We start from the raw sequence: 57671 nt of genomic DNA on the forward strand, positions 1-57671 counted from the left end.
CCGCAAAACCAATCATAAACATGATTGCCACAGCAAAAGCCACAGTTAGTTGTCCTCTTATATAAGAAGAAACTTGACTATTCATTTCACTCAGCACATTCAACGTCGGTTTTTGCATGCGTGTCGGTAAAAATTTGACAAAATAAGGTGCTAATTGTTTACCGTCTTTCAATAGATAAAATAAGATAAACGGCATCGTCAGCAGAGCCACTAAAATAGTCGCTACCGCGCCGACAAAACTTCCAAGACTCTGAACTGTACTCTTAGATATATCTTGGATCATATCGCCTGCCGAATTCATGAACTTATCACCTGCTGTTTCCAACTGTTCGCGAAATTGGTTGAACAGCGGGTCCCGCAAAATCTCGGTTAATTTATTATCAATCGTATCTACATATTGAGGGAAGTTACTGATGAAGCTCACTGTTTGTTCCTGAATCTTAGGGATGATCACTACGCTCCCCCATGCGATTAGTGCAACAACCAAAACAAACAGCCCAATGATACTGTAAAGCCTTGGTACTTTTCGCTTTTCAAAGTAATCAACTACCGGATTCATCAAGTAATACAAGATTCCTGCTAAAATGATAGGCAGACCTACGATTGCTAAAAATTGCCAGATTGGTGCAAACAAATATGAAACTTTTGTAAATAAAAAGACGATCAGCAATATTAACAATACAACAAGTAAGGCTGTGACTACTTGATTATTTAAAAACCAGCGCCAAAACCACGATACCGGTCTGTTCTTCTTATTTTTTCCTTCCATAATTCCTCCTGTTAGTTATAAAAAATTTGGCTTCCCAAACCAATAGCAGGCAGTCTATGCGGATGAAGATAGATTCCATTTGCAATTTGTCCTTCTTCTGGACAAGCATCAAAAATCAATGATACGTGAGCTACTGTCTCTAAATTCCCATTGGCCATCGGACCGACATAATCGATCGTATATACCTGATCATCAAAAGCAATTGTTCCGCCTGCTTTCAAAGAAAAAGGTTCGTCTTTTGATACTTCTTGAATCACCGAATATTTTCGTAAGGCAGCTGTTGCTGTTTTATCGAACAAAATCAGCATGGGTTCTTCCTTGTTTATTGCTTCTGACCCAATTTCTGTAATCTTTGCCTGAATCATTGCACTCTCTCCTTTAATTGCTTTCAAAAACAGTATAACACATTCTCATTCTTTAGCCGTGTGGAATAATTATGTGATAGAATAAAAACGAAAACTATTTCATTACAATTAGGAGGAATCAGCTCATATGATCGAAAAGATAATTTTAGGAACCTATACGCGTCGCGAAAGTAAAGGAATCTATACGATCGACCTTGATACAGAAAAAGAAGAATTAGCCAACCTTTCATTAGCTGTTGAAGAAAATAGCCCTACCTATGTAGCAAAAAGTAAAGCTGGCAATCTTTACACAGTTACTAGTGTGGATGGATTAGGTGGTGCCGGTGCGTACGATAAGGATTTTCATTTTTTGAATGCGGTAACAGAGTCTGGCGCTCCTTTGTGTTATGTAGCGGTTGATGAAGCACGTCAATTACTATACGGGGCGAACTATCATAAAGGTGAAGTAAATGTCTACCATATATTAGGAGATGGCGAACTGAAAGCAGCAGATTCAATATTCCATCAAGAAGCGACAGGTCCTCATAAAAACCAAGATCATGCGCATGTCCACTATACGGATCTGACTCCTGACCAACGATTAGTCGTATGTGATCTTGGTACAGATCGTGTGTATACTTATGATGTGTCCGAAAACGGCAAATTGAATCTTGTAACTACCTTCACTGCAGAGCCAGGAACAGGCCCTCGCCATCTTGTCTTTCATCCAAATGGACAATTCGCTTATTTATTTGGTGAATTAGACAGCACAGTCCGCGTGCTTTCTTATAATAAAGAAACAGGTGCTTTTGAAGAATTACAGAAAATATCGACCTTGCCAGAAGAATTCGACGGTGAAAATGGAGGGGCAGCTATCCGCATTTCAAATGATGGCAAGTTCCTTTATGCTTCTAACCGAGGACATAACTCGATTGCTGTATTCGCAGTTTTTGAAGATGGTTCCCACATTCAAAACAAGCAAATCATCTCAACAGAAGGGGATTTTCCCCGCGATTTCGCACTAGATCCAAGCAATAATTTTGTCGTGTGTGCCAATCAGAATACCGATAATCTGACATTATATCGCCGTCATCCTGAAACAGGATTACTGGAATTACTGAAAAAAGATGTCTATGCACCAGAATGTGTCTGTGTTTATTTTGATCGTTAGTAAGAAAAGGAGAATGAAATGAATCAGCAAGACGTATTAGACAGACTACGGGAAGAACTAAATATTCCTTTCTTTGATGGGAAAATCGAAGATAAAGAGTATAGCGAAGAGGAATATCAGAAACTCAAAGCCGATTTACAGAACTACTTTGAACAATATGTACAGAATGTAGAAAACTAATCAGCTTTCCATACTATCTGAAAAGAACATCAGGACAAGACTTTTCCGTCTATCCTGATGTTCTTTTCTACAAATAAAAAACCGCCGAGATGGTTAGACTCGACGGAAAAGGAGTATTTACTCGATTTTGAGTAAGTACAAGGTTGTTGTTGGTTATAGGTATGTCATTATCATAAAGGATTTTGATCACTCTATCATAAAGGTAATATTACATTTATATTAGATAACTCTAGTTTTTATTGTTATCAAAGATTTCTTTTATTTTTTCAACAACAAATTAGTCATTTTTTGGATGGCAGCTGTCAATTGGTCTGTCGCTTGGTCTTGTTTTGCTTCAGATGTATTGAATAGATCTTCATCTACCCCTGATTCAAGATCGATACTTTGAATCATTTCTTCACAGCCTGCTACATATGAAAGATAAGCTTTTTCAAAATTTTTATGAATGCCCATTGCTTTTGCTGGTGGACGCAAAGTACTGACTTTCTTAAGCATTGCCCGATATTTTTTTGTTCCTTCTTCAAATAACAGGATGATCTCTTCAAGAGTCGATTTGTCCAGGTCACTTGTTTTTCCTTCATCGATTGCGTTTCTGATCACTTCATATTTCGGATGCATTCCTTCTCCGATTGCTTCTGTTTCCTTGACGATTTGATCGATGGACTGCACATAATAGCCAATATTCGGTAACATGTTCGTTTTCCTACTTTCTCCATTGTTGTTATTATTTATTCTACTTGTTTTTATCCTCAAATGACAAGTACTTGAAAAAATTTAATGGTTTCTATACAGCTCGCCATTCTTATTCGTGCTCAAAGAAACCATCTGCTAAACTATATTGTTTCCCTGCGACAATGTCATATTGGATCAATTGATATTCGTCGTAAATCTCTTGTTGCGAGCGATTGAATTGCGCTTCTTTATACCACTGTCCGTTTTGATAGTACAGTTCTCGTTCAAACGCCGGAAGTTCCTGTTCTAATGATAAAAGCAGCTGATAAAAGCCATTTGTTGTCTGATTCGTCTGTTCCATTAGATTCGCTGCAAAATAAAACGGACTGGTGATTGCATCTTGAGTCGTTTGCTTTTCTAATTTCCCTTTACTGTCAAACATCAAGAATTGTGTTTCATGTAATGTTTGTTTATCATTTTTGGCTTGGATCGTATCTGAATAGATTCCTGGCAGATGATCCCCCCAAAAAACAACTAGAGTCCTTCTAGAAAGATTCTTCAATTCTTCCGTGAACTGCTTCAGTGCCGTGCTGCTATAGGAAATATCTTGCAGATAATTCTCTAAGTCAAGCGTCCCACTTCCATCTGAAATTTCTGCAGAATAGTCCAGTTTATCATACTTTCCATTGTAAGGCATATGTGTCTGCATCGTGACTAAATGAATGAACTGAGGTGTTTTTTCTTCCTTGAGAAGTGTCATTATTTCTTTGTAAGCTGACTCATCAGAAATATATGGATTATTCTCTATCGTATCCGTATAGGTCATCGTACGCTCGCTGATGAACTGGTCAAATCCTAATGTCTGATAAACATCCTCTCTTTTATACATCGAAGTATTGTATGGATGGATTGCTGTCGTCTGGTATGATTGTGCATTTAACGCTGAAACGATAGAAGGAAGCTGATCCATTTTTGGTACAAGCATCGTGTAAGGGGTGGTGAGTTGCGCATTAAACAACGCCATAGAAAAACCAGTCAATGCTTCAAATTCGATATTTGCTGTTCCACCGCCATAGTTTTGAGAAAGCATATTGCCACTATATGTTTGATCAGCTACTTCATAATAATCTGCCAATGGCTCACCAGATACTTCTACGCCGTTTAATCGACTAGGATCTGAGAAACTTTCACTCATCACGAACACGATGTTCGGCGACTCTTCCTCTACAGTTTTATTTTTTTCATCGGCTAGCTTCTGGTATTTTTCAGTGATTTCTTTGATCTTTTCTTTCGAATATCCTTCAGGTTCATCCATTGGTTCTACCTTCAGATTGTACAAAAAACCACCGATAAAACCAGTGTTATAGTAGTTCATTTTCTGGCTGTAAGGTATCCATAGTGCCGTTTTATTATATGCTTTTCGCAACAAATTATCGGGATTGTTGAAATTACTGATATACCCTAACAGTCCAATTGCCACAAGCAGTGTCGTTAATCGGATCAATTGGAATCGCCTTCCTTTTTTCAGGCTTCGAAACATGTACCAGCAAAACAATCCTAGCACGGTTCCTGCGGCAGCTAAGATCACTGTAAACAGCATAGTGCCGGTTATATCTTTCAGCAATCCGATTTCAGTGATCATCTTCAAATCGTCTGGATAAATCGGTTCTTGCCGATAACTCATTTTCATATAATTTGCAAAACCTAATACACCGATGGCTACGACATACGTAAGGGAACCTAAAGGGACAGATCCTGCTAGTGCAATCAGAAAAATAAGAATGATCAGCAAGACGAGACAGGCTAAGAAGAATTTTTCCGTATGCCAAGAAAAAGCAAATTTCAACGCAAGGTCTACGGATAGATCATTTTGACACCACTGCAAAAATAAATTACTAAAAACAACAAGAAAAAAGATACTGATGATTGCTGCTGTTCCTTTTAAAATCTTTTTCTGTTTGGTCGAAAGTCTGCTTATATATCTTTTCAAATGCTTGCTCCTTCATTTCTATCAATAAAAGAATGTTGCTTCTCTTATTTTAGTTGTACGAAATTCGAAAGTAAAGAACGGAAAGAAGAATTAATGAAATCCAAATATTCTCTTTCTTTATGGCCTTTCTGGTTTCTTTAATAAGCGGACCTTTCGTACTCCAGAAATTTTTTCTAGCTGTTGTTTCACTTGATTGAGCTGTTCAAAATCAGTACTGTCTATGTCAATCAATATGTAGACATGCTCATTCTTATGGTTACGCGATATATCTGCGATCGCTAGCTCGTTCTCATTCAGCAGAGAAAATATCTCTGCTAATATATTGGTTTTCTTTTGATAAAATATAGTGAATCGAAACGGCGCTTGGAAAAACATTCGTGCGGATGGATAATTGACCGCTTCTCTAACCGTACCGAACAAAAGATAATCTTTTAAGGCTTCAACTGCCAAACGTCCGCTGTCTGCCAAAGCTTCCTGAGTCGATCCCCCTAGATGAGGCAACATAAGTATACGGTCATTTTCTAAGAACTCTTCTTCTGGAAAATCAGTCACGTATTTAGCCAGATGTTGTTTTTCCAATGCTTGCATAACAGCATATTTATCAACAATTTCACTTCTTCCTACATTGATAAGTACAGCATCTTTTTTCATTTTTTCTATATTCGCCTGATCGATCAATCCTTTTGTATCTTCTGTCAACGGCAGCATGACTACGATGTAATCCGAGGTAGAAAGAACTGTTTCTAAATCTGCTTGCCGAACATAATCCAACTGGGCATCGCGGATAGAATAACCCAAGACATCCATCCCTAAGCTATAGCAACTTAGCGCTACTTTTGTGCCTATCGCTCCAAGACCAAGAAGACCGATGGCTTTGCCTTGCAATTCTCGTCCCACATAAGCACTTCTTTTGTTTTCTGCCTGTTCTAAAATATTAGGACCTGTTAGTGTTTGTACCATACGACTTGCTTCGATTATCGGACGGGAAGATAAGAGCAAACAGCACAAAACAAGCTCTTTTACTGCATTAGCATTTACACCTGGTGTATTCATGACGATCGTCCCGTTTTCAGAAGCTTTTTCAACGTTGATCGTGTTCACCCCAACACCAGCTCTTGAAATTGCTAGCAAATCTGGTGTAAGCCATTCATCTTTCACTTTCGTACTACGAATAACTATTCCTTCGGCTGGCAAATCATCTATTATTTTGAAATATTCCCCTTGTAACTTTTCTATCTCTTGTTCTGGAATAGCATCAATCAAATGAACGTGATACATAAAACCCCCTCCTTACTAACAAGTATCTCGAAATTTCTGCAATTAGACAACTGTTTACCATTTGACTTCCTAGAAGCAAAAAGAGCAGTTAGAGCAGAGTAGGCTTAGTGATAAAAATAAGGCTATGACAAGTTACTGCCATAAGCCTTATTTTCGAGAGCAAAATATTGAGGGTGAGATATCTTGATAAATGGTGTTCCGTTAGCTGACATTGATAATAAGACTAAATTTCAAAAAAGTTGAAAAGCAAATTTCGTCAATCTCTTCTTATTTCTTAAAACTAAGCGGCTTTTTCACAACCTCTTTTTATCTAATAACCACTGTTTCCAACTCAACTAATTTTGCCCACGTTTCAATTTGATCTGTTGTTAGATTTAGCGAGACAACGGTATGATGACCGCCACCTGCCTGAATCCATGAATGGACACCTTCATGGAAATTCGGTTTAGTTTTCCATAACACACGTGCAACAGGTAAATTAGGTGCTTCAGTCGTTGGTTCAAAGGCTTCTACTTCATTGATCAGCAGTTTATAATGCGTACCGAAATCTGCCATCGATACGACTACCCCTTCTCCTGCTTTCCCATCAAATACAAGACGCGCCGGATCTTCTCTATCTCCCATTGATAAAGGAGAAACAACGATTCTTGGTTTCGTCGCAGCAAGCGTCGGATCTACTTCCATCATATGGGATTCCAAGATTGCTTCTTGGCCACTAGCTAGCTCGTAAGTATAATCTTCCATGAATCCTGTATCTTTCCCTCGAGCCATGATTTTCAGCAACCGATCAATCGCTGCAGTTTTCCAGTCGCCTTCCCCGGCAAAACCGTATCCTTCTGCCATCAAACGTTGTACAGCTAGTCCAGGTAGTTGTTTCATTCCATACAGGTCTTCAAAATTAGTCGTAAAAGCGTTATAGCCTCCTTCTTCTAAGAAACGGCGAATACCGATTTCCTGCTGAGCTTGTACTTTTACATGTTCCTCCCATGTCTTTTCTTCATAATCACCATAGTCGAAGGTATACAATTCCTTGTATTCTTCAAATAATTGATCGACTTCTTCGTCTGATACGCGATCGATTACTTGTACAAGATCTCCGATACCAAAATAATCAACAGTCCAACCAAATTGAATCTGTGCTTCCACTTTGTCTCCTTCTGTGACACCCACGTTTCTCATGTTGTCACCAAAACGAGCCACTTTTATTCCAAAACTTTCATTATAGGCTACTGCAACATCCATCCAATCAGCAATCTCTTTTTGGATCTCAGGTCGTTTCCAGTAGCCAACAACGATTTTATTTTGTTTATTTAATCGAGCATTGATGAACCCATATTCGCGGTCGCCATGAGCGGATTGATTTAAATTCATGAAATCCATATCGATTGTTTTCCAAGGAATGCTTTCGTTATACTGAGTAGCTAAATGAAGCAATGGTTTTTGTAGAAGCTTTGTCCCGCGGATCCACATTTTTGCTGGTGAGAAAGTATGCATCCAAGTGATCACACCTGCTACTTCTTCTCGATAATTGACCTCTTTCATGATTTTTGTGATCGTATCAGCAGTAACTGCTAATTCTTGAAGGCGGATTGGATAAGGCAATTGGCCATTTTCATTCAGTTCATCGACCATTTCTTGTGCATGTTTCTTTACTTCTCGCAGTGCTTCTTCCCCATATAAATGCTGTGATCCTACAACAAACCAAAATTCTTTTTCTCCAATATTCAACATAATTAGCCACTCCTTTTATTTGTTTTGTCCGTAATACGCATTTTTTCCGTGTTTTCGTAAATAATGTTTATCTAAAATCCGTTGAGGCAGCTCTTCTGAAAATGAATTGAGCTGTCTGGTAAATAAATTCATCTTGCATACTTCATCTAGTACGACTGCGTTCATTACCGCACTTTGCGCATCTTTCCCCCAAGTAAATGGACCGTGTCCGTGTAAAAGTACCCCTGGAATTGCTAAGGGATCAATTTTGCGTTCTTTGAATGTTTCTATGATAACTTTTCCTGTTTCATATTCGTACCCGCTGTCGATTTCCTGTTGTGTCAAAAATCGAGCACAAGGTACCGATCCATAAAAAGTATCTGCATGCGTCGTCCCCATCGCAGGAACATCCAATCCTGCTTGTGCCCAGATCGTCGCCCATGTCGAGTGAGTATGGACGATTCCTCCGATTTGAGGAAATGAACGATATAAAACAGCATGAGTAGGCGTATCCGAAGAGGGATTGAGTTTACCTTCAATGATATGATTGTCCAAGTCCACAACGACCATGTCGTCTGCTGTCATCTCTTCATAACTGACTCCGCTAGGTTTGATAACGAAATATCGTGTTTCAGGATCAAAAGCGCTCACATTTCCCCATGTATATTTGACGAGTCCATGTTTAGGCAAGTCAAGATTTGCTTGATACACTTCTTCTTTCAGTTGTTCCAGCATTTTCTGTCACTCCTTTTTCTTGCAATTGATGAATCGCTGTTTTTTCAATGTCGATCCCCTCACGGTAACGTCTCATAAATATCTGATAGCCTGCTATTTCTTCTGCTGAAGGTGTGATAGTGATTCCTTGGTCTTGTCCAAACACGTCTTCTGCCAAGAAGTTTTCTAAAGACTTCCCATGTCGATCCATCATATAGGCTGCTAATAACGCGATTCCCCACGCTCCACCTTCTCCGGCTGTGTCCATCACTGTAACTGGTGCCTCCATAGCAGATGCTAGAATCCGCTGTCCAACTTCTGGTGTTTTAAAAATCCCCCCATGCCCCACTAAACGATCAATTTGGACATTCTCAGATTTCAATATATCCATTCCGATTCTCATTGCACCAAAAGCACTGGCTAAATGGATCCGCATGAAATTCGCTAAATCAAAACGGCTACCTGGTGTACGTACAAATAATGGCCTTCCTTCATTTACTCCTGTAATGTTTTCACCGGAAAAATAACCATAAGAAAGTAATCCCCCGCAATCCGTATCGCCTTCTAGCGCTTTGTTGAATAATACCGTGAATAATTTATCTCTGCTTATCTCCATACCCAAAGAATTGGTAAATTCTTCAAAAATACTGACCCAAGCATTGATATCCGAAGAGCAGTTATTCGTATGAACCATGCCTACTAGTTCTCCTGAAGGTGTAGTGACCATGTCGATTTCCGGATGGACATTTTCTAGTTCTTTTTCTAATACGATCATAGCGAAGGCGGAAGTACCAGCCGAAATGTTCCCTGTCCGTTTGGCTACACTGTTCGTAGCGACCATACCGGTTCCTGCATCCCCTTCTGGCGGACAAACCGGGATTCCTGGTCTCAAATTTCCCGTAGGGTCGATCAGATAAGCCCCTGATTCGCTTAACTTGCCAGCTTCTTCTCCTGCTACTAGAACTTTAGGCAAAATGTGATCCAAGTCAATCGCTACGTGCGCTTTTTCGATTAACTGACCAAAAATATTTTTCATTTCTTGATGGTAGGTTTTCGTTGAAGGATCGATAGGAAACATGCCTGATGCATCTCCTACGCCTAGTACTTTCTCACCAGTAAGCTGCCAATGGACATAGCCTGCAAGCGTTGTCAAAAAATTAATTTCTTTCACATGTTCTTCTTTATTCAAAATAGATTGATACAAATGAGCGATACTCCATCGCTGCGGAATATTGTATTGAAATTTTTCCGTTAATATTCGTTCTGCTTCTTCAGTGATTGTATTTCGCCAAGTACGAAATGGTACTAGTAACTGTTCCTTGCTATCAAATGCTAGATAACCGTGCATCATTGCACTGAACCCAATCGACCCGATTGTCGTAAGATTCTCGCCATAGATTTCGAATACTTCTGCTGCCATTTTTCGGTAACTGACGCGCAGTCCTTTCCAAATATCTTCTAATGAATAGGTCCAGATACCATTTTCTAGTTTGTTTTCCCACTCATAACTACCAGCGGCAATAGGAGTAAAAGATGAATCAATCAATACAGCTTTGATCCTAGTTGATCCAAACTCAATCCCTAAAGATGTACGACCATCTATGACATCTAACATACTTTGCGCATTTACTTCCTTCATAATGATTTAACTCCCTCCTTCTCGTCAAACCTGATCAAACCGTCTTTTTAGTAGCGCTTACAATGATTATTGTATACTTTTGTACGTACATGTCAAGCGGTTATTTACAAGAATACAATAAAAAACACTTGTTTTGTACGTACATAAGTTATAAAATGAAATTGCTTACAAAATCTGATCAACCGCCTTCTCGAAATTCTAGAAGGAGAGAATACTTATGAAAAAAGAAAAAAAAGTTTCCTCATCGTTTATTTATTTTTTTGGCGCATTTGGCGGCATTCTATTTGGATATGATATTGGTGTTATGACCGGCGCCTTACCTTTTTTACAGCATGATTGGGGTTTGGCAGGTAAAGCTTCTTTGATAGGATGGATCACGTCTTCGGTCATGTTAGGTGCGATCCTTGGCGGCTCTTTATCTGGTCTTCTTTCTGATAAGCTTGGACGACGAAAAATGATTCTTCTTTCTGCACTTATTTTTATGGCTGGTTCTGTCCTTTCTGCATCTGCCCCTCACAATGGTTCTTATTTTCTGATTGCAGCAAGGATTCTTCTAGGTTTAGCTGTTGGCGCTGCATCTGCCCTAGTTCCTGCTTATATGTCTGAAATGGCTCCTGCTAGACTAAGGGGAAGATTGTCAGGGATCAATCAAGTGATGATTGCTTCTGGCATGCTCCTTTCCTATGTTGCAGATTATTTGCTAAAAGGGTTGCCTGAAACGATGGCTTGGCGCGTGATGTTAGGACTCGCTGCTGTCCCCGCGCTGATTTTATTTTTCGGTGTTTTAGCTCTACCAGAGTCACCGCGTTTTCTTATGCAATCTGGCCGCTTGGAAGAGGCAAAAAGAGTATTGAACTATATTCGGACACCAAAAGAAGCTGAACAGGAATTCGAACAAATCCAGCTGAATGTCAAACAAGAAAAGACAACCGGAACTTCTTGGCATACTTTGTTTTTAGAAAAATATCGTTCCTTAGTCATTGCCGGTATTGGTGTAGCAGTATTCCAGCAATTTCAAGGAGCTAATGCTATTTTTTACTATATTCCGCTGATCGTAGAAAAAGCGACTGGGCATGCAGCGAGCGATGCATTGATGTGGCCGATCATCCAAGGAATCATTTTAGTTGCTGGTTCTTTGCTCTTTTTGGTTATTGCAGACAAGTTCAATCGGCGAACTTTATTGAAAATAGGCGGTAGCGTGATGGGACTTTCTTTCATCCTACCAGCTGTTTTAGGAACTGTACTGGATGCTCATACAAATTCGTTGTTGATTCTCTTGTTTTTATGTATTTATGTCGCATTTTATTCTTGCACATGGGCTCCACTGACATGGGTAATCGTAGGCGAAATATTCCCACTAGCTGTCCGCGGGCGAGCATCTGGCCTGGCCTCTTCTTTTAATTGGATTGGTTCTTTCCTAGTCGGCTTGCTTTTTCCTGTGATGACTGCTTCTATGTCTCAAGAAATCGTTTTCGGTATTTTTGGGATCATCTGCTTTTTAGGGGTTTTATTTATTCAAGAGATCGTACCAGAAACTCGTGGGAAATCTTTAGAGGAAATCGAACAAAGTGCATCTAAAAAAACTTATCCTAAACGTATTTCTATCCATCATTCTTAAAGAGGTTGTGACAGAAGTGGTCAGCTTCAAGAAATAAGAAGGAATATACGAAAATTGCTTCTTAAATTTTTGTGGAATTTCAGCTTATTTTCGAAGAAGCTACTTCTGGAACACCGTGAATCAGAGGTTGTGAAAAAGCTGTCCTGCATCAAGTAATAAGAACATCCAAACCTCCTATTTTTCGTTTGGTTAGGCTTATTACCGCAGATGCAAGCTTTTGAACACCGTTTAAGGAAGAGGTTGTGAGCCTGCCGTTCAGCTCCAGTCACAAGGAACAATTTCAAAAAACAGCTTCTCATGTTTGATGAATATTGTGACTTGTGACCAGTTGGTAGGAGAACACCGTTTAGTGGAGAGGTGGTGAAAGAAACGTTCAGCCTTGGGCGATGACAAAAGCTCTCACAAACATTGCGACGAGTAACCGTAGGAGCAATAAGAGGCGGTAAAAACCCGTCTCTTATTTTTCGTTTTCTTTCACTGTTTCCCGTTCAACTAGTACAGGTTCATAGAGAATATTTGGCTGTGCCCGTCCTTTTTCAATCGTTGTGACGATCCACCGTGCGGCATCTTGTCCCAACTTTTCTTTTGGATGCGTCAATGTTGTCAATTTTTTATTCCCTAAATGGCTTAAAGAAGAATCGTCTGTTCCTACGATGGATAGGTCATCTGGAATATGATAGCCATTTTCTGTCAGCTTATCTAGCATTAAACTAGCTATTTGATCGTTATAGCAAATGATGCCATCTAAAGCTTGTTCTTCTTTCAACCGTTGTACTGTTTTTTCAGCGATTGTTTCTCGTGTTTCCGTGGTGAAAGTAATGATATCTTCCGTCAAAAAACGCACATTATACTGTTCACACGCGCTGATAAAACCTTTCATCCTGTATTTTCCTTGAAGATCGTCGATTTTTGTGATGAACAACAGACGCTGATGTCCTTTTTTTATCAAATATTCTGCTGCCATAAAACCGACTTTCACATCATCTAAACAAATATAAGAGGCATTTAACTCTTCATAAGCAGCATTGATCATCACCATCGGAATGCCTTGTTCTCTCAAAGCAACATAAAGTGCTAAGTTTGGGTTATACTGATTACTTTTCGTAGGCTCAACGATCAAACCATCTACCCCATAAGCAATCATTTTCTTCAAACACTCTTTTTCCAATTCGTGATCGTTATTCGTACTGGCTAAAAGCAATGAATACCCAGACTCTCGTAATTCATTTTCGATTCCTCGGATAATCGACGGAAAAATATAATCAGAGAGATATGTGGTGATGACACCGATCGTTTTTGTTCTGTTCAATGGTGTTTTTTCTATCTTATAGCTGTCATCTACATATGTGCCCGATCCTTTTTCTTTACGCAGATAGCCCTCATTTACCAACACAGCGATTGCTTGCCGAATCGTATGTCTACTGACGTCATATATTTCTTGCAGCTTGAATTCTGAGGGAATGGTTGTATTTACTTCGTATTCCTCACGAAGGATCTTTTGTTTTATCTCTTCTGCAATATCTTGATATTTTGCCATTTGCCTTGCCCCTTTTTATTTGTACGTACATATATCATAACGAGTCTGCAAGGTTTATTCAAGCAAAAATCAAGGTTTCTTGTGCTCATAAGGCATACGGAACAGGTTCACCAAATTCTGGAAATCCTTGCTCATTCCACGTAAAGCATTGCGCGTTCGCGTGCCGATTGGGATTGTCTAACGGATCCCCTTTTTGGTTCTTCTCTGGTCGAGCATGATAGATCAAAATATCAAAGCACCCATCTTCTGAAACCGTAAACGAGTTGTGACCAGGACCAAATTGCTTATTTTTTTCAGAAGAAACGAATACTGGCTCCGATAATTTATGCCATGATTCTTTTAATAAAAGATTCTTGTGCTCATCAGCCCACAGCAGGCCCATGGCATAGTTTTCATCTGTTGCACTACCAGAATACGTAATGAATATTTTCCCATTGCGAGTAAGGACTGCTGGACCTTCATTTACTGAAAAACCCCGTTTTTCCCATTCATACTCAGGTATAGAAAGGAGGATCTGCTTCCCCTTTAACGTCCAAGGATTATCCATTTCGGATAGATAAAGATTAGAATTCCCAGTAATTTCAGGATCTTGTTGGGCCCACACATAATATAGCTTTCCTTGGGAAGAGAAAGTTGTTCCGTCTAAACTGAAAGTTTCCCTTTTCGTTTTTATTTGTCCCTTTTCTATCCAATCTGTATTCATTGGATCTATATGCTGATTTTCAAGTACGAACATGCGGTGATGATGAGATTCATCACGTATAGTTTTATGATTGCTTGCAGCAAAGTAAATATACCATGTTCCATTGATATAATGGACTTCAGGTGCCCAGATCAATTCACTCATCGGTCCTTCTTCATGAGCCTGCCATACAATCAGGCTTTCAGCATGTTCTAATTCATTCAGTGACTTTGCCCTTCTTAATTCAATCACTTGGTAGCCTGGAACCGATCCTGTAAAATAATAATAACCATCTGTATGTTTATATACCCAAGGATCTGCCCGTTGCCGAACGATAGGATTATTATAAAGTGTCTTCATCATAACAAATTTCCTCACATTTTCTTTATTCTAATTACATTCCAAGAGTATTTTTCTATCTCTACATTTAATTCGTCATGTTTTTCTATTGAAAAATAGTTTATTTCAGGTTTTATTTTTTCTGGTTCTTCACGTGTATTTTTGTCCAACAGATCGCTACTGGTTAATGTATAGTGCTCTCCTTGATCTAGTAAATTGAAATCATGTTCAATCGTTATCTTTTGTTGTTCATTTGTGCGATTGATCAAGAAAATAGTCAGCTGATTGCCGTTATCTACGATCACACTGTCCACATAAGGAACATTTTTTATCTTTTCACAATCATAAACAGGGCAAATGATTTGTTGTTCCAATACTTGACCTTTAGCATATTTCGATAAGTGTTGCATCACATAATAAGTTGGATTCCTCCATGCTTGTCCTTTAGCATCTGTCAGTATTAAAGGTATTGTGTTTACTAACAATGATTGACAACTAATCTTTACGCGATCTGCGTGTCGTAAAATAGCCAGCCCTAATGAACCAAATAATAATGTATCTTCCATAGTAAAGTAACACCAATCGATGGGACTACCGACTTCAAAATCCCTATGTCTTTTTTCCGGTTGGGCATGTACATTCCATTCATCAAACGCTAGATACATTGTTTTCTCACTTCTCAAATATCCTTTTACATAATCACAAGTAGCAACGATTTCTTCAATTTGACGATCGAATCGATAAGCTTTTGCAAGGTATGTCGCTGTATCATCACGCTCATTTTTAGGAGGTTTAGTCAAGTCTTCTTCATCATACTTATCAATATAGTTATGCAAAGCTAAATAATCTACATTCTCATAAGCTTCTTCTAATGCGATACGATCCCATTCAGGGTACGATGGTAAACGTGGCGTAGAGCTTCCAACTAAGATTGTTTCAATTGAATCATCCACTAACTTCATGACTTTTGAGGCTTCATTTGCTAACCTACCATATTCATAAGCACTCTTAGCCCCCACTTGCCATGGCCCGTCTAGCTCATTCCCTAAACACCATAATTTAACGCCAAAAGGCTTTTTTTGCCCATTTTTTATTCTTAAATCACTCCAGAAGGTTCCTTTTGGAAAATTACAATATTCTACTAAATTTTTTGCTTCATCAATTCCTTTTGTTCCTAAATTCACCGTGAATATCGGTTTCGCTTGTACATGACTGATCCATTTAAAAAATTCGTGGAGTCCAAAAGAATTTGGTTCTATACCTCGCCATGCTAAATCAATTTTTTTTGGTCGTTGTTCTTTCCTACCTACAGTATCCACCCAATCATAACCAGATGTAAAGTTTCCTCCAGGATAGCGAATGACACCTAATTCTAATTCCTTTACATAAGAGAGGACATCTTGTCTAAACCCGTCACCATCAGCTGTTTCATGGCCCGGTTCATAAATCCCTGTATAGACGACACTTCCCATATGCTCAACAAATGAGCCAAACAGCCGAGAACTGATCTCTCCTACCGTAAAATCCTCTCTGATTTTTACTTTCACTTCTTCGTCCAACAGCTTTCCCTACCTTTCATTTCCTATAGTCAAGATAATAGATACAAGTTTCCATACGCCACCAGCAAAGATAAAAATAAAAGGAGGGAAAAGAAATATGAGCAGTACAAATCCTAATAACAATACGCAACAAAGAATATTTCTCAAAAAATCAAAAAATACTTTCCATGCACTTTGTTCAAAAATTTGTAAAAATGTGATATCTTTGTTTTCAGAAATCACATATATCCAGGATAAAAGAAACATGGAATAAATAAGTGAAACTACATATCCACTAATTGAAAGTACGATTGTCTGTTCTTCTAATAATTGATTAACAAGAAAATAAATAATGATCGTTAACAGACTAAGGAACAAGTTCTTACCAAAATGTTGCTTTATTCCTTGAAAGAAAAAATAAATGATATTTCCTGATCCCTCACCTTTCCATTGCGCCATTACATAAAAAACAGCACATGTAGCAGGCACGATAGTAATAACAGGCAAACACACGATTACCCAGAGAATACCTAATAAGATGTAATCAGAAACCACAATCAACTGTCCATAAAATTTAGTCTCAACTATTTTCATCTTCCTCACTCTTTCATTCCAGACATAGCTGTTCCTTGAACAAAATATTTCTGTGCAAAAATATAAACCACTAGTAATGGCAGCATTGAAATAACCGTTCCAGCCATTACAGGTCCATAAAAAGAAATGTTCTGCCCCGTAAATAAAGCTAACCCTGCTGGTAAAGTTCTCATTTTTGAACTACTTGTCAATATCAATGGATAAAGCAAGTCATTCCAACTATTCATCAGCGTGAAAATCCCTAATGATAAAAGAGTAGGTTTGCTCAATGGCAACATGATTTTCAAAAAAATATTAAACTCACTTAATCCATCAATGCGTGCTGCCTCTTCCAAAGAATCTGGTAAAGTAATAAAAAAGGAACGCATCATGAAGATACCAAATGCAGTTGTCATACGAGGAATGATCAAACCTGCATAAGTATCAAGCATGCCAAGCAAATTGACTTCAATAAATAGAGGAATCATGAAGACTTGGAATGGGATCATCATTGTCAGCAAAACGAAATAGAACAAAACTGATTTTCCTTTGAAACGCATACGAGCAAATGCATACCCCGCAAGAGAATCAAAGAATACAGAAGTGATCACTGTCCCTCCAGCAAAAATCACTGTATTTTTGATGTAATCTAATAAAGGGATCGTTGTCCAAACCTTAATATAGTTATCTAGGGTATAGCTATCTGCAAATATTCTAGGCGGAAATGAGATAATGTCTTTTTCGTGTTTAAAAGAAGAAATAATCAGCCACAAAAAAGGAAACGCAATAACCAACAATATAACTAGCATACTAATCGTTCGAATGATTTTTTTACCACTAACTGCTTTTCGACTATTCACAGTAACTGTAATCGAGCTTTCTGGTGCCATACAGGTTTCCCTCCTATTTCATTTGTTTTTCTTTCCGTGACATGTACACATTAGTGGAGATAGCTATAGTTGCAACAATGATAAACAAAACCGAAGACAGTGCTGATGCATAGCCCAATTCATAAGGTGCTGTAAATCCTCGACTGTAAATATATTGAACAGCTGTTTCTGTCTTAAATTGTGGGCCACCAGCGGTTGCAACATATACTTGGTCAAACACTTGCATCGAACCAATCAGATTCGTTAAAATACAAAAACCTAAGGAGGGAACGATCTGAGGTAGCGTAATGTTAAAAAACTGCTGTCGATTTGTTGCACCATCCATTTGAGCAGATTCATACAAAGAGGGAGAGATTCCCTGAATAGCAGTCAAGAGAATCGTCATAGTAACACCAAAATTCTTCCAAACAGTCATGATGGCTACCGTCGGCATAGCAAGGGTTGGATCGCGAAAAAATTGAGGGATCGGCAAGCCGACTTGTGAAAACAAGTAAGGAATCGCCCCTACATTCGGATCAAGCAACATAGAAAAAATAATCGCAATTGACGTCAATGAACAAATAACTGGAATGTAAAATGTCGAACGACAAAAACGATTGAATCTGGTATTTTTAGATAATGCTACTGCTGCTAATAAACCAACGATAATTTGTGTTGGCGTTTCGAGTACGGTGAAATATAAAGAATGAATCAACGAATTAACTGCTCGTTCATCACTAAATATACGTGTGAAATTTTCAAAACTTACAAAATTTCTTGATGTAAAGAAAATATTCAAATCTGTAAAACTAATAGCAAATGTTCCTAAAAGCGGTATGACAGTAAATAATAATAAAACTAAAAAAGATGGAGTTAAAAACAAATACGCAGCACGATCAGGACGATTCCAATATTTGGTGAATCCGTTCATATAGTCCACCTCATCTTTCATTTTGATAAAATATACAATCTTGGTTTAAACGAATCTGAATAAGATATCCGAACAATCGCTGTGATTTTTGCAATAACACCTATCTGCAAATACTAGGTCGATCATTCAGATATCTGTATCTTGCCAACAGTCTATCCTGTATAAAGTTCTGTACTATTTTTGCAGTAATTGATTGATGGCATCATCTGCATCGTTCATGAGTGTCTCAGGATCTTCTCCTGCTAATAATTTTTCAATCAGTGGATTGATGATATCGTTATTGATCGCAGAGATTTGGGTAAAACCTGGTAAATATGGCTCTGCATAGTCCATTTGTTTCGATAATTCAGATACAATAGGATCATTTTTTACTTCTTCATCTTTTGCTACTGAATCCAAGTAGGCAGGAAAACCATTTTCGATACTCCATTTTTTACCAATTTCAGTTGTATTCCAATATTTCAAAAACTCATAGACAGCTTCTTTTTTATTATTATCTGTACTTGCCGGAATGGCATATCCTACGCCATCTAAAATAGCTGTTTTTTTGTCTGAATCACTCCCTTGTGGTAAGGTAGTCACATTATAATCAATCTCGTTTGCTTTCAATCCGTTATTTAACCATGGCCCATTGATTTCAATGGCTAGTTGACCAGCATTCATTAAATTGTCCATTTCGGCGCCAGAAATCGATTCTGGACCAGTCTTGTCTACATGGATCATTTTTTGGATCGCTTTTAACGTTTTAAGGTTCTCAGGAGACGCAAATTCAGACTTAGTATAATCATCGTTCACTAATTTACCGCCATTTGCTAACATCCAGTTATATAACGGTGCAGTTCCATCCTTATTGAAGACAAAACCTGATACATTTTTACTACTATCAGTTAATTTTGGTGCCATTTCTGTCAATTCTTCCCAAGTAGTAGGTGGTTGTTCAGTATCTAATCCAGCTTGTTTAAACAAATCATTATTCCAATACATATACATTCCTTGTACCTGCATGGGGACAAAATACTGTTTACCTTCTACTTCACCTAATTCAATAGCCGTTTCTTTAAAATCAGATTTATCTACTCCATCATATTCCCAGAAATCGTCTAATGGTTGTACCGCTCCGTTTTCTACATACTGTGCAAAATCTGGATAATTTAATGCAATAAAGTCAGGTGCTTTTTTAGAAGAAATCGCTGTAGGAAGTTTTTCATTCAAATTGGCCCAAGTCATGATATCCATTTCAATTTTGATGTTTTTATCATTTGTTTTATTAAATTCATTAACGATTTCTTGCAATATTTCACCATCAGATGCAGTAAACCCATTCCAAAAAGTCAAAGTCACTTCTTTATCAGAATCAGATTCTGCTGAACTTCCGCCACCGCAAGCTCCTAAAATACCTGTTGCAGCTACCAACAAAGAGCCAATTAACCATTTTTTACCTTTCATTTTTTGTTCCTCCTTCATCTGATAAACGACATCTGACCACATTCCAAGATAGCGGTTTCAATAAACAATTGATTTTCCCATCTTCAGCTTTTACATTTGTTGAATGACTTGGTTTTACTTGTTCACTTTTAGGAAGATTAGTTGCTTTTGTATCAAATCCACTCATTTCAGAAAAATCAATCACTCCCTCTACTGATAATTCAGACAAGTGAACAGTTAGATTCATTTCTTCTTCTCCACGGTTAACTGCAAATATGACAAGTTCTTTGTCATTTATTACGGCTATACTTTCTAAATACGGCACTTCTTCAAAATCTTCCGTCGCATAGTTTGCTGAACGAATTTGTGGGCTTAACACCTCTCCTTGTCCATACACAGCAGCTTGCATAAATGGATAATAGATCGTCTGTCTCCAAGCTTCTCCGTTTGTTTCTGTCCTGATTGGTGCAATAACGTTTACCAATTGAGCAAGACAAGCAATCTTTACTCTATCTGCATGTTTCAATAAAGTGATTAATAGACAGCCTAATAGTAATGCATCTTCAAAATTATAGTTATCTTCTAGTAAAGGAGGAGCAATCTGCCAAGGCTCTGCTTGCTCATCTTGTTCCGCTGAATGATACCAAATATTCCATTCATCAAAGGACAGGTTGATCTGCTTCTTACTATGTTTCTTCGCCTTGACTGTATCGCACATCGCTGTCACTTCAAAAATGAACCGATCCATGTCTAAGGAACGTGCAAGATAATGAGAAAGATCATTTTTTTGGTTGCCATAATATTGATGAAGAGACAAATAATCTATTTGATCGTACGCTTGATCAAGAACTGTTAACTCCCAGTCACCAAATGTAGGCATTTGCCGATTCGAACTTCCGCATAAAACCACCTCAATTGAATCATCTACGAGTTTCATCGCCTTAGCCGTTTCCTCTGCTAACCGTCCATATTCTTCCGCTGTTTTATGTCCAATCTGCCAAGGACCGTCCATTTCATTCCCTAAACACCATGTCTTAATTCCAAAAGGGCTCTCTTGACCATTCGAACGCCTTAAATCACTCCAATAAGTTCCTTTAGGAAAATTACAATATTCGACTAAATTACGAGCTGCATCTACTCCACGAGTACCCAGATTGACAGCCATATTGATTTCGGCCCCCACATGCTGACACCAGTTATAAAATTCATGAATCCCAACTTCATTCGTTTCAATTGTCCGCCAAGCTAAATCCAACCTTCTAGGTCTATTTGCTATGGGCCCAATACTGTCTTCCCAACGAAATCCTGACACAAAATTTCCACCAGGATATCTAATCATGGGAATGTTCAATTCTTTTACCAAGTGAATGACGTCTTGGCGAAATCCACTTTTATTAGCTGATGGATGATCTGGCTGATAAATCCCTTCATATACTGCTCGTCCCATATGTTCAATAAATGAACTGTACAACCGCGGATCAACTTTGCCTACACGCTTGACACTACTAATCAACATTGTGGCTTCCATAACTGACCTCCTTTAATTTATACATGAATAATACACCTTGTTGAAAGCGTTGTCAATAATATAAATGTTAAACTTACTTATTTTTTATCGATTTTAATTAACCGAAATATTAATAATGATTAAAACAAATAATTTAATATAACTTTTATTAACAAATATGTTAATATATAAGAAAAACCTTTTAAGAGGTGATATATATGCAACTACAAATAAACGAAGAATCCTTACCGGTATATGAAGCATTAGCTAGTAAAACAAGGATCAGGATCATCCAGCTACTTTCCAAAAAGAAGATGAATGTCAAAGATTTGGCAAAAGAACTTGGAGTGAGCAGTGCTATCACGACGATGCACGTGAAAAAGCTAGAGGAAGCAAACATCATCAAAACAGAAAAAGTAGGACAACAAAAAATTTCGAGCCTTCGTGTCGATAAAATCGATATCAGTTTTCCAGAAAAAATATTCAATGCTTTTGATACGAAAGAAACATCGATACCTATTGGTCACTATACAAATTATGCAATTGAACCAACATGCGGTTTAGCTACGATCCATGATTTTATCGGAAAAGTGGATGAACCACGCTATTTTATGGATCCTCGAAGGATGGATGCCCGCATTCTCTGGTTTACCAGCGGATTTGTCGAGTATCAGGCACCTAATTTTTTAAATACAGAGGATACATTGGAGATGTTGGAAGTTTCTGTGGAAATTTCTTCTGAATTTCCTTTTTCAAATGACAATTGGCCTTCAGATATCACTTTCAGCCTAAATGGTGTGGAGCTAGGAACATGGACGAGCCCTGGAGATTTTGCTGATATCCGCGGTAAATATACGCCTGATTGGTATCCAGATAATCTTAATCAATACGGCTTGCTGAAGACGATCCGAATTACCAAACACTTGACGAATATGAATGGAGAACCCTTGTCAAACATCACGATCAACGACATCCCTAAAGAGCAAGACACTTGGCATTTGCGAATCGAAGTGAAAGACGATGCCAAACATGTGGGGGGCTGTACTTTATTTGGTAAAGGATTCGGTAATTACGATCAGGATATCAAATTAAAAGTTTACTACAGCTGATATTTTTCTTTTCTATTTTATAAAACAAAAACAGCCAATCCCTATGAAGGGACGGCTGTTTTTGCTTTATTGTTATTTCCAGAAATCATCCAAAACGGAAATTGGCAAATGTCGTTTATGTTGTGTCTTGTTCCACCATGCTTCGATTTTTTCTTGTGCTTGAGCGGGAACTTCTTTTCCTTCTAGATAATCATCAATTTCATTATATGTGACACCTAGTGCGACTTCATCTGCAATCATTGGTTTCCCATCTTCAAGATCTGCAGTCGGAATTTTTGTGTATAATTTTTCCGGTGCATTCAATGCTTGAAGCAATTGTTTCCCTTGTCGTTTGTCCAAACGGAATAATGGCAAAATGTCGGCTCCACCATCACCAAATTTCGTGAAGAATCCAGTAATGTTTTCTGCAGCATGATCTGTCCCTAATACGGCTCCTGCTCTTTCTCCAGCTACGGCATATTGCGTAATCATACGTTGACGTGCTTTGATATTTCCTTTGTTAAAATCGCTGATGTCCACACCTGCTTCGCTTAATACTTGTACTTGTGCATCAACAGCTGGTTTGATATTTACTCGCAGACTAACATCGGGCTGGATAAAGTCAAGAGCAGCTTTTGCATCTTCTTCATCTGCTTGTTCACCATAAGGAAGACGAACAGCGATAAATTGATAGTTTTCATCTTTTGTTTCTTCACGCATTTCTTCCATCGTTAGTTGCGCCAAACGGCCTGCTAAAGTAGAATCTTGGCCGCCGCTGATACCTAGTACAAAAGTTTTAAGAAACGGATATTTTTTCAAATATGCTTTCATAAAGTCAATACTTTTACGTATTTCTTCTTTTGGATCAATTGTTGGTTTGACACCTAATTCATTGATAATTTCTGTCTGCAGGCTCATTTATTCTCCTCCTATGCTTCTGTATGAAGTTCTGCTACGCTTTTTTTCATTCGTTCCATGATAGCCATTTTATGGTTCCAGCATTCAGTAGACAGATCGACTGGGTATTTTTGCGGATTCAAGTCTCGTTTATACTCTTCCCATAGTGAATCTAGATTTTCTTTTGTATATTCTTTGATTTCGTTTAGTGCAGGTAATTCGTAAACTCTTTTTCCTTCGATAAAGATATCTTGTAAAACTGGGCGAGCTGTAAAGTCTCGAACAGTTTTATTGATAAACGTATGCACTGGATGGAACATGAAGATAGCTTCTTCTTCTCGAGGGTCTTCATCCCATAATGTCACGTAGTCTCCTTCAGATTTCCCATCAAAATTTCGAGTGATGCGCCACACTTGTTTTTTCCCTGGAGTAGTTACTTTTTCTGCATTGCTTGATAACTTGATCGTATCCATCATGTTTCCTTCATCATCTTCGATCGATACTAGCTTGAATACTGCACCAAGGGCTGGCTGATCATAGGCTGTGATCAATTTTGTCCCAACACCCCATACATCAATTTTAGCTTTTTGCATCTTTAAATTCAAAATCGTTGCTTCATCCAAGTCATTCGAAGCATAGATTTTTGCTTCCGTAAATCCGGCTGCATCTAATTGTTCCCGAACACGCTTAGATATATAGGCCATATCTCCACTGTCGATGCGTACGCCTTGGAAGTTGATTTTGTCACCTAATTCTTTCGCCACGCGAATCGCACTTGGCACACCTGATTTCAACGTATCATAAGTGTCGACTAAGAACACGCAGTCTTTATGGGTTTTAGCGTAGGCCATAAATGCTTCATAATCATTTCCATAAGATTGGACTAACGAATGAGCATGGGTCCCGCTAGCTGGTATCCCAAATATCTTCCCAGCACGTACATTGCTTGTTGCATCTGCTCCGCCGATATATGCCGCTCTAGTTCCCCAGACTGCTGCATCCAGTTCTTGTGCCCGTCTAGTTCCAAATTCCAATAGTGGATCTTCTCCGATGACAGATTTGATACGAGCTGCTTTTGTCGCGATCAACGTTTGGAAATTGACCATATTCAACAGTGCTGTTTCTACTAATTGGCAGTGCGCTAAAGGCCCTTCCACTTGGATCAATGGTTCATTTGCAAAAACTAGTTCTCCTTCACGAGCAGAACGAACTGTTGCTTTAAATTCAAAATTTTGTAAATACTCCAAAAAACCTTCAGGATAGACTTCTAATCCACGCAAGTAAGCAATATCGGAATCATTGAACGTCAGATTCTCTAAATAATTGACTAACCGTTCCAATCCTGCAAAAACCGCGTATCCGTGGTTAAAAGGCATTTCTCGAAAGTAACATTCAAAAACAGCATGTAAATCAGCTCGACCTAATTCCCAGTATGTCTGCATCATATTGATTTGATATAGATCCGTATGCAGCGTCAAACTGTCGTCTGGGTAAGTATTATTCATCTTGTATTACTCCTCTTGGCAAGTTTTCATTTCCTACCCATTATAACAAAAAAAATTAATAGGAAAAGAAATCTTCCATTTTTTCTGAAAAAGCACATGTTTTACGGATATTTCTTGCTAAAAATGAACTTCATCTGCTAAAACTATCCTTTCTTATTGGTATTTAACCTAAACGAGAAAGAATACTTATTTTATTCAATGTATCCGAGACACGAAGAAATTAGCGTTTTCTATTTTTCTTACTTGATAAAATAAGTAGCTTTTCCTACTACAATCGTAGCCGTTAAGATACCGATGATTGAACGAATATAACCAAATGTCTCTACAACATAATCAATGGCAAAAGTTTTTGAAGCAAATAATACATCTTTCCTTTTTTGCTTCTTATCCCCAAAGAAACGGATATAACTTATTATGTATTGAATTTTTTTGGAAAGGCGAATTATGACAAGATATACCTTGCGTTGAAAAAACTCGCGAAAAAAATATCACACGTTTTTTTAAAAAAACAAAAGTAAGAAAGCAGCTGTCAATAGAATGGAAACAAAAATGGCGAGACATCAATCAGTCTCGCCTTGTTTTTTATTGTATACGTTAGATATGGAGCAGGTTACCATAAAGATGATTATTAGTCGTTATTAAATAGAATCCTTCGTATTTTTTTGTTCTATCACTACAATATCTTTATTTGGACGTTTGAATTGTATTCCGGCACGTTCTAGCTCCTGTTTCACTCCTACATGGACTTTGACATCTTCTCGTGTCATTTTTAAAACGTGATGAATCGCATAGTCGATTTCTTGCCTTGTGATTTTTTTCTTCGTATTGATCATCACGACTTGCTTTTTATCATATGTGTCTACCAATAGCAGTTGTGTTCGATCTAACGAAAATAATTTGTAATAATTAATAGCTGTATTCCCAAAAAAGAATTCCACTACTTTAGGATAAAATGTCTTAATATTTAAATTACTATTCACAGGTGTTTCGATTAGCTTCATCTCATTCCTCTTTTCTATATAGTCGATTTAGATCCAATCTAAGTTATGTTACCATCTTTCCTAGCATTAAGGAATCGGTTACAATTGAACCTTTAAAGACAAAAGGATTTACCTTTTATCACTTAATAGTATAACATAATTTCATGAGAAAAAAATACAATTTTTCTTGACCTTCTCGTTACGTAAAGGATTATGCTTACATTTGTCAGGAGGAAAAATAATGGAGTACACAATAAAGAAAATGTCAGAGATATCAGGAGTCAGTCCGAGAACCTTGCGCTTTTATGATGAGATTGGACTGCTAAAACCAGCTAGGATCAATTCTTCAGGTTATCGGATTTATGGCAAAAAAGAAGTCGATCGTCTGCAACACATCTTATTTTATCGAACAATGGCATTCAAGTTGGATGATATCCAAGAGGTCTTAGACAATCCATCTTTTGACCACCAGAAAGCTTTAATCAAGCATCAGCAAATGTTGCTGGAAAAACGGGCACAAATCGATACCCTCTTGACAACTGTCCAACAGACACTTGATATGTACGAAGGAGGAAGAAAAATGAGTGACAAAGAAAAATTTGAAGGGTTTAAACAACAAAAGTTGAAAGAAAATGAAGAATCCTATGGACAAGAGATTCGACAAAAATACGGGAAAAAAAAGGTTACAGCATCCAATGAAAAATGGATGAATATGGATAAAGAAACGTATGAAGAAATGCAAACTGTTGAAAAGCAGATGTTATTTGATCTCACTCTTTACTTAAAAGAACCAGAAGATGAAAGCTTAGCAGACCGTATCTTCCAAGCTCATAAGAAGTGGTTATCTTACAGCTGGCCTGAATATCAGCCAAAAGCGCATAAAGGACTAGGAATGATGTACGAAGCCGATGAACGGTTCACTGCATATTATGACGAGCGAAGTGGTCATGGTGCAGCAAAAGCTTTAAATGAAATTATCCAAAAAAAGGCGTAATCTTTTACATGATCCAACAAAAAAGTACACGTAAAATGACCTAATAACAAAACAGCAGACACCCGAGTTAGATTTTTATGCTAACTTTTGGTGTCTGCTCCATTCTTTCACAAGTTTTTTCATCCTACTTTAAATATATTCATCGTTGAATAAACGTATAAGGTATTTTCACTTTATCCTTTTTTTCTGTAAGAAACAATTGAAATGCCATTTCTCCGCAAGCTTCCAGATGGTGGTCGATGGTTGGGAAACCAAGAAGCTCGCTGATCAGCAAATTATCGCGTCCAATCACCACTGGTGTCTTATCTTGCAGATAGCTTTGCAAGATGCCTGCTGCAACCATATCCGAATTTGTAAAGACACCATCAACTCCAAGCTCTTTAAAAAAGAAGCCTGCTTGTTTTCCTTTCTCTGCATCTATACAATCCCAAAAAACAAGTGATTCATCAAAAGATGGAAAAAGTTGATGACATAGCTGCAAAGTGATTTTTGAGTTATAACTTAGCCTGCCACTTCGCCCCAACGTGATGCCCAATTGCTTTATACCTTGCTGCTTCAAATAAGTAAGACCTTCTGTAATTGATTGTTCTCGATCAATAAAGACACAGCTTGCCTGTTTTCCCTTGATTTCTTCACAAAAAACTAGAGGTCCATATTTTTGATATGCCAATAAATCATCTAGTGTATTGGCACGAGACGTAATGATCAATCCATCGAAAGCTTTAGCTGCAAATTCTTCAAGATACCTTCGCTCTTTTTCTTTCTGATAGCCCGTCGGTAAAAGTGTCACTTTGTAATCATAATCAAACGCTGCTTCAATGATCCCACTGATCAACTGATCAAAATACGGATGATTGGTATAAGGCAGAATCACTCCAATGCTTTTCGTTTTTCCATAACTTAACTGTCTGGCATTTGCATTAGGGATATAATCGACTTCTTTCATGACCGCAAGTATTTCTTTCCTTTTTTCCTCATCTACATATGGATGTCCATTGATTACACGTGAAATAGTAGAAACTGAATAACCTGTGAGCTTTGCGATATCTCGAATGTTTGCCACTACTGCTTCGCCACCTATACAAAAAGATTTTCTTGTAAATAGTCTACCACAGCTGGACCGCATTCAAAAAACTGATACATTTTTCCTTCATGCGAAAAACTGATCCGCTGCCCGCCCCAATATATATCTTTTGTCAAAGTTTCGATTTCATTCATTGGTATTTCTTTTACTATATTCCTATTCAACCCTTGAAAACTGTACAACGTTAATACGGATCCCTTGAACTCGACAAACGCATAAAAATAATTGTTCGTTGTGCCATCTGTTATCTCTACATAAGTATTCATTGCAAGCCCTCCTTTTGATACTTTGAGTATAGTGTATGAAACGCGTCTCATAGCAAGGAGTTTGTTTTGCCAAAGAAAAGTTTTATTCCTCTTTCATTATTACCAAAGTCTCTTATTTTAAATTGAATACATTATAATGATACTGTAAATATATCTTTATTATTAGTGAATGGATATTTACTTTTAATAGATAAAATAAATAACTACAAAATATTATAACTATTAAAAATAACTATTTTCATTATAATTACACACAAAAAAGAGCGTGGGACAAAAGTAAAGAACACTTTTGTCTCACGCTCTAAACACGTATAAACGGCGGAAGCAGAAGCAACTCCTTCGGAAATAAGCTGAAATTCACAAAAATTTGAAAAGCAATTTTCGTGAATTTCTTCTTATTTCTTGGAGTTAAACGCTTCTGTTCCAGCCTCTTTTTATCTGTCTTTCACTAATGATCAGTTGTAGATAAGCAAGTTGCTTTTTCTTACATCATACCGCCCATCATTGATGGATCCATTGCAGGAGCTGCTGGCGCTGCTGGTTCTGGTTTATCTGCAACGACTGCTTCTGTCGTTAATAACAAGGCAGAAACGGAAGCGGCATTTTGCAAGGCAGAACGTGTTACTTTAGTTGGGTCTACGATACCTGCTTCAACCATGTTTACCCATTCTCCAGTAGCAGCATTGAAACCAGTGCCTAGTTCCACGTTCTTCAATTTATCAACAATCACTGATCCTTCATAACCAGCGTTTTCAGCGATTTGACGAATTGGTTCTTCTAAAGCACGAACAACGATCTTGATACCTGTTGCCACGTCTCCTTCTGCTTCTACAGCAGAAACTTTGCTGATAACGTTCACTAGAGCTGTACCACCACCTGAGACCATTCCTTCTTCTACTGCGGCACGTGTAGCATTCAATGCATCTTCAATGCGTAATTTTAATTCTTTCAATTCTGTTTCAGTAGCTGCACCAACTTTAACAACAGCTACACCACCTGCTAATTTAGCTAAGCGTTCTTGTAATTTTTCGCGGTCAAAATCAGAAGTTGTTTCAGCAATTTGGTTTTTGATCAATTGCACACGAGCTTCGATTGCTTCTTTTTCTCCAGAACCTTCTACGATCGTTGTATTGTCTTTATCTACAACAACTTTAGAAGCATTTCCTAAGTTTTCGATTGTTGCATCTTTCAATTCTAAACCTAGATCGTCAGTAATTACTGTACCACCTGTCAAAATAGCGATATCTTCAAGCATTGCTTTACGACGATCGCCGAAACCAGGAGCTTTTACAGCTACTACGTTGAATGTTCCACGGATTTTGTTCAATACAAGAGTTGGCAATGCTTCACCATCTACATCGTCAGCAATAATTAACAATGGACGTGATTGTTGCAAGATTTGTTCTAACAATGGCAGAATATCTTGGATGTTAGAGATTTTTTTGTCTGTGATCAAGATATATGGGTTTTCTAGAACAGCTTCCATTTTGTCGTTATCTGTTACCATATATTGTGATAAGTAACCACGATCAAACTGCATACCTTCTACAACATCTAGTTCTGTTTCGATCCCTTTTGATTCTTCGATTGTGATGACGCCGTCGTTTCCAACTTTTTCCATTGCATCAGCAATCAAATGTCCAACTTTATCAGAACCCGAAGAAACAGCTGCTACTTGTGCAATGGCTTCTTTTGAATCAACAACAGTTGAGATATTATGCAATTCTTCGACTGCTGTTTTTGTTGCCAATTCGATCCCGCGACGAATGCCTAGAGGATTAGCACCTGCAGTTACGTTTTTTAAACCTTCGCGAACGATTGCTTGTGTCAGAACAGTTGCTGTCGTTGTACCGTCTCCTGCAATATCATTTGTTTTTGATGCTACTTCTGATACAAGTTTTGCACCCATGTTTTCAAAATGATCTTCTAATTCGATTTCTTTTGCGATCGTCACACCATCATTTGTGATCAATGGAGAGCCGTAAGATTTTTCTAGTACGACATTTCGGCCTTTAGGTCCTAATGTTACTTTCACTGTATCTGCTAATTTATCTACCCCGCGTAACATAGCTGCGCGTGCGTCTTCTGCAAATTTCAATTCTTTTGCCATGATTGATTCACCTCATTGATTATTTTTGATTATTTTTTTATCTTCAAAATTTACTCAACAATCGCCATGATATCTTTTCCTGCGACGATCAGATATTCTTTTCCTTCGTATTTTACTTCTGTACCGGCGTATTTTTCGAACATAACTTGGTCGCCTGCTTTTACAGCGGCAGGAACTTTTTCACCGTTTTCTAACAAACGGCCTTCACCGACTGCAACAACTGTCCCAGTTTGGGGTTTCTCTTTAGCAGCAGAAGCTAAAACGATTCCTCCGACAGTTTTTTCTTCTTCTTTTGCGACTTCGATAATGACGCGATCACCTAATGGTTTTAACACGATAAATCCCTCCGATAACTCTTTTTTTAATCTGTTAGCACTCTTAACCTTCGAGTGCTAACCTACATTTTTAATAATACTCATTCTCCCTCTTTTTTGCAAGCTTTTAAATCAAAGAAAAGAAATTTTATTCTGACAGCTGCTTATTGAAATTATGATATAATTGAAATCAATCGATATAAGCTTGCCTTGCATGCTTGTTATCCCTTAAAAGGAGGAATTACATGTCTTTAAAAAAATATAGCTTCCTCAGCATTTTTTGCTATGGTTTAATTTTTATCTCACCCTTGATCCTAGCTTCGATAGGACTTGTAAAATCTACGTCTGAATTGATCACAGCAACTGCAGTCATGTATATACTAGGCGCCGTTGTCCTAGCTATTTTTTATTTTAAGCAACGTGAACCCTTAGCGATCGAATCAGCGGTAAAAAAAGCTTCTGCTCCAAAGATTGTTATTTATGGATTAGTTGGAATCTTTGTCGCATTGATTCTGCAAAGCATCGCTGTCATGTTAGAATCTGTATTGTTTGGCGAAGCAACCCCTTCCGAGAATACACAAAATATCATCCAGATGATCATGGAAGCACCCGCTTTTATTTTGGCGACAACTGTCGCTGGACCCATCATGGAAGAGTTCGTATTCCGCCGCAGTATACTGGGGATCATCAGTCGATATTCAAATTTTTGGGTCGGAGCAGTGATCAGCTCTTTGCTGTTTGCGTTTGCTCATAATGATGGTCATCTGCTAATCTACTTTTTCCTAGGTTTCTTCTTCAGCCTAGAGTACAAAGCAACTGGTCGGATCTGGACATCGATGATCACACACGTAGGAATGAACACATTAGTTGTTCTTGTTCAATTAGCTGTCCAAAAAGGGCTAGTATAAACATGACTATAAATACTCCTGTCATCCTAGATTGGTGATTTTCCCAATCTAAAGCGACAGGAGTATTTTTGTTTTTTAGTCGTTCATCTTTTCTGCTGCTCCATCATTTTTTGTCTGTCTTTCCTTTTTGCAGTTTGCAGAATCTATTTTTTTCAAAAATGGGAAATAAATGAAAAAACTAATTGACAACACGATACCTTGTAAAATCGCTGCAGGCACTCCGCCTACTAAAAAACCCGAGAGGATCGGCGGTGTTGTCCAAGGGACTTGGACTGCTGTAAATAAAGGAACGAATCCAAAATATAAAGCGGAATAGGTAATCAATCCTGAAACGACCGGTGCGAAAATAAAAGGAACAGCCATCATCGGGTTCATCACGATCGGTGTGGAAAAAATAATCGATTCATTGATGTTGAAAAAGGCTGGTAAAAGAGCAATATTTCCTAATTCTCTGTATTTCTTCGATTTCGCAAAAACCGTCATAAAAAATACAGCCCCTAACGTCAACCCAGCACCCGTAACCGTCATGAACTGATCGAGAAATTGCTGAGTAACGATATGTCCGCCATTTGCCACCGTCAACTCTTGTCCTGAGGCTAAGATTTCTGCATTTGCTAATGAATTCGCTTGCAAGATGGGACTAACCAACCCATTGACCATCGCAGATCCATGAAGACCAAATAACCATAAAAACGGAACAAAAAAACCTAATAAAAGCACACCAAACAACGTGTCTATGAACGATTGAATGGGAAGCTGGACATATGTCCATATTCCTTGAACAACAGTCATTCTGAACAACTGTTGAAAAACCGCTGAACCGATAAGCGTAAAAGTGACTATAACAATGATTGGAATCAATGAAGTAAAAGACTGCCAAACATTTTCAGGTATCTTCTCTCTTTGCTTCCACCCTTTCGCAAGTCTTACTAAACGTGCATAGCCCCATCCGATGATGAGCCCAGTTGTAACTGCTCCTAGTATCCCTTCAGCACCTGTCCAGACAGTATCTATCTGAGTATTTAGTGGCTGAATAAGCAGTAGATAAGCAGATAAGGCTGTTATGCCGACTGGTAAGCGATCGATATCTTCTTCTTTTGCATAAGCGTATGCAATGGCAAAAACGATCCAAAAGGCTATCACATCAAATGTAGCCTGGTATACTTGTGTAAAATACATAGAAAATCCTGCTTTGTCTATCCACTGAGCGATGTAATCCACAGGAAAATGAGCAAATAAGAAAAACAGCGAGCCAACAATAATTATTGGGATCGTGTAAGTCATTCCATTACGCAAAGCAGTTAAGGGTCTAAGATTCACAACAGATGTTATCATTGGTAAAAAGGCACGATCTAACCACTCTTTCATTTCTTATCTCCTTCAACTTCTATTTTTATCAATCAGTTTTCTTAATTTAACTATACCCAATGATCACGAACCATGAAAGGAATGCGCACTGAGCTTTTCAAAAATCGGATTCTTTGACGAATATTCAGCAACTGCTTACAATGGACAGGAATAAAAAAGGAGGTTTTTTATGAAAATTGCACTCATTGGAGCTACTGGTCATGCAGGTTCATTTATTTTAGACGAAGCATTGTCCAGAGATTTAGACGTGACGGCAATCGTGCGTCATCCAGAAAAATTGCCATCAGATGTTCCGTTTATACAAAAGGATTTATTTGAGTTGACAACTACTGATCTTGCATCTTTTGATGTTGTCGTTGATGCTTTCAACGCTCCCAAAGGAAAAGAAGAAATGCATCAAACTTCTTTGTCCCATTTGATTGAGATGCTTGAAGGAACCGATACACGCTTAATTGTCGTTGGGGGTGCCTCTTCGTTATTCTTAGATACAGAAAAGACGACTCGTATGATTGACCAAGTACCTAAAAATGCACCCTTCTATCCAACAGCTTTCAATATGTACGAAGGATTGTTAAAATTGAAACAATCTAAAAATCTACATTGGACTTATATCAGTCCAGCTTCTTTATTTGATCCACATGGCAAACGTACAGGTACTTATTTGTTAAGTGATGATTATTTACAAAGAAACGCTGCTGGCGACAGTACGATCAGCATGGCAGATTACGCGATTGCATTAGTAGATGAGATACTGGATGAGAAACATGAAAAGCAACACATCAGTGTAGTCAGTCGATAATACGGTTATTTTTTTAATATGCTAAAAAAATAAAAATAGAAGATAAAACCAACCCTGATTGATTTTATCTTCTGCTTTTTATATTTTTATTGATTGAACTGTTTAAATCGAAAATAGCTCAGTTGCTTCACCTGGATCTGTATCATAGATTTCAAAATCATGTCCAACGCCAAAATCTTTTTCTTTCAAAACATTTTCCATTGTTAAATGAGCAAGTTCTTTCATATTGTTTTCCTTGCTAAGATGGCCAAGATAGATTCGTTTGGTCCGATTACCGATCACATCAGTCATGACAAGTGCACCGTCTTCGTTGGAAAGATGTCCTCTATCTCCTAAAATACGCTGTTTTAAATTCCACGGATAAGGTCCCATGCGTAACATCTCAAGATCATGATTACTTTCCATCAAATAACCATCGGCATTTTCAATGACACCTCGCATATAATCACTGCAATATCCGGTGTCCGTCAACATGACGAATGACCGATTTTCTTTATGGAAACGATAAAATTGCGGAGCCGCTGCGTCATGGGAGACGCCGAAACTCTCAATATCGATATCGCCGAATGTTCTGACTTTCCCCATCTCAAATAGATGTTTTTGTTCCACTGGTACATTTCCAATCAGTGGTTCCATCGCTTCCCAAGTCTGCTGATTGGCAAAAACATCCAAATGATACTTACGAGCCAAGACACCCACGCCATGTATATGATCTCGATGTTCATGCGTCACAAGTATTCCATCTAATTGGTCCGGTGTCCGATCAATTTGAGCCATCAAGGAAGTGATTTTTTTACCGCTAAGTCCTGCATCGACCAAAAGCCGTTTTTTTTCACTTTCGATATAAAGTGAATTACCCGAACTTCCACTTGCTAGGATACTGATTTTAAAAGCTGGTTTTTCTTCAGCCATTTGACTCCTACTTCCCTTCTTACTTTGTAAACTTTTTTCATTATACTCGCTTTTTTATTGATCTTCCACTTTTGGTACAGTATTGTTTGTCACGATCGTATTGCTGAAAGCGTTGACGCTCTCGATTTGGACCACTTTATCGCTTGTTTCGATCGCTACATGCCAAACAGGAACATACACATTTTTTTCCCGGACTTTCAGAATACAGGAATAAGCTAGTTGACGCCATAAAATTTTTGATCCTCTTGGTATTTTGTTATTGATGTACAATGTATTGATTGCTTCCTCTTCCGTATACAGTTCCGTCTTTTCGCGCAGCTGCTCGATATCAGATAAATGCGTCTGCATGTATTTCGTGATGCTATAATCATTATCGTTTTTTTCTAAAGAAAGAACGATTTTTGCTGTATCATCATTGAATGGGATGCCTTCATACTCTTGGCTTGCTTGGATTTCTAGTGGTTCTTCTTCTAAATGAGAAAAGTTTTTCGTGTACACATAATCATTACCGAATAAAATATTGTCTTTGTTAGATAAAAAATCTTCCAAGGAACTACTAATTTTATCTGGATCGATCACGTTCTTTTCAGCATCTGAACTGGATAAAGATTTCGTCAAAACATCACCGTCTAAAAACACACCACTTGCCAGCAAGCCGCTTTTACCAGCCTTGCGATAATTCGCTAATGAAGTGCTAAGATTGGTCTGCTCCGCGCTAAGATAATAGCCTTGCTTGTTCTCAGACGAAATCTTCCCCATGTAAGTGATATCGTCGCTAGCCAGACGTTGTTGGATTGATTCAGTCTGATTAGAGCGAATGACATTGTTTTCTTGGTATACCGCGTCATGATAACTGCTGAATAAAAACACATTCAACCCTAAAAAAGCGACGAAAAATATCCATTCGATTTTTTTGAAATCCAATTAATTCGCCTCCAATCCAGGTAATTTTTCCAGAAGGTCGTTAGCTGAATACCAGTTATCTTTATATTTCACATACCATTCAGGTAAGAGATCAACAACACGATTCGTTTCTTTGACATTTTGCCATGTATAGCCAACGATCACTGAACCAATCTTGTTGCTATCTGCTCCCTTAGCTTTTAACTGCTGGATGATTTCATTCGTACTTGCAAGTTCTACTTCTTCGTCTGAAGGTATCGGCACTTGAATCGTATTCAAACTGGTTTGGATATTCACTTGCACAGAACCATTCGTTTCACCGCCAACTTCCACACCAATCTGTCCTCTGCTGTCTGTCCCAAAAACCGGGAAGCCTTCCACGAATATCCGATAATCGATCGTATTGTCACTGCGGTCAAAATATCTGAGGTTCCCTAAAGAACTGCCTAATTTGCTAATATAGGGGAAACTTTCAGAAAATACACTAGCATTTTCTTTTTTCTCTGGCAGCTCTCCACGAAAATCAACTACTTGCGTTTCCGAATGGATAGACATTGTTTCATTCCCACCGTAAAAAATCAATTCATTGCTTTCATCATTATTCTTCACGCTATCTGGTTTCTGGAAAAAAGCATTTCTAAAAAGTGTATAGGGTTGCTGTGACAGGATATAACTATACTTTTTCAGTTTGATCGAATGTTTCGTAGCATATTGCGTGTCGATTGTCGATGGTTCTGTTGTCATTTCTGTCCATTTTGTGTCGTTTGCTGTTAATTCTTTATTGATATCTGTCCAATTCAACGAAATATTCGCTTCATATACGAGATGGTTCGAATAATTCAAAAATCGGATTTTTTTATTTCCTTGATCGAATTGTATTCTAGTAAAATACATATTTTCGCTTTCTTTTGCCAAGTTCGACACATCTAAATCTAAATCAAATGCTTCCTTGTATTCTCTTAGCAAAAAAGGCGCATTATAGGCCAACTCAAAACCAGAGTTCAGATTTTTCACCTGTTCAAACTGTGATTTGTCTCCTGAAACTACTTCAGAAAGCTTTCCAAATCTTGCTTTATCGATGATCAATTGCAATCGGTACACGAGATTTTCACTGTTGGTTTCTTGGATCGTTCCCGAATGGTGCCATGTAACATGAAGCGGAAGAAAGACTTCGGAAGTTTTTCGATTGCTTTGAGACTCGATCATTTGAGTGTTTGTCTCATCTACGTTGATTGAACTTTTTCCTGCTGGGCTCAGCCAGATTGCATAAGAGAAGTATATGCTTAACGCAACCATCAAAATGAGTCCTATACGAACGACTTTTTCAGAGATTCTCATTCCCACCATTCCTCCTCATAAGGTTCATATGGCAGCGAGATATAAAAAGTCGACCCTTTTCCTTCCTTGCTCTCTGCCCAAATAGCGCCTCGATGCGCCTTAATCACTTCTCTAGAAATAGCTAATCCAAGTCCTGTCCCACCTTGTGCTCTTGCACGTGCTTTATCTACTCGATAGAACCGCTCGAACACTCGGTTCAGATCTTTTTTAGGAATCCCCAATCCTTGATCGGTGATACTTAAAATCACGTTATTATGCGTTTCTAATAAGCGACAAGTAATCGTTCCCCCATCTGGTGAATACTTGATCGCGTTATTCATGATATTATCGACTACTTGGATGATTTTATCTGTATCTACTTCGACCCAAAGATCTCTTTGCGTAAATTCACGACGGATCTTATAATTTTTTTCCTGATTTCCCACCATCATATCAAACCGGTCAAGAACAAAATTCACTAACTCGTTGAAATTGACATATTCTAATTGAAGCTGGGTATTACCTGTATCCATGCGAGATAGATTTAAGAGGTCATTGATCATTCGAATCATTCGGTCTGTTTCATCTAGCGTTACCTTCAAAAAATTTGGTGCTACTTCCTCGTCTTTCCACGCACCTTCGCTCAATGCTTCGATATAACTACGCATACTTGTCAACGGTGTACGAAGTTCATGGGAAACATTAGAGACGAATTCACGACGTTCCCGTTCTGTTTTTTCTTGTTCTGTCACATCATGCAAGACAGCTACTAATCCGCTGATAAAACCTGATTCGCGACGGATCATAGAAAAGTCTACTCGCAAGATCATCTGATCACTTTCCAATGTACTGGTTGAACGGTCAAGTACCATTTCGTTTGGATCTTCTAATAATTTCCGCAACGTATATTCTTCTTCGATATCTAAAAGTGTCAAAATCGATTGTCCGATTGCTTCCTCGTTTTTGATATCTAGCAAGGAAACAGCCATATCATTGATCGTAATGACTTTACCCCTGCGATCTGTCGCAATGACGCCGTCTGTCATATGGGATAGCACGCTATCCAAACGATTGCGTTCAGCTTCCATTGTATCTTGAGCTTCTTCAATACGTTCAGCTAACTGATTGAAGGTATCAGCCAGCTGTCCAAGTTCATCTTGTCCATGCACTTTGACTTTCCGACTGTAGTCTCCTCTAGCGATTCGAATGGCTTGTTCTCTCATTTCACCGATCGGCTGTGTAATCGAACGAGCAACTAAAACAGATACGATCATTGAAATAAATGCCGCAATTAGTGAGGCAGTAAAGAAAATGACTGCTGTGTTATTGATTTCCGAATATTTTTGTTCGATATTACTTTTGACGTAAAGAGCCCCGATAACGGCATCGCCGGTCGGGGACAGGATCGGTTGAACATTGATATTCACCCGTTTATCGTCGTTATCTAAAGCAACATAACGTTTAGTCGTGAAATCATTGATATCAACATAATCATTTTTCTTTCCCACAGCGCTTTGTTCATTGACATCGGTTGTTCCTCGGATGATCCCTTTTTCGTCAACGACCCGTATTTCGATGATATCGCTAGTCGCACTGTTTTCAATAAATCTTTTGATATTCGCATTTACCTCTTCATCATCTGCATTATCTTTTCGATTCAATTCCGGGCTGATTGTTGTTGCTAATGATTCCACCGTTTGATTCATATCTTTAATAAATGTATTGATCGTGGAACGTTCTAAACCACGTATAAAGTAGGCACCAATAATTTCGATCGAGATCAATAAAATCAGAATAAAGGTAATAGCGATCTTAAAATTGACTGATCGAAAAAAGCGGACTTTTCTTTTCATCCAATTACTCCTGTTCTGGGTTACGCAAATAGTAACCGACACCACGACGTGTCACTAAATAATTTGGATGGCTTGGATTATCTTCGATCTTTTCACGCAAACGACGTACAGTTACATCCACTGTTCGTACATCTCCAAAATAATCATAACCCCAAACCGTTTGTAATAAATGTTCTCTTGTCATCACTTGTCCAAGGTGCTTCGCCAAGTAAAAGAGTAGTTCGAATTCACGATGTGTTAACTCGATTGTTTCTCCTCGTTTCGTCACCATGTAAGCTTCTGGATGGATCGTCAAATCACCAATCGTCAATTCCGCAGGTGCTGCCTCTTCTGGTTCCTTCGCAGCCGTGGCACCGCGACGAAGATTTGCTTTGACACGTGCAACTAATTCTCGGTTGGAAAATGGCTTGGTCACGTAATCATCGGCGCCTAACTCTAAGCCTAGGACTTTATCAATTTCAGAATCTTTGGCTGTTACCATAATGATCGGCATATCATAAGTTTTGCGTACCTCACGAGCAACTTCTAAGCCGTCCATTTTAGGTAGCATCAAATCAAGTAAAATCAAATCAGGTTCTACCTCAGCAACTTTTTCCAAGGCTTCTTCCCCATCATATGCAGTATAAACATCATAGCCTTCTTTGGCTAAATTGAATTTGACGATATCCGAAATCGGCTTCTCATCATCGACAACTAAAACTTTTTTCATAAAGAGCCACCTCTTATATATTATTGTCATACCTTCTCATTATACCGTATTTCTGCTTTTGTTTCATCTTTGCCTATAAAACAAAAGAGAAAATTAAAATGAAAGTGCAAAATACTTTATTATTTTTTGTTCTAACTTCAATAAAAAAGGAAAACACTGATTTTCACCTCAGTGTTTCCTTTTTTTGATTTATCCTTCTAAAACTTGTACACCGACACCCAATAATCCCGGACCAGTGTGGACTACTAATGCCGGAGAAATCTGGCCAAAGTAGATTTGGTTTGCTTGTGGGAACTCTCTTTTAAGTCTCGCTTCCATTTCAATTGCTTCTTCTTTCGCATCCCCATGGGCAACAGCTAAGTTGAAGACCTTTGCATTACCGATTTTTTCTTTGACGTAAGCAACCGTTTTATCCAAACTTTTTTTACGTCCCCTAGCTTTTCCTACTGTGTAATAAATCCCTTCTTCATTACATGAGATGATTGGGTTAAGCTTTAAAGCGGTTCCTACAATAGAAGCAACTAAACCGATCCGTCCACCTTTTTGAAGATATTCCAATGTCGCAACATTAAAGAAAACTTTTGTTCTTTCGACTAACTCATTCAGATTACTGATCAGTTGATCCCATTCTACTCCTTCTTCCAGCCATTTTGCTGCTTGGATCGCAGAAAAACCTGCACCAATACCAATATTTTTCGTATCTAGTACATATGCTTCCAATTCTTCTTGCTGTTGTGCAATTAAACGAACCACATTATATGTCCCGCTCAATCCACTGGAAATTGTTACCGCAAGTACCTTTTCATAACCGTCTTTTTTGATTTGCTCAAAGATTTCTGTGATCGACTCACCATCCGGCAAAGATGTACCAGGGATTTCCTCTGGCAAACGTTGATAGATCTCTTCAGGGGTAATGTCAATTTTATCTGTATATACCTGATCTTTATAAATAATTTTCAATGGGATCATATACATCTCGTATTTTTTTATCAATTCTTCTGGCACATCCGTACCTGAATCTACTAAAATTGCGATTTTATTGTTTTTCATTTGTTTTCTCCTCTTTTAAATATTCGGTTTCTAGAACAATCGTTTTTTCCGCAAGAAGTTTCATTGCAAACGATAAAGTTGCCGCTCTTACAGCAATATATTCTACAGGGGTTGCCTGGTCGAATTTTTGCGGATGAGATTTACCTTGTGCTAATTGGCTGACCATCCACACAGCTGCTTCTTGTTCATCGCAAAATAGATTATAGGCTTCACGAATTCCTACTGTTTTTCCTTGGAACAATATCCCTTCTTTGATTTCAGGAATAGTCAATACTTGTTTCAACGTAGTGATTGCAAGTAAAAATGCTACGTGTTCTTTGTTATATCTTTTTTTAACTGGTGCTGGTATCAAACCTAGTTTAACGTAATTGTTTACCATAGAAGAGGTAAGCAATGGATGCTTTTCTCCTTGTATCACAGGTGAAAGATAACGATCAACTAACGTTCTGACTTGGTCCATATAAAGTTCTAAGTCAGGGAGTTCTTCCCAGTGAGGCAGACGGAATGTTTCTAGTTCCTTCCCCCACTCCATTAATTGCTGACGCATTTTTTCCATCATAACCGCTCCTTTTTTCATTTCATAAACATGATATCAGACTTATGATAAACATTCAATCTAGTTGCTTTAACTAGGTGATTTGATTAGCGGGATTCCATGAAAACAAAAAACAAGAAGGCTAAGCCTTCTTGTCTTTTATCGTTAAGAACAGGAGACCCGCCGGGGAGACGGCGGGAAAGGAGTAAAAAATGAAAAAAGTGTTAGGGTTTGTTCTCTTGCAAGAACTTTGTTTGTTGGTATGCTTATATAATAGCGAGCAAATGTGAATAATCTATGAATGATTTCCTATAAGGAAGTAAAGATTTTTCTGATTTTCTTTAAATGTAGTCTTGCATTTTAAAATTCTTAGTGCTACTATTATTAAGTACTTTTTGTACGGGCCGTTAGCTCAGTTGGTAGAGCAGCTGACTCTTAATCAGCGGGTCGCGGGTTCGAGCCCCTCACGGCCCATTGGGTGCCAAACCCACGGAACAGGTAAATGTTGGTGCGAAAGCATTTCGAAAACATTTACGCTGTTCTTTTTTTATTTTTCAAAATAACTAGGGCTTTTTATTTTTAACTCAAAGTCCACTGTAGCCTTTTGGACTTTGAGTTAAAAAAGAAGCATAATTATGAACAGTAAAGTTTCTAATATAACAATAATTCGAGAAGCTTTGCAAAATCATGCTGCCAATGAACTCTCTAAACATATAGGATTAAATCTAAGTACTATAAAAGGTTAAAAAGTGAAGAATATTTAATAGAAAAACTAAATTTACTTGCTGCTTTCCCCTTTTCCATTAATACAACAATCAGAGAGTGTCTTTTTTTCGAAAAAATTAGAATAAATAAAAGACACGTAGTTTTTTTATCTACATGTCTTCCATCGACTACAAGTTATCATTTCTCAAAACGTATTTAGCTTTTAATTGATTAATTCGTTTCACGTTGTCTACACATTGCCTAATTAAGACTTTCTTATTAGAAGCATCAATCCCGCAATAATACCTAAAACTCCAGGAATTACCCACAATAATGTTAAAAGAAAAAATGGAATAATAGATAAAATGAGTAAACTAATACCATAGACCACTGTTTTTTGATTTTTTCTTACTAAAAAACCTATTATGAAAATCATTATCGAAAAAACTAGGGTAATTCCTCCAAATAAAACAACATTCCCGCTTAGATTGACTAACATATCTATATCCTTACTGGTTAGTTCTGTAGTATTTAAAGTAGTTGAATCAATAGAAGATAGAAACATACCACCCATCAATGCTAAAAGACTACATAAAATCCCTGTTATTCCACTAATTAAAATCAAAATAAACTCTGTTTTTCTCTTATTCACTTAATTCTCTCCAGATTAAGTGTTTTAGAATTAGAAATTTTTTGACCATAGTTAATAGCTTCTAATGAACGAATAACAACCACTGACGTGTTAGAAAAATAATCCCCAATATGTTGTTTCTTGGGTGTGAAAGCAGCCACCAAATACCCAATTTGAAATACAAAATTTTTTAATATAAACCTACATATACACTCACGAATAAAGATAGTTTGCCAACTTAGTTCTTTTTCCTCAAAGCTCACTACTCTTATCCCAAAAATCATTTTCCCAATTGTTTGTCCTGAATTCAGCTTAGTCAAAAGTACAAAATAGGTTAAATAAATAGCTAATGACGCTATACCATAAAAAGTAATGATGGATTTGTCAGATTCCAGTCCCATGATTTTGTAAAAGAGACCTATAGTAGCATGGGTGATGATGCTAATACAAATTAAATCAATAAGAAAAGCAAAAAATCGTAACCTAAATCCCGCAAATACATAATTAGGCAAAGTTTCAATGCCACTCTTCTTATTCATTTTATAGCCCTCCATAGTAATACATTGGTTTTGGAGTATCAGAAAATCCAAGTTTTTCAAAAACTGAAATTACACGATCTGATGTAGTTGCCTTTAGCCCTTGCCATTCAGCAATCTTATTACCTAACCAAGAAGAAGCAAAGCCAGTTGTGTCATTTTTATATTCTATAACCGTCGCATCAGTTAATTTCTTCTCTTTTTTTAGGGAATCTAATGCATCTTCAGAATAACCAATTTGATCCACCAACCCATTTTCTACTGCTTGGTTACCATCATAAATTCTTCCATCCGCAAGTTCTTTCACTGCATTAGTATCCATATTTCTTCCTTTTGCTACAACATTGACAAAACGATCATAAGCACTCATCACAAATTCCTGTATAACTTTATTCTCTTCCTCTGAAGGTTTGTGTTGAGGTGACATCATATCTTTTAATGCACCACTTTTATACGTCGCATCAGTTACGCCAAGTTTTTCTAATAAGCCAGAATAATTTAAACCAGAAATAATGACACCAATTGATCCAGTTGTTGTTTCTTCCGTAGCAAATATTTTATCTGATCCAGCAGAAATGTAGTAACCTCCACTTGCCGCTGTATTTTTAAATGCAGTATAGATAGGAATATCTAGCTTTTTAATTTTTGCCATTTCTTTAGCAATCTCAGCACTTTCATATATTCCTCCTCCAGGTGAATTTACTTCTAATAACACTCCCTTAACCGCTTTGTCTTCTTGAATTTTCTTTAGCTGTGTTAAAAAATTCTGATGGTTATATTGTTCCCTACTAAAAAGATTGCTTTCACCTGTATCTGCAATAACTCCATTGACGGATAGTTTGACAATCTTTTTATTTGATGCGCCTTCTTCTAACGTTTCTTCTGTGATTTCGTTAGATCCGTAAAAAATCTTATTTATTCCTGTTAGAGTTGTATTTGATGCTTCCTCTTTATCTTTTCCTGGAATTAGCGCGACGGTAATGGATAGTAACAATAATCCGCACGCTACTCCCACAGCAATCCATCTTCTTTTATTCATATAAACTCCTCCTATATTCTTAGTAAAAATAATTATTTTTTATTTAGAAACACATCGACAATTTGTTGCCAATATGTTTTCTCTCCTACAATTAAAGACAACTCTCCAGTTAATCCATAACGAAACGGAAACGATTGAGTTGTTTTTAACGTTCCTTTCACTGCATAAAAAACACCTTTCTCAGTGGCAGTAGAATTTTCTGAAATTTCATCTAAAGTTCCGTCGATCGTAATCGGAGCCCCACCTTTTTGATCCAATTTAAAATGAACCTTCATCCCTTCTTTAATATAGGTACTTTCATTCGCAGGTAAAAGTGCTGTAAATTTCATTTTTGATTTTTCGTGGATCGGATAAATTTCTGCAAGCACTGTTCCTTTGGCTAGTTCTGCTTGTCCCTTTGTTTCTTCATTTAAATGAACCGTTCCAGATACAGGAGCTTTTAGTATTCCTTTTGAAAGTTGATCGTCCAAACTTTTGATAACTGACTGGTTCTTCTCTTGTTTTTCATTTAGCTCTATAACTGTTTGTTTTACAGTTGTTATTGCTTGTTCTAGCTCTTGCTTTCCTTTTTCCGTTTGACTAATTCTGTCATTCTCAGAAGTAGTTGGTTTAACTAATTTAGCTTTTTCTGACTGATACTGTTCTACTTCTTTTTTTAGTTGCTCAATTTGTTCATTTATGCTTGCTGAAATTGTCAGTTTCACTTGATTTTTTTGATCATCAGAAACATTATTTAGTTGTTCTTGCCAATTCTCATAGTTTGCCATCATTTCTTTTGAAAAATCTTTTAATGATTGATTATTACTCCAAGCTACCTGTACTTGTTGCCATTCTTGTAATTTACTATCTGAACTCTCAATTTGTTTTTCTAGTTGTCTTTTTGTCTTTTCGTATACTTCTAATTGCTTTTGATCATTTAATTCACTTTGCTTCAAAGCGTAGCGGAGTGATTCTTTTTCTGACAACATGCTCTTTAATTGATTACTGTAGCCAAAACTGTCATCCGTTGAAAACAAATTTTTTCCTTTACTTATACTTTCAATAAATAGCTGAGCCATCTTTATTTGTTGAGTAATACGTTGGTTTTCTTGTTCTATCTGAGCCTTTTCATTCTCTATTAAAGAACAATCCAATCTAACCAACACATCGTCCTTATGAACCAATTGATTTTCTTTTAGGAAGTTTTCCATTATTTTAGCTTCTAATGGCACTTGTAACTTCTCTATTTTTTCGGGGTTCAATTGAGCCGTTGTCCGAATAACAACCTCTTTTTTAGCAAAGGTTAAAAACAATCCAATAATACATAAAAAAAGAATTACAGGGTATAACACCCAACGGTAGAATCTATGATGTTGTTTAGTATAGATACTAGAATGTTCGAACCAATTATTATTCTGCATAAATTGTTTCCCTCTCCTAGATTTCCCATAATTTTTGATAGATACCATCGGCAAAACGAAGTTCATCGTGCGTTCCTTTTTCTACCAAATGCCCTTCATGGAGAACTAAAATTTGATCACATGCTTTTGCTATTGGTAAATGATGCGCAATAAAAATAATCGTTTTTTCTTTTAAATTGAGGAGATAATTCATAATTGCATGTTCTAACAAGGTATCTAATCCACTAGTTGCTTCATCTAAAATTAATATGTCCGGATTTTTTAATAAAGCCCGTGCTATGGCTAATCGTTGTCGTTGCCCTCCTGAAAGATTATTTCCACCTTCTTCCAACAATGTCTCGTAACGTAATGGCTGTTGATTAATAAATTCATTTAGTTGGACTATCTCACAAACTTCTATTATTTGTTCGAAACTTGGTGGGCTATCTAAACCGAATATAAGATTCTCAATGATTGTTCCACTAAAGAAAAATGACTCTTGAGGCAAATATGTCACTCGATCGCGTAATATCTGAAAAGGAATGTCTAAGTGATTAATGTTTCCATAATGGATCGATCCTTCTGATGCTTCATAAAAACGAACAAATAACTTTGCAAGAGTTGATTTTCCAGAACCACTAACTCCAACTATAGCCGTTTTACTGTGCGAAGGAATTGTACATGAAATTTCGTTCAACGTTGGGGCCTTCATGCTATACGAGAATGAAACGTTTTTTACAGTGATATCTTGTTGAAATAATTGTTCAGAAAGCATATATTCAAAAGACTGGTTCGATTTTTCTGAATCAATCGCGAAAATTTCATTTAAACGATTATTTGCAACTTGAGCCGTTTGCATTTTCACTTGTAAATTAATAATGTTTTGTAAAGGATCTGTGAAAAATACTAGTAAAGCATTGTATGTGATAAGTTGACCTAGACTAATTCTATTATCCATAACAAAATAAGAACCTAGCCATAAAATTAATGCACTGCTAATTAATTGAATCAAATGTTTAATTCCTTGTTGAATATTATCAAGCGTAACCGTACGAAATGATTTTTTCATTAATTTAACAAATTCATGGTCTATACGGTTATATACTTTCTCTTCACCGCTATATGCTTTAATTGTTTCTATTCCTTTAAGACTTTCTATGATACTAGAATTTACAGCTGCACCGGCTGCCATTTCTTCCCTGTTCGATTTTTCATAGCTTTTCACGAAAGCGAATATTGCAACTACATAAAAAGGCAAAGAGCATAGAGTGATTAAAAACAACGTACTATTCTGAATAGCTAACGTAACCCCAACAAGCAACACCATACCAATATCTAAAAATATTGATAACGTAGCACTTGCTAAAGCATCAATAATCTTACTGGCATCAAGAAAACGAGAAATAATTTCCCCTGATTTTCTCGTAGCAAAAAAATTCATTGGTAAAGTTAACACATGTTTGAAATACTGAAGCATAATTGCCATACTCATTCGCTGTCCTAAAATAATAAGAAGATAACTACGACTATATTCAAACAATACCCGAAATAAATAGACAGCGATCAAGCCAATGGAAATTATATTTAAAGTTGAACGTGCTTGATTAGGGATGAAAAAATCAAGAATACCTTGAAAATAATATGAGCTTCCTATGCCAAAAAACGTAATGAAAATCGATGCTAAAACGATGTGGAATACTAATCCTTTTTGTTTCCAAATTATAGGCAAAAAAGAACTTAATCCAGCTACTTTTTCTTTAATAGGAATATAAGTTTCTCTAGGCATAGGTAATAAAAGAATACCTGTCCATTCTTTTTGAAACGCTTCAATCGTTTTTCTATTTTTTCCATTAGCGGGATCTGCAATCCATAGTACGTTTCCCTTCGTTTTATAAATTACAACGTAGTGCATATAGCTGTTATCAACCAATATATGTGCAATTAATGGTAAGATAAGATCTCTTTCTTTCCAGATCTCACTATCTGCTTGAATAGCCATACAATCAAAAGACAATTTTTCAAATGTCTTTTTCAATCCAAATGCTGAAGTACCCTCTAAATCAGTCCCAGATAGGTCCCGTAATTTATGAATCGGGATATCAGTTTTAAAATATTTTAAAATCATCGAAAGGCAAGCAACACCACAATCTTTTTCATCTTGTTGCTGCACAAAAGGAAATGATTTTATCACTTATCTAACACAACTCCTTCTAAAAAATTTTTATAGAAAAATTCTCAATATAGCTTTAATACAGTGAAAATATTGTCTCATAATTCCACAAAAACTTTGAAAACAGTTCTTGAACACTAACTTTTTCATTCCTGAATCAAATTTATTTTGGAAATTTTACTATTCAAGAATAAACTTGATAAGTTTCAGGAAGATTTTTACTGTTAATCAAATACGTATGTTACAGTAGCACCGTAAAAAATATTATTTAAAGAAGCGTGTTTAAACATGCAAAATGTAAAGGAACTAAGTATTGTGGAAATGCACAAACTGTTGGTGGAGGCAATAATGCTTGGGGAAAATTGGGGCAAGTTGTAGGTGGACTTACCACAGTGGCAGTAGGTGGTGCAGGTTTAGGAACAGCAATTTGTGGACCAGCTTGCGGTGTTGTTGGAGGGTTATATGGAGCTGTCGCTGGAGGTGCTGCAGCTGGCTGGGATGCTCGAAAAAAATAAAAAAGGAGAATAAGTAGTATGCATATTAAAAACACAAAAACAACATTTATATTATCTTCAGAAGAGTTGAAAAATATTCAAGGTGGGAGTGCCGTGGGAGTTTTAGGCACTACTTTTTCTGGGGCAACAGCAGGAGTAAAACTTTGTTCAGCCGGAGGACCTTATGCAATAGCTGCTTGTGGTGTAGGTGGAGCTTTATTAGGTGCTGGATTCGGCATGTGGACCGGTGCGTAAACAATTAAAAAATATCAAACCTCAAGATTGGTTTGTGTCGATTACGAACATAGGTATGTTCTTTATCTTTTCAAAAGTTTGGAATGGACAGAACTTTTTACTAAAGCTTCTTGTGCTAGTTTTTATAATTCGCCGTTTGTATAATTAAGCGAGACAAATAAAAAAGCCATTTATGTTACACTCAAATTGTAATACCCGCTAAAGCATACAAGGAGAGTGAACATAAATGACTTATACCCATCTTACACCAAACGAGCTTGTAATGATAGAAGCATATTTTCATCAAGAAACTCCGGTTGCTATCGTTGCGAAGCAGCTTAAACGTGGACGCCAAACAATTTACAATGTCTATAACTTTCTCAAATGTGGTGGAACAGCACTTGAATACTTTGAACAATACAAAGAAAATAAGCGACGTTGTGGGAGAACCGAAATCATTTTTCCTGCTGAGGAAAAAGAATACATTGAAAAAAGATCAACTGAAGGTTGGACCCCAGACGTCATTATTGGCCGTGCAGAGCGAACCTTCTCTTGTTCAGTAAGTACCCTCTATCGCCGGTTTAAGACGGGAGAATTCAATGTTTTACATTTACCGATGCAAGGAAAACGAAAACCAAATGGTTATAAGGAAAAACGTGGAAAACAGGCATTCAAAAGAAATATTTCTGAACGTAAAAAAGATTATGTCGTTTTCGAAGAAGAATTTGGACATTTAGAGGGTGATACGATTGTCGGCATCCACCATAAAAGTGCCGTCATCACACTCGTTGAGCGACTTTCAAAAGCCATTATCGCCTTGAAACCAGAAGGCCGTAAGGCAGTTGATATTGAAAATTCGATTAATGAATGGCTTCAATCCGTACCCAAAAATCTTTTCAAATCAATTACCTTTGATTGTGGAAAAGAATTCTCTAATTGGAAAAGTATTAGTAATACGAATGATATTGATATTTATTTCGCAGACCCAGGAACGCCTTCCCAACGGGGATTAAATGAACATTCAAACGGACTCCTCCGAAAAGATGGACTACCAAAAGAAATGGAATTCAACCAAGTCAATCAAGGATTCATCTCATCCGTTGCGTCCAAAAGAAACCATATCCCTAGAAAATCACTAAATTACCAAACACCATTAGAAGTTTTTTTGAGTTACGTAAATGGAAAGTTTTGTCTCGCTTAATTTGACAAATAATAATTATATTAAATTTTTATCTTTTATTAAAGTCAGATAAAAACTCTTTGGGAATGTAATGGTAGAGATATTTTTACAAAAGGACTTGGCGGCGCTGTAGTTGGTGCTGCAGGAGGACCTATTTCGGCCGTTACAGGAGGTATTGGTAATGTACTTGTCGGATGTGCATTAAAGCCTGTTCCTGCAAGTTAAATTTATAAAAACAGGAAAGTAATTATCTCAAATCCTATCAAGTACAATCATAGGATTGCACTTGACAGGATAAATTTTTTAACTAAAAAATGAAAAACACTTTCTAAAAATTAGTAGAATTTGCCAAATCTTTCGCATCTTCCACCATACATTTAATTTTAATTCCCCTTTATGGTACTTAATAAAAACAAGAAAAGAACTATTCATTTGGCCCTTTTTTGGTTCCAGACCATAGAAATATTCCTCCAGTAACTAATATTGCTGTTATGCACGTAACTAATAACAGCTATAAAAATTGGTACAACTTTAATAGGATTCAGAAAAATTTGCACTAGTGAAGGAATCTATTTTATTAGAAAAATGCAATCTCCCTAAAGAAAAAACCACTAAACAGTGCTTTCTTTCAACTTCTCCTTAATTTTTTGTGCTTTCCCTAAAGTAAAGTTTCTGGCCAACTCTGAATCAAAATATAGTGAACGTTTTTTAAAATCTATTTCTTTAACGTTAAAGATATTTACTAAACACGCTCGACTAATTCTTGTTAACATAGGATATTTCTTTTCAAGCTCACTAATTCTTCCATAAAATTCGTACTGCCCATCTTTAGTACACAATGATAATCTATGTGGTAATTTTGAAGCTTCTACAAAATAAATGTCATTTATATCAAAAGTAAATGTTTGAGAACCTATGGAAAAAACAAATGCTTGATTCGTAACCTGTTTTGTTGCATCTATCCTTTCTTGCGCTAATAACAATAACTCAACAATCTCGTTTCGATACTCATCTAGTGTTTGATCTTTTGTTACAAATCCTAACGTTTCAACTCTTCTTTTTATTGTTACGGGTAACATCTCATCATGAGTAGTTGTAAAAATGATTTTTGCTTGAACATCATATTTTCTGATTACTTCTGCTAATTCTATACCGTTAACTTCATGATTTAAATCAATATCTAAGAAATATATTCCTTGCTTTGGTCGGAATTGTTTGAGGTATTTTTTAACTTCTAACGGACTTTGTGTTTTCAATACTATCTTAAATACTTCATCGTGAAAAAGAATGAAATTATCAATAATTCGTTCTAACTGATTTAATTGTATAATTTGATCTTCACATAATATTATTGGATAACTCATAAATCCTCCTTCCCTCAAAACAACAAAATAACTTGAGTAGTAAATTGATACGGATCGTTTTGATAGTTCACAAACATATTGGGATTCTTTTTATTGATTTCCTCTATACTAGATAAACCTAACCCTTGATGTCCCTTTTTTGTTGTTATTCCTTTTTTCATTAGAGTATCTATAGAGAGTAGTATCTCTCTACAACTATTCGATATCGAAATTTCTATCTGTTTATCATCTCGGTAAATAGCTAGAGACAGTTCTCTATCTTGACTCTCTATAGATGCTTCAATTGCATTATCGAGAATAATTCCAAGCACCCTAATACAGTCAAATATTGGAACAGGAACTTCAATAATAGTACTTGGACATTCGAATTTACAACAAATCTTATTGTTATTTGCTTGGTATAGCTTCGCTATCAACAAACTTTTCAAATATTCATTTTTTATATTTTTTAAATAACGATATTCAAACTTATTGGTTAGATAAGAATTAGAATAGATCTCTAATTCTTTTATTTCTTTTTCCAATATCGAATCATGGTTTTGATTAGCGATTTCTTTTAAACTCAGCAATAAATTTTTATAGTCATGTCTAAATCTGGCAAATTTTTCTTGATCTTTTTCCAGTGAATCAGTATATTTTTTTAGATAAACCAATTCCTTTCTTTTCAATTGCTGTTCATATTGTTCTCGTTGCCTAATAGTTATTCTAATAAATAAAAATAGAACAACAAACATTTGAATGATTAAAAATATTAAGACACCAAACACAAAATGATCAAATACTTGATATTGATGAGCAACATAAGAAACAAATAAACCAATTGTAAGTAAATAAATCATGAATATAGCAGTAAGTTTAGAACTGGACTGTTCAACAATCCTATTTATAGCTAATTTTCTATATAACCAAATAAACATCAGTAAGAACAAAGAATCAAGCATTATCTGGAATACTACATAACTATACCCTTTTATCCCTTCAAATGAAAACATATACGTCATAACCATGGAAGTAATAATAGATCTGAAATCATCAATAAGCATACATAATAGTAATTTATTTAAAAGCACTATATTAGTTTTCTTCTTTTCCTTTAATATAAAATAACTTCCGATTATAGGTATAGCTGCGGAAACATCAGTAAATAATTCAACAAAAAAAGTGAGTGGTATCAATAAACATACAAAAAGATATTTTCTTTTGTTAATATCAGTATTAGTCATATAAAATAAGAGAAAAAAGAAAAAGTTTCCCACGAACATTCTTAATAGATAAGCTTTTGTATCGATAGTAATCAAGAGATCCCCTCCTGATTTTAGGATATCATAAAAAAAATTTTAGTTACACTTTTTAAATAATGAAAAAACACATTCCACTAAATTTGATGCCGGTTTTCCTTGAGGTTTTGTTCCAGCACCTCCTTTAATTTTTTTAAGCTCTTGATCTGAACATTGTTTAGCATTTAGTCTATTTTTTTCTTCCATTACGATTCCCCCTACAAACTATAAATACTTTTATGGCACTGATTCAATATACCTATTTTTCTAATCAAAAAATTTTGAGACATATTTAATATTATAAGTATCATTAAAATTGAGATTTATCTCCATAATCTGCTCGATATAAACCATTTATTCCAGCAGTTCTTCCAATTTCACTCAAATTTCTTATTAATTCCTCTTGATATTCAGTGAATCTTATTTTATTAGTATAAGCAGTAAAATATAGATAATTCACCAATCTATTTATTAAAGGACTGGGATCTAATTCATATTTTTGTTTTTCTAATTTTAAATATACCTTTTGTAAAACCTCAAGAATATCAGAATATTTAGGATCTTTACTTATAGATATATCATTATATAATTCATGAACAATTTGCTTAGCATTTTTTTTCATTTTAGCACTTCCCTGGAATTGCTCCACCTAAAAAACCACCTATAGACATTCCTGCAATACAAGTAGTTGCCTTGGCCCAATCGACCGTACATTTATTTTTAGTGCAATACACTCCATTTCCATAATATTTTCCACTATGAGTGGTACCCCCATAGATAAGTTGTGTCTCTTTAATAGACAAAATTTTTAAATGTTTCATAATCTAATCACCCCTAAATTAATGTTTTTAGACTATTATTCTAACATTCATTAAATTTCAAAAAACAATTCCTTCTTGAAACGTAGCAAAATAATTCCTGAATAAGAATTTAATCACTTTTAAGTATATAAACTATGTATATTCTTTAATATTTTTTGAGAATGCACTTCGTACATAATAAACTTTAATCACATTAGTCTTTCATACCTACGATCGATCTCTTTGACTCGCACCCATAAATTCATAATAGTTTGTCGGCGTCTTTGGACGTTTCGAAGATGAGCTACGCATTCTCTTTTTTTATAGACAAAAAAGATAGAGACGAACATGGAGCTTCCAAATTTGGATATTTGATCCAATTTTGGAAGCTCCATTTATTTCGTGTCTGTCTTTTTATTTTTTCCAGCTTTCGACTAATTCTTGGTTCTCTTTGATCCAGTCTTTTGCTGCTTGCTGTGGATCTTTTCCATTGTTGATTTCCAACATAACTTTTTCCATATCTTTTTCTGACCAATGGAAATTGTCTAATACTTTGTAAGCTTCTGGCTGGTCTTCTTTCAATCCTTTTCGAACCATCGTATGGATCTGCTCTTCGCTTCCCATTCCGTTTTCAGGATCTTCTAAGTATTTCAGATCATATTTGGCAAACATCCAATGAGGTGTCCATCCTGTAACTACAATTGGTTCGTGTTTTTTGATCGCTTGACCTAGTGCAACGGTCATTGCTCCTGAAGAAGATGTCTCGACTTTCCAGTCTTTCAAGTTGTCATATTTTTGGATCGTGTTTTCAGCAGCCGTAACTACACCAGCTCCTGGCTCGATTCCTATGATTTTCTTACCTGCCTGATCGGTTAACTCATCGATCGAATTTACATCCATGTAGGCTGGCACTGCTAAACCAACTTTTGCTCCTGTCAAATTGGCACCTAGGTCTTCGACTTGATCTTTATATTGTGCATATTGTGAACCATGAGTTTTAGGTAGCCAAGCTGAAACCATGGCATCTGACTCGCCATTTGAAACAGATTTCCACATGATTGAATTATCTAATGGCGTCATCGTTACATCATAGCCCATTTGTTTCAATACTTCACCGACTACATTTGTTGAAGCAACTTCTGTATCCCATTCAACATAAGATAAGTTGATACGTTTTGTTTCTTTGGCAGATGAAAAACTCCCTATACCAATCGCACCTAAGATCACTACTACTACAGCACCAATGATCAGTCCTTGACGTTTTTTACTTTTCTGTGTTGCTGCTCCTGCAGCTTTTTTATTGTTTGGCTGGTTCAAATGCTGTGTAAAACGGTCAATGATGATTGCTAAGATAACTAATGCAACCCCGTTGACAAATCCATTCCCGACTTGTGCTCTTTGCAATGCTGATAATACGCCGCGTCCTAAGCCGGGTGCACCGATCATAGAGGCAATAACGACCATTGAAAGTGACAGCATTGTTGTTTGATTGATCCCTGCCATGATCGTACTTTTAGCTAAAGGCAATTCTAGTTTGAATAGTTTTTGACGACTTGTGCTCCCGAATGAATCAGAAGCTTCTACTAATTCTTTAGGAACTTGTCGAATCCCTAAATTCGTAAAACGAACGGTTGGTGGCAAAGCAAAGATGACTGAGGCAAATACCCCTGGAACCATCCCGATACCGAAAAATGCAACTGCTGGAATCAAATAAACGAATCCTGGCATTGTCTGCATAAAGTCAAGGATCGGTTTGATAATACTTTGGGCTTTACTGCTTTTTGCCATCAAGATCCCTAATGGTACCCCAATGATGATTGAGATCACACTAGATAAAAGAACAAGTGTGACAGTATTCATCAAATCATTCCATAGACCTTGGTTATAAATAAACCATAGACCGATTAATGTGAACAACGTAAGTCCTGGACGTTTCTTAGAAATAAAGAAAGCTGCTACCGTCAATAACAAGATAAACAAAGGAGCTGGAATCACTAACAGTAAATTTGTAATCCCCGACATCACTGCCTGTCCGATCGTTTGTAAAAATGAAAATAGGCCAGAAAAAGTTGTCGTAAACCATTCTGTGATATTTTCTACCCAGTTTGCCACTGGTAATTGATAGTTCAATAGATTATTCATGTTCACTCACCTCGCTTGTTTCTGCTAATGCTTCAATCACACTACCTCGGATGACGACACCTTTTAATTTTCCATCCTCTACAACTGCAAGTGGAGTCGGTGAGTCATAAATAATATTGAAAATATCACTTACCACCATGTCTTTCCCGATCACCGTCACATTTTCATCTAGGAAGTCGATCAATGGACGTTTTTGCTTCCTAGCTTCTAACGCTTGATCTGCAGTGATGATCCCTTTCAGGTGTCTCTTTCTGTCAACAGCCATCAGCATGCTGACTTCTTCATTACGCATCCTTGTCAATGCAACGTTTGGTCCATCAGATTCGATATTCGTCGTCAATGCAGGTACCATAATGTTTTGAGCCGTAAGCACTTTGGAACGATCGACTTCTTCCACAAATTCACGTACATAATCATTTGCTGGATTGGTCAATATTTCTTCACCTGTTCCGATCTGCATGATTTCGCCGTCTTTCATCAAGGCGATTCTGTCCCCAATCCGTAAAGCTTCATTCAAATCATGGGTAATGAAAATAATCGTTTTTTGAACATTGGCTTGCAGGTCCAGTAATTCGTCTTGCATTTCTCGACGGATCAGCGGATCAAGAGCCGAGAACGCTTCGTCCATCAGCAAGATCTCAGGATCATTTGCTAAAGCTCTGGCTAGGCCAACCCGTTGTTGCATCCCACCAGATAACTGACTAGGATATTGGTCTTTAAATGAAAGCAAACTAGAATTTTCTAATGCTTTTTCTGCTTTTTCTTGTCGTTCTTCTTTAGGTACACCACGGACTTCTAACCCGTATTCTGTATTTTCCAAGATCGTTCGATGTGGAAACAGACCGAAGTTTTGGAAAACCATATTGATTTTATGACGACGGACTTCTCGCAATTCTTCTTTGCTTAACTTCGATACATCTTCTCCATCAATATAGATACTGCCCGAAGTTGGCTCAATCAGACGATTCAATAGACGGATCAATGTGGATTTCCCACTCCCGGAAAGCCCCATGATCACGAAGATTTCTCCTTCTTTTACGTCAAAATTCACGTCATACACACCAACCGTTGCACCGGTTTTCTTTAAAATCTCCGTTTTCGGCTGGTGATCATTCATCATATCTAAAGCGGCTTGTGTCTTTTTACCAAATATCTTTGTTAAATGTTTTACTTCTACTTTTACCAAACAAATTCTCCTTTTTTATGTAAATTCATTTTTCTTTCTGAAAAAAGTGACCACACTATGTTAACATCATGTAGTCACTTTGTCAAAAATGAAAGAAATTTGCTTGTCCAAACTGAAAAAAACTTGGCTAAATCTTTGTAAATAAAAGGTTTAGCCAAGTTAATATTTTTTTAATATTTCACACAATCATTCTGCAAGCTGATGCTCCGGGTAAAAAAAGTTTGTCATACGCTGTAGCGTATATTCATTTCCAATAAAATGAACGATGTCCCCTGCCGTAAATTTAGCATAGGGGCCAGGTGAAACAAGCAGTTCTTCATTATGAGAAATTGCGATAACTGTGGCGCCAGTCGCCTGCCAGATATTCAACTCGCTAATCGAACGGTCCAGATGCATTGCTTTTTCTGATAAAGATAATTCAAACGGAAGTAAAGGGTTCATCTTATGTATTCGCTTCGTTTGATTGACCAGCTGATCCAATAATTGAGAAAAATGATTCAGCTCATCTTGTTGCTTCTCCACACTTGCCATGATTTCTGCTTTTGTATCTTGGATGGATTGTACATCTTGATATTGCAATAGGAAATCTTTTGCTTTTTCCTTCGAAGCAACAAATGCCCCACTTCCATGCCGTACTTCCATGATTCCAAGATCTACCAGCACATTGATAGCCTTGCGGGTAGTCTCAGGAGAAGCATTGTACGTACTGGCAAGTGTTGAGCGGGCATGGATCTTCTCACCCACTTTATATCGGTTTTCAACGATACGTTCGGCTAAATCAACAGCAATCTGCTGGTAGCGCGGGCGGACGATTTTTTTCTTTCCAGACATTTTCTTTCCTCTTTCTTTTTTTACTTTCCCTCATCTTACTATGCTCTAGCAAAATAAGCAAAAAAGGGGAGAATAGCCTCTTGCAACGACTGATCATCGCTTGATCTGTTCCTTTTTTACTGGGCAAGCTGTTTGACAGTCATCACAATTCTTTCCGGATTTTAAACGAGTATAGACAATCGCGCCTGCACTTCCAAAGATTAACACACTTAATAAGAATGTCGCCATCCTATTCCTCTCCTTCTAATGACAATATAGTATAAAACTGGTTCTTGGATTTTGGCTGACGGAACAAAACATAAACGAGTCCTATCATCAGTAAAACAGCAAGATACGTCCCTAACGCTACCTGTCCACCCTCCAATAAGTGTCCCAACTGATAAATCACAAAACTAACTAAATAAGCTAAACCGCATTGATAGCCTATGGCGATCCAAGTCCATTTCATGGCATTCATTTCCCGATGGATAGCCCCAATTGCCGCAAAACAAGGCGCACAAAGTAAATTGAAGGCTAACAATGAATAAGCTGCTGCGGGAGTATATGTGTGTTGTAGCACTTGCCAGATTTCTCTGCCATTTTCGGATACTTCCGCATGACCAAACAAAATACCAAATGTGCCAAT

57 protein-coding genes and 1 tRNA gene (2 of these 58 only partly in view) are annotated in these 57671 nt (G+C 37.0%); 12 read left to right on the forward strand and 46 right to left on the reverse strand.

Annotation, left to right across the window (positions count from 1 at the left end):
* Together IGL15_RS11560 and IGL15_RS11565 are read right to left on the reverse strand one after the other, a co-directional pair.
* Window positions 1–769: the 5' portion of an AI-2E family transporter gene (locus IGL15_RS11560; protein ID WP_002287273.1), read on the reverse strand. Its footprint begins 398 nt before the window's first position; the window shows 769 of its 1167 coding nt (coding positions 1–769); the start codon lies at window positions 767–769; the stop codon falls past the left edge of the window.
* Window positions 770–780: 11 nt separating this feature from the next.
* Window positions 781–1134: a PTS glucitol/sorbitol transporter subunit IIA gene (locus tag IGL15_RS11565; RefSeq protein ID WP_104765437.1), complete on the reverse strand. Its 354-nt coding sequence runs from the start codon at window positions 1132–1134 to the stop codon at window positions 781–783.
* A gap of 127 nt (window positions 1135–1261) precedes the next feature.
* Between IGL15_RS11565 and IGL15_RS11570 the strand changes: the two genes are divergently transcribed.
* Together IGL15_RS11570 and IGL15_RS11575 are read left to right on the forward strand one after the other, a co-directional pair.
* Window positions 1262–2284 (forward strand): lactonase family protein, encoded by a 1023-nt coding sequence (locus IGL15_RS11570; RefSeq protein WP_002307191.1) that lies wholly within the window; start codon window positions 1262–1264, stop codon window positions 2282–2284.
* An 18-nt stretch (window positions 2285–2302) separates the two neighbouring features.
* A complete protein-coding gene (locus IGL15_RS11575) occupies window positions 2303–2464 on the forward strand; it encodes a hypothetical protein (protein ID WP_002287277.1) in 162 nt (53 codons plus the stop codon).
* Window positions 2465–2722: 258 nt separating this feature from the next.
* Here the strand turns inward: IGL15_RS11575 and IGL15_RS11580 are convergent, their stop codons facing one another.
* Window positions 2723–3157: a hypothetical protein gene (locus IGL15_RS11580; protein ID WP_002297703.1), complete on the reverse strand. Its 435-nt coding sequence runs from the start codon at window positions 3155–3157 to the stop codon at window positions 2723–2725.
* Between the two features lie 109 nt (window positions 3158–3266).
* Window positions 3267–5126 (reverse strand): LTA synthase family protein, encoded by a 1860-nt coding sequence (locus IGL15_RS11585; RefSeq protein ID WP_104765436.1) that lies wholly within the window; start codon window positions 5124–5126, stop codon window positions 3267–3269.
* On the opposite strand from IGL15_RS11585, the gene IGL15_RS11590 reads away from it, so the two are divergent.
* Entirely contained in the window at window positions 5127–5267 is a 141-nt protein-coding gene (locus IGL15_RS11590) for a hypothetical protein (protein WP_002321042.1), read from the forward strand.
* Here IGL15_RS11590 and IGL15_RS11595 read toward each other — a convergent pair.
* From IGL15_RS11595 to IGL15_RS11610, 4 genes are all read right to left on the reverse strand, one after another.
* Entirely contained in the window at window positions 5244–6404 is a 1161-nt protein-coding gene (locus IGL15_RS11595; protein ID WP_002325394.1) for an NAD(P)-dependent oxidoreductase, read from the reverse strand. The genes IGL15_RS11590 and IGL15_RS11595 overlap by 24 nt on opposite strands.
* A gap of 306 nt (window positions 6405–6710) precedes the next feature.
* Window positions 6711–8135: an L-arabinose isomerase gene (gene araA, locus IGL15_RS11600; RefSeq protein ID WP_002287282.1), complete on the reverse strand. Its 1425-nt coding sequence runs from the start codon at window positions 8133–8135 to the stop codon at window positions 6711–6713.
* A 15-nt stretch (window positions 8136–8150) separates the two neighbouring features.
* On the reverse strand, window positions 8151–8849 hold the full coding sequence (locus tag IGL15_RS11605; RefSeq protein ID WP_002287284.1) for an L-ribulose-5-phosphate 4-epimerase: 699 nt from the start codon (window positions 8847–8849) through the stop codon (window positions 8151–8153).
* Window positions 8806–10467, reverse strand: a complete 1662-nt coding sequence (locus IGL15_RS11610; RefSeq protein WP_104765435.1) for a xylulokinase — start codon at window positions 10465–10467, stop codon at window positions 8806–8808. The genes IGL15_RS11605 and IGL15_RS11610 overlap by 44 nt, the downstream gene beginning before the upstream one ends.
* Before the next feature lie 217 nt (window positions 10468–10684).
* Between IGL15_RS11610 and IGL15_RS11615 the strand changes: the two genes are divergently transcribed.
* Window positions 10685–12085 carry a sugar porter family MFS transporter gene (locus IGL15_RS11615; protein ID WP_002287287.1) on the forward strand — a complete coding sequence of 467 codons (1401 nt, stop codon included), beginning with the start codon at window positions 10685–10687 and terminating at the stop codon, window positions 12083–12085.
* Between the two features lie 457 nt (window positions 12086–12542).
* Here the strand turns inward: IGL15_RS11615 and IGL15_RS11620 are convergent, their stop codons facing one another.
* The 8 genes from IGL15_RS11620 to arfA form a co-directional block, all read right to left on the reverse strand.
* On the reverse strand, window positions 12543–13622 hold the full coding sequence (locus IGL15_RS11620) for a GntR family transcriptional regulator (RefSeq protein ID WP_104765434.1): 1080 nt from the start codon (window positions 13620–13622) through the stop codon (window positions 12543–12545).
* A gap of 85 nt (window positions 13623–13707) precedes the next feature.
* Window positions 13708–14667, reverse strand: coding sequence for a glycoside hydrolase family 43 protein (locus IGL15_RS11625; RefSeq protein WP_104765433.1), 960 nt, complete (start codon window positions 14665–14667; stop codon window positions 13708–13710).
* An 11-nt stretch (window positions 14668–14678) separates the two neighbouring features.
* Entirely contained in the window at window positions 14679–16190 is a 1512-nt protein-coding gene (locus IGL15_RS11630) for an alpha-N-arabinofuranosidase (protein WP_002324208.1), read from the reverse strand.
* A gap of 21 nt (window positions 16191–16211) precedes the next feature.
* Window positions 16212–16775 carry a YesL family protein gene (locus IGL15_RS11635; protein WP_002297690.1) on the reverse strand — a complete coding sequence of 188 codons (564 nt, stop codon included), beginning with the start codon at window positions 16773–16775 and terminating at the stop codon, window positions 16212–16214.
* Between the two features lie 5 nt (window positions 16776–16780).
* Window positions 16781–17644, reverse strand: coding sequence for a carbohydrate ABC transporter permease (locus tag IGL15_RS11640; protein ID WP_002287292.1), 864 nt, complete (start codon window positions 17642–17644; stop codon window positions 16781–16783).
* Between the two features lie 13 nt (window positions 17645–17657).
* Window positions 17658–18554 (reverse strand): carbohydrate ABC transporter permease, encoded by an 897-nt coding sequence (locus IGL15_RS11645; protein WP_002287294.1) that lies wholly within the window; start codon window positions 18552–18554, stop codon window positions 17658–17660.
* A gap of 174 nt (window positions 18555–18728) precedes the next feature.
* On the reverse strand, window positions 18729–20018 hold the full coding sequence (locus tag IGL15_RS11650) for an ABC transporter substrate-binding protein (protein ID WP_002321046.1): 1290 nt from the start codon (window positions 20016–20018) through the stop codon (window positions 18729–18731).
* Window positions 19990–21507 carry an arabinosylfuranosidase ArfA gene (gene arfA / locus IGL15_RS11655; protein WP_104765432.1) on the reverse strand — a complete coding sequence of 506 codons (1518 nt, stop codon included), beginning with the start codon at window positions 21505–21507 and terminating at the stop codon, window positions 19990–19992. The genes IGL15_RS11650 and arfA overlap by 29 nt, the downstream gene beginning before the upstream one ends.
* Before the next feature lie 197 nt (window positions 21508–21704).
* Between arfA and IGL15_RS11660 the strand changes: the two genes are divergently transcribed.
* Window positions 21705–22595 carry an ArsR/SmtB family transcription factor gene (locus tag IGL15_RS11660; RefSeq protein WP_002307176.1) on the forward strand — a complete coding sequence of 297 codons (891 nt, stop codon included), beginning with the start codon at window positions 21705–21707 and terminating at the stop codon, window positions 22593–22595.
* A gap of 72 nt (window positions 22596–22667) precedes the next feature.
* Here IGL15_RS11660 and nadE read toward each other — a convergent pair whose 3' ends face one another.
* From nadE to IGL15_RS11675, 3 genes are all read right to left on the reverse strand, one after another.
* On the reverse strand, window positions 22668–23492 hold the full coding sequence (gene nadE / locus IGL15_RS11665; RefSeq protein ID WP_104765431.1) for an ammonia-dependent NAD(+) synthetase: 825 nt from the start codon (window positions 23490–23492) through the stop codon (window positions 22668–22670).
* 11 nt (window positions 23493–23503) lie between these two features.
* Entirely contained in the window at window positions 23504–24976 is a 1473-nt protein-coding gene (locus IGL15_RS11670) for a nicotinate phosphoribosyltransferase (RefSeq protein ID WP_002297685.1), read from the reverse strand.
* Between the two features lie 638 nt (window positions 24977–25614).
* A complete protein-coding gene (locus IGL15_RS11675) occupies window positions 25615–25977 on the reverse strand; it encodes a DUF1827 family protein (protein WP_002287305.1) in 363 nt (120 codons plus the stop codon).
* Window positions 25978–26197: 220 nt separating this feature from the next.
* Between IGL15_RS11675 and IGL15_RS11680 the strand changes: the two genes are divergently transcribed.
* Window positions 26198–26950 (forward strand): MerR family transcriptional regulator, encoded by a 753-nt coding sequence (locus tag IGL15_RS11680; protein WP_002294124.1) that lies wholly within the window; start codon window positions 26198–26200, stop codon window positions 26948–26950.
* Window positions 26951–27089: 139 nt separating this feature from the next.
* Here the strand turns inward: IGL15_RS11680 and IGL15_RS11685 are convergent, their stop codons facing one another.
* From IGL15_RS11685 to groES, 4 genes are all read right to left on the reverse strand, one after another.
* On the reverse strand, window positions 27090–28013 hold the full coding sequence (locus IGL15_RS11685) for a LacI family DNA-binding transcriptional regulator (RefSeq protein WP_002294125.1): 924 nt from the start codon (window positions 28011–28013) through the stop codon (window positions 27090–27092).
* A 14-nt stretch (window positions 28014–28027) separates the two neighbouring features.
* Window positions 28028–28300: a hypothetical protein gene (locus IGL15_RS11690; RefSeq protein ID WP_002297679.1), complete on the reverse strand. Its 273-nt coding sequence runs from the start codon at window positions 28298–28300 to the stop codon at window positions 28028–28030.
* A 484-nt stretch (window positions 28301–28784) separates the two neighbouring features.
* Complete coding sequence (gene groL, locus IGL15_RS11695) at window positions 28785–30410, reverse strand: chaperonin GroEL (RefSeq protein ID WP_104765569.1); 1626 nt, start codon at window positions 30408–30410, stop codon at window positions 28785–28787.
* A 50-nt stretch (window positions 30411–30460) separates the two neighbouring features.
* Window positions 30461–30745, reverse strand: coding sequence for a co-chaperone GroES (gene groES / locus IGL15_RS11700; RefSeq protein ID WP_002288862.1), 285 nt, complete (start codon window positions 30743–30745; stop codon window positions 30461–30463).
* Between the two features lie 224 nt (window positions 30746–30969).
* Between groES and IGL15_RS11705 the strand changes: the two genes are divergently transcribed.
* The gene (locus tag IGL15_RS11705; protein WP_002299792.1) at window positions 30970–31632 is read left to right on the forward strand and encodes a CPBP family intramembrane glutamic endopeptidase; all 663 of its coding nucleotides are present in this window, start codon (window positions 30970–30972) and stop codon (window positions 31630–31632) included.
* Window positions 31633–31707: 75 nt separating this feature from the next.
* On the opposite strand, the gene IGL15_RS11710 is transcribed toward IGL15_RS11705, so the two are convergent.
* Window positions 31708–33000, reverse strand: a complete 1293-nt coding sequence (locus IGL15_RS11710) for a PTS sugar transporter subunit IIC (protein ID WP_002318506.1) — start codon at window positions 32998–33000, stop codon at window positions 31708–31710.
* A gap of 169 nt (window positions 33001–33169) precedes the next feature.
* Between IGL15_RS11710 and IGL15_RS11715 the strand changes: the two genes are divergently transcribed.
* On the forward strand, window positions 33170–33799 hold the full coding sequence (locus tag IGL15_RS11715) for an NAD(P)-dependent oxidoreductase (RefSeq protein ID WP_002288856.1): 630 nt from the start codon (window positions 33170–33172) through the stop codon (window positions 33797–33799).
* 102 nt (window positions 33800–33901) lie between these two features.
* On the opposite strand, the gene IGL15_RS11720 is transcribed toward IGL15_RS11715, so the two are convergent.
* The 7 genes from IGL15_RS11720 to IGL15_RS11750 form a co-directional block, all read right to left on the reverse strand.
* A complete protein-coding gene (locus tag IGL15_RS11720; RefSeq protein ID WP_104765567.1) occupies window positions 33902–34711 on the reverse strand; it encodes an MBL fold metallo-hydrolase in 810 nt (269 codons plus the stop codon).
* 54 nt (window positions 34712–34765) lie between these two features.
* The gene (locus IGL15_RS11725; RefSeq protein WP_104765566.1) at window positions 34766–35635 is read right to left on the reverse strand and encodes a two-component system regulatory protein YycI; all 870 of its coding nucleotides are present in this window, start codon (window positions 35633–35635) and stop codon (window positions 34766–34768) included.
* Complete coding sequence (locus IGL15_RS11730; RefSeq protein WP_002299788.1) at window positions 35636–36952, reverse strand: YycH family regulatory protein; 1317 nt, start codon at window positions 36950–36952, stop codon at window positions 35636–35638.
* A complete protein-coding gene (gene walK, locus IGL15_RS11735) occupies window positions 36949–38784 on the reverse strand; it encodes a cell wall metabolism sensor histidine kinase WalK (protein ID WP_002294131.1) in 1836 nt (611 codons plus the stop codon). Before walK ends, IGL15_RS11730 begins: the two co-directional genes overlap by 4 nt.
* Window positions 38785–38788: 4 nt before the next feature.
* Window positions 38789–39493: a response regulator YycF gene (yycF, locus tag IGL15_RS11740; RefSeq protein WP_002288850.1), complete on the reverse strand. Its 705-nt coding sequence runs from the start codon at window positions 39491–39493 to the stop codon at window positions 38789–38791.
* A 189-nt stretch (window positions 39494–39682) separates the two neighbouring features.
* Window positions 39683–40543 carry a DegV family protein gene (locus tag IGL15_RS11745; RefSeq protein WP_002294132.1) on the reverse strand — a complete coding sequence of 287 codons (861 nt, stop codon included), beginning with the start codon at window positions 40541–40543 and terminating at the stop codon, window positions 39683–39685.
* Window positions 40530–41099, reverse strand: coding sequence for a DUF1836 domain-containing protein (locus IGL15_RS11750; RefSeq protein ID WP_002322652.1), 570 nt, complete (start codon window positions 41097–41099; stop codon window positions 40530–40532). The genes IGL15_RS11745 and IGL15_RS11750 overlap by 14 nt, the downstream gene beginning before the upstream one ends.
* Window positions 41100–41479: 380 nt before the next feature.
* Between IGL15_RS11750 and IGL15_RS11755 the strand changes: the two genes are divergently transcribed.
* Window positions 41480–41552, forward strand: a tRNA-Lys gene (locus IGL15_RS11755).
* 496 nt (window positions 41553–42048) lie between these two features.
* Here the strand turns inward: IGL15_RS11755 and IGL15_RS11760 are convergent.
* The 5 genes from IGL15_RS11760 to IGL15_RS11780 are packed head-to-tail and all read right to left on the reverse strand — an operon-like array spanning window position 42049 to window position 47559.
* Window positions 42049–42435, reverse strand: coding sequence for a DUF4064 domain-containing protein (locus IGL15_RS11760; protein WP_002294609.1), 387 nt, complete (start codon window positions 42433–42435; stop codon window positions 42049–42051).
* Window positions 42432–42953, reverse strand: coding sequence for an RDD family protein (locus IGL15_RS11765; protein WP_104765565.1), 522 nt, complete (start codon window positions 42951–42953; stop codon window positions 42432–42434). The genes IGL15_RS11760 and IGL15_RS11765 overlap by 4 nt, the downstream gene beginning before the upstream one ends.
* Window position 42954: 1 nt before the next feature.
* The gene (gene sppA, locus IGL15_RS11770; RefSeq protein WP_010727349.1) at window positions 42955–43989 is read right to left on the reverse strand and encodes a signal peptide peptidase SppA; all 1035 of its coding nucleotides are present in this window, start codon (window positions 43987–43989) and stop codon (window positions 42955–42957) included.
* Between the two features lie 32 nt (window positions 43990–44021).
* Window positions 44022–45437 carry an HlyD family secretion protein gene (locus IGL15_RS11775; protein ID WP_104765570.1) on the reverse strand — a complete coding sequence of 472 codons (1416 nt, stop codon included), beginning with the start codon at window positions 45435–45437 and terminating at the stop codon, window positions 44022–44024.
* Window positions 45406–47559: a peptide cleavage/export ABC transporter gene (locus tag IGL15_RS11780; RefSeq protein WP_002307140.1), complete on the reverse strand. Its 2154-nt coding sequence runs from the start codon at window positions 47557–47559 to the stop codon at window positions 45406–45408. Before IGL15_RS11780 ends, IGL15_RS11775 begins: the two co-directional genes overlap by 32 nt.
* Before the next feature lie 257 nt (window positions 47560–47816).
* On the opposite strand from IGL15_RS11780, the gene IGL15_RS11785 reads away from it, so the two are divergent.
* The 3 genes from IGL15_RS11785 to IGL15_RS11795 all read left to right on the forward strand — a co-directional run bounded on the left by IGL15_RS11785 (window position 47817) and on the right by IGL15_RS11795 (window position 49467).
* The gene (locus IGL15_RS11785) at window positions 47817–48053 is read left to right on the forward strand and encodes a bacteriocin (RefSeq protein WP_104765564.1); all 237 of its coding nucleotides are present in this window, start codon (window positions 47817–47819) and stop codon (window positions 48051–48053) included.
* A gap of 18 nt (window positions 48054–48071) precedes the next feature.
* A complete protein-coding gene (locus IGL15_RS11790) occupies window positions 48072–48287 on the forward strand; it encodes a Blp family class II bacteriocin (protein WP_002307138.1) in 216 nt (71 codons plus the stop codon).
* A gap of 226 nt (window positions 48288–48513) precedes the next feature.
* Window positions 48514–49467: an IS30 family transposase gene (locus IGL15_RS11795; protein WP_000222572.1), complete on the forward strand. Its 954-nt coding sequence runs from the start codon at window positions 48514–48516 to the stop codon at window positions 49465–49467.
* A 590-nt stretch (window positions 49468–50057) separates the two neighbouring features.
* On the opposite strand, the gene IGL15_RS11800 is transcribed toward IGL15_RS11795, so the two are convergent.
* From IGL15_RS11800 to feoB, 10 genes are all read right to left on the reverse strand, one after another.
* Window positions 50058–50810, reverse strand: coding sequence for a response regulator transcription factor (locus IGL15_RS11800; protein ID WP_002325334.1), 753 nt, complete (start codon window positions 50808–50810; stop codon window positions 50058–50060).
* Between the two features lie 14 nt (window positions 50811–50824).
* Window positions 50825–52108: a sensor histidine kinase gene (locus IGL15_RS11805; protein WP_010727347.1), complete on the reverse strand. Its 1284-nt coding sequence runs from the start codon at window positions 52106–52108 to the stop codon at window positions 50825–50827.
* 39 nt (window positions 52109–52147) lie between these two features.
* Window positions 52148–52294, reverse strand: a complete 147-nt coding sequence (locus tag IGL15_RS11810) for an EntF family bacteriocin induction factor (RefSeq protein ID WP_002294600.1) — start codon at window positions 52292–52294, stop codon at window positions 52148–52150.
* A gap of 103 nt (window positions 52295–52397) precedes the next feature.
* Entirely contained in the window at window positions 52398–52709 is a 312-nt protein-coding gene (locus IGL15_RS11815) for a bacteriocin immunity protein (protein ID WP_002287810.1), read from the reverse strand.
* 1 nt (window position 52710) lies between these two features.
* On the reverse strand, window positions 52711–52908 hold the full coding sequence (locus tag IGL15_RS11820) for a class II bacteriocin (RefSeq protein WP_002304799.1): 198 nt from the start codon (window positions 52906–52908) through the stop codon (window positions 52711–52713).
* A gap of 393 nt (window positions 52909–53301) precedes the next feature.
* Complete coding sequence (locus IGL15_RS11825) at window positions 53302–55029, reverse strand: ABC transporter permease/substrate binding protein (RefSeq protein ID WP_002298506.1); 1728 nt, start codon at window positions 55027–55029, stop codon at window positions 53302–53304.
* The gene (locus IGL15_RS11830) at window positions 55022–56215 is read right to left on the reverse strand and encodes a quaternary amine ABC transporter ATP-binding protein (protein ID WP_002287805.1); all 1194 of its coding nucleotides are present in this window, start codon (window positions 56213–56215) and stop codon (window positions 55022–55024) included. The genes IGL15_RS11825 and IGL15_RS11830 overlap by 8 nt, the downstream gene beginning before the upstream one ends.
* Before the next feature lie 186 nt (window positions 56216–56401).
* On the reverse strand, window positions 56402–57046 hold the full coding sequence (locus tag IGL15_RS11835; RefSeq protein ID WP_002287801.1) for a GntR family transcriptional regulator: 645 nt from the start codon (window positions 57044–57046) through the stop codon (window positions 56402–56404).
* Between the two features lie 93 nt (window positions 57047–57139).
* Window positions 57140–57274: a hypothetical protein gene (locus tag IGL15_RS11840; protein WP_002290587.1), complete on the reverse strand. Its 135-nt coding sequence runs from the start codon at window positions 57272–57274 to the stop codon at window positions 57140–57142.
* A gap of 1 nt (window position 57275) precedes the next feature.
* Window positions 57276–57671, reverse strand: the 3' end of a protein-coding gene (gene feoB / locus IGL15_RS11845) for a ferrous iron transport protein B (protein ID WP_104765623.1). Its footprint extends 1737 nt past the window's final position; 396 of the gene's 2133 nt are visible here — the last part of the coding sequence; the start codon falls outside the window, past its right edge; it ends in the stop codon at window positions 57276–57278.

Origin of the sequence: Enterococcus sp. DIV0436a (assembly GCF_051711605.1) — a bacterium.
Classification (GTDB): domain Bacteria; phylum Bacillota; class Bacilli; order Lactobacillales; family Enterococcaceae; genus Enterococcus_B; species Enterococcus_B faecium.

What these genes read in the sequence shown, in the direction of transcription:
- IGL15_RS11605 (WP_002287284.1), bottom strand. Translation starts at nt 8,849, where the DNA reads ATGCTGGAACAACTGAAAGAAGAAGTGTATCAAGCAAATCTTGACTTG.
- IGL15_RS11790 (WP_002307138.1), top strand. Translation starts at nt 48,072, where the DNA reads ATGCATATTAAAAACACAAAAACAACATTTATATTATCTTCAGAAGAG.
- IGL15_RS11800 (WP_002325334.1), bottom strand. Translation starts at nt 50,810, where the DNA reads ATGAGTTATCCAATAATATTATGTGAAGATCAAATTATACAATTAAAT.
- IGL15_RS11590 (WP_002321042.1), top strand. Translation starts at nt 5,127, where the DNA reads ATGCTTGCTCCTTCATTTCTATCAATAAAAGAATGTTGCTTCTCTTAT.
- groL (WP_104765569.1), bottom strand. Translation starts at nt 30,410, where the DNA reads ATGGCAAAAGAATTGAAATTTGCAGAAGACGCACGCGCAGCTATGTTA.
- IGL15_RS11705 (WP_002299792.1), top strand. Translation starts at nt 30,970, where the DNA reads ATGTCTTTAAAAAAATATAGCTTCCTCAGCATTTTTTGCTATGGTTTA.
- walK (WP_002294131.1), bottom strand. Translation starts at nt 38,784, where the DNA reads ATGAAAAGAAAAGTCCGCTTTTTTCGATCAGTCAATTTTAAGATCGCT.
- IGL15_RS11815 (WP_002287810.1), bottom strand. Translation starts at nt 52,709, where the DNA reads ATGAAAAAAAATGCTAAGCAAATTGTTCATGAATTATATAATGATATA.
- IGL15_RS11565 (WP_104765437.1), bottom strand. Translation starts at nt 1,134, where the DNA reads ATGATTCAGGCAAAGATTACAGAAATTGGGTCAGAAGCAATAAACAAG.
- IGL15_RS11615 (WP_002287287.1), top strand. Translation starts at nt 10,685, where the DNA reads ATGAAAAAAGAAAAAAAAGTTTCCTCATCGTTTATTTATTTTTTTGGC.
- IGL15_RS11575 (WP_002287277.1), top strand. Translation starts at nt 2,303, where the DNA reads ATGAATCAGCAAGACGTATTAGACAGACTACGGGAAGAACTAAATATT.
- yycF (WP_002288850.1), bottom strand. Translation starts at nt 39,493, where the DNA reads ATGAAAAAAGTTTTAGTTGTCGATGATGAGAAGCCGATTTCGGATATC.
- IGL15_RS11825 (WP_002298506.1), bottom strand. Translation starts at nt 55,029, where the DNA reads ATGAATAATCTATTGAACTATCAATTACCAGTGGCAAACTGGGTAGAA.
- IGL15_RS11715 (WP_002288856.1), top strand. Translation starts at nt 33,170, where the DNA reads ATGAAAATTGCACTCATTGGAGCTACTGGTCATGCAGGTTCATTTATT.
- IGL15_RS11670 (WP_002297685.1), bottom strand. Translation starts at nt 24,976, where the DNA reads ATGAATAATACTTACCCAGACGACAGTTTGACGCTGCATACGGATCTA.
- IGL15_RS11650 (WP_002321046.1), bottom strand. Translation starts at nt 20,018, where the DNA reads ATGAAGGAGGAACAAAAAATGAAAGGTAAAAAATGGTTAATTGGCTCT.
- IGL15_RS11680 (WP_002294124.1), top strand. Translation starts at nt 26,198, where the DNA reads ATGGAGTACACAATAAAGAAAATGTCAGAGATATCAGGAGTCAGTCCG.
- IGL15_RS11720 (WP_104765567.1), bottom strand. Translation starts at nt 34,711, where the DNA reads ATGGCTGAAGAAAAACCAGCTTTTAAAATCAGTATCCTAGCAAGTGGA.
- nadE (WP_104765431.1), bottom strand. Translation starts at nt 23,492, where the DNA reads ATGAGCCTGCAGACAGAAATTATCAATGAATTAGGTGTCAAACCAACA.
- IGL15_RS11620 (WP_104765434.1), bottom strand. Translation starts at nt 13,622, where the DNA reads ATGGCAAAATATCAAGATATTGCAGAAGAGATAAAACAAAAGATCCTT.
- IGL15_RS11595 (WP_002325394.1), bottom strand. Translation starts at nt 6,404, where the DNA reads ATGTATCACGTTCATTTGATTGATGCTATTCCAGAACAAGAGATAGAA.
- IGL15_RS11625 (WP_104765433.1), bottom strand. Translation starts at nt 14,667, where the DNA reads ATGATGAAGACACTTTATAATAATCCTATCGTTCGGCAACGGGCAGAT.
- IGL15_RS11775 (WP_104765570.1), bottom strand. Translation starts at nt 45,437, where the DNA reads ATGGTATCTATCAAAAATTATGGGAAATCTAGGAGAGGGAAACAATTT.
- araA (WP_002287282.1), bottom strand. Translation starts at nt 8,135, where the DNA reads ATGTTGAATATTGGAGAAAAAGAATTTTGGTTTGTTGTAGGATCACAG.
- IGL15_RS11840 (WP_002290587.1), bottom strand. Translation starts at nt 57,274, where the DNA reads ATGGCGACATTCTTATTAAGTGTGTTAATCTTTGGAAGTGCAGGCGCG.
- IGL15_RS11795 (WP_000222572.1), top strand. Translation starts at nt 48,514, where the DNA reads ATGACTTATACCCATCTTACACCAAACGAGCTTGTAATGATAGAAGCA.
- IGL15_RS11765 (WP_104765565.1), bottom strand. Translation starts at nt 42,953, where the DNA reads ATGAATAAGAAGAGTGGCATTGAAACTTTGCCTAATTATGTATTTGCG.
- IGL15_RS11745 (WP_002294132.1), bottom strand. Translation starts at nt 40,543, where the DNA reads ATGAAAAACAATAAAATCGCAATTTTAGTAGATTCAGGTACGGATGTG.
- IGL15_RS11580 (WP_002297703.1), bottom strand. Translation starts at nt 3,157, where the DNA reads ATGTTACCGAATATTGGCTATTATGTGCAGTCCATCGATCAAATCGTC.
- IGL15_RS11675 (WP_002287305.1), bottom strand. Translation starts at nt 25,977, where the DNA reads ATGAAGCTAATCGAAACACCTGTGAATAGTAATTTAAATATTAAGACA.
- IGL15_RS11750 (WP_002322652.1), bottom strand. Translation starts at nt 41,099, where the DNA reads ATGGAAAAAATGCGTCAGCAATTAATGGAGTGGGGGAAGGAACTAGAA.
- IGL15_RS11730 (WP_002299788.1), bottom strand. Translation starts at nt 36,952, where the DNA reads ATGAGAATCTCTGAAAAAGTCGTTCGTATAGGACTCATTTTGATGGTT.
- IGL15_RS11710 (WP_002318506.1), bottom strand. Translation starts at nt 33,000, where the DNA reads ATGAAAGAGTGGTTAGATCGTGCCTTTTTACCAATGATAACATCTGTT.
- IGL15_RS11645 (WP_002287294.1), bottom strand. Translation starts at nt 18,554, where the DNA reads ATGAACGGATTCACCAAATATTGGAATCGTCCTGATCGTGCTGCGTAT.
- IGL15_RS11690 (WP_002297679.1), bottom strand. Translation starts at nt 28,300, where the DNA reads ATGAATACTTATGTAGAGATAACAGATGGCACAACGAACAATTATTTT.
- arfA (WP_104765432.1), bottom strand. Translation starts at nt 21,507, where the DNA reads ATGGAAGCCACAATGTTGATTAGTAGTGTCAAGCGTGTAGGCAAAGTT.
- IGL15_RS11810 (WP_002294600.1), bottom strand. Translation starts at nt 52,294, where the DNA reads ATGGAAGAAAAAAATAGACTAAATGCTAAACAATGTTCAGATCAAGAG.
- IGL15_RS11570 (WP_002307191.1), top strand. Translation starts at nt 1,262, where the DNA reads ATGATCGAAAAGATAATTTTAGGAACCTATACGCGTCGCGAAAGTAAA.
- IGL15_RS11820 (WP_002304799.1), bottom strand. Translation starts at nt 52,908, where the DNA reads ATGAAACATTTAAAAATTTTGTCTATTAAAGAGACACAACTTATCTAT.
- IGL15_RS11835 (WP_002287801.1), bottom strand. Translation starts at nt 57,046, where the DNA reads ATGTCTGGAAAGAAAAAAATCGTCCGCCCGCGCTACCAGCAGATTGCT.
- IGL15_RS11635 (WP_002297690.1), bottom strand. Translation starts at nt 16,775, where the DNA reads ATGAAAATAGTTGAGACTAAATTTTATGGACAGTTGATTGTGGTTTCT.
- IGL15_RS11640 (WP_002287292.1), bottom strand. Translation starts at nt 17,644, where the DNA reads ATGGCACCAGAAAGCTCGATTACAGTTACTGTGAATAGTCGAAAAGCA.
- IGL15_RS11610 (WP_104765435.1), bottom strand. Translation starts at nt 10,467, where the DNA reads ATGAAGGAAGTAAATGCGCAAAGTATGTTAGATGTCATAGATGGTCGT.
- IGL15_RS11660 (WP_002307176.1), top strand. Translation starts at nt 21,705, where the DNA reads ATGCAACTACAAATAAACGAAGAATCCTTACCGGTATATGAAGCATTA.
- sppA (WP_010727349.1), bottom strand. Translation starts at nt 43,989, where the DNA reads ATGAATAAAAGAAGATGGATTGCTGTGGGAGTAGCGTGCGGATTATTG.